This is a genomic window from Maridesulfovibrio sp. (assembly GCF_963676065.1).
GTDB lineage: Bacteria > Desulfobacterota > Desulfovibrionia > Desulfovibrionales > Desulfovibrionaceae > Maridesulfovibrio.
The window spans coordinates 1,690,502-1,735,000 of record NZ_OY780933.1; the positions used below are offsets into that span (position 1 = coordinate 1,690,502).

39 protein-coding genes (2 of these 39 only partly in view) are annotated in these 44,499 nt (G+C 48.5%); 27 read left to right on the top strand and 12 right to left on the bottom strand.

Annotated elements, in window-relative coordinates:
• The 4 genes from ahcY to ACKU35_RS07625 all read left to right on the top strand — a co-directional run.
• Positions 1 to 35, top strand: partial view of an adenosylhomocysteinase gene (gene ahcY, locus ACKU35_RS07610; protein WP_319764659.1) — the 3' end only. The gene continues 1,384 nt to the left of window position 1, outside the view; 35 of the gene's 1,419 nt are visible here — the last part of the coding sequence; its start codon lies off the left edge, out of view; its stop codon occupies positions 33 to 35.
• A 310-nt stretch (positions 36 to 345) separates the two neighbouring features.
• Positions 346 to 1,806, top strand: a complete 1,461-nt coding sequence (locus tag ACKU35_RS07615) for a DEAD/DEAH box helicase (RefSeq protein ID WP_319764661.1) — start codon at positions 346 to 348, stop codon at positions 1,804 to 1,806.
• Between the two features lie 249 nt (positions 1,807 to 2,055).
• Positions 2,056 to 2,319, top strand: coding sequence for an RNA-binding protein (locus ACKU35_RS07620; RefSeq protein WP_319764663.1), 264 nt, complete (start codon positions 2,056 to 2,058; stop codon positions 2,317 to 2,319).
• Between the two features lie 168 nt (positions 2,320 to 2,487).
• A complete protein-coding gene (locus tag ACKU35_RS07625; protein WP_319764665.1) occupies positions 2,488 to 3,492 on the top strand; it encodes an NADase-type glycan-binding domain-containing protein in 1,005 nt (334 codons plus the stop codon).
• Positions 3,493 to 3,618: 126 nt separating this feature from the next.
• On the opposite strand, the gene ACKU35_RS07630 is transcribed toward ACKU35_RS07625, so the two are convergent.
• The 7 genes from ACKU35_RS07630 to ACKU35_RS07660 all read right to left on the bottom strand — a co-directional run bounded on the left by ACKU35_RS07630 (position 3,619) and on the right by ACKU35_RS07660 (position 13,026).
• The gene (locus tag ACKU35_RS07630) at positions 3,619 to 4,845 is read right to left on the bottom strand and encodes an aromatic amino acid transport family protein (RefSeq protein ID WP_319764667.1); all 1,227 of its coding nucleotides are present in this window, start codon (positions 4,843 to 4,845) and stop codon (positions 3,619 to 3,621) included.
• 69 nt (positions 4,846 to 4,914) lie between these two features.
• The gene (gene aspA / locus ACKU35_RS07635) at positions 4,915 to 6,330 is read right to left on the bottom strand and encodes an aspartate ammonia-lyase (RefSeq protein WP_319764669.1); all 1,416 of its coding nucleotides are present in this window, start codon (positions 6,328 to 6,330) and stop codon (positions 4,915 to 4,917) included.
• Between the two features lie 143 nt (positions 6,331 to 6,473).
• Complete coding sequence (locus ACKU35_RS07640; RefSeq protein ID WP_319764670.1) at positions 6,474 to 8,834, bottom strand: diguanylate cyclase domain-containing protein; 2,361 nt, start codon at positions 8,832 to 8,834, stop codon at positions 6,474 to 6,476.
• Positions 8,831 to 9,748: an EamA family transporter RarD gene (gene rarD, locus ACKU35_RS07645; RefSeq protein ID WP_319764672.1), complete on the bottom strand. Its 918-nt coding sequence runs from the start codon at positions 9,746 to 9,748 to the stop codon at positions 8,831 to 8,833. The genes ACKU35_RS07640 and rarD overlap by 4 nt, the downstream gene beginning before the upstream one ends.
• A 93-nt stretch (positions 9,749 to 9,841) precedes the next feature.
• On the bottom strand, positions 9,842 to 11,065 hold the full coding sequence (locus tag ACKU35_RS07650) for an EAL domain-containing protein (protein ID WP_319764674.1): 1,224 nt from the start codon (positions 11,063 to 11,065) through the stop codon (positions 9,842 to 9,844).
• A gap of 230 nt (positions 11,066 to 11,295) precedes the next feature.
• Positions 11,296 to 11,625: a P-II family nitrogen regulator gene (locus ACKU35_RS07655; RefSeq protein WP_319764676.1), complete on the bottom strand. Its 330-nt coding sequence runs from the start codon at positions 11,623 to 11,625 to the stop codon at positions 11,296 to 11,298.
• Between the two features lie 30 nt (positions 11,626 to 11,655).
• Entirely contained in the window at positions 11,656 to 13,026 is a 1,371-nt protein-coding gene (locus ACKU35_RS07660) for an ammonium transporter (RefSeq protein WP_319764678.1), read from the bottom strand.
• A gap of 553 nt (positions 13,027 to 13,579) precedes the next feature.
• On the opposite strand from ACKU35_RS07660, the gene ACKU35_RS07665 reads away from it, so the two are divergent.
• From ACKU35_RS07665 to ACKU35_RS07725, 13 genes are all read left to right on the top strand, one after another.
• On the top strand, positions 13,580 to 14,377 hold the full coding sequence (locus tag ACKU35_RS07665) for a 2-amino-3,7-dideoxy-D-threo-hept-6-ulosonate synthase (RefSeq protein ID WP_319764680.1): 798 nt from the start codon (positions 13,580 to 13,582) through the stop codon (positions 14,375 to 14,377).
• A gap of 21 nt (positions 14,378 to 14,398) precedes the next feature.
• Positions 14,399 to 15,382, top strand: coding sequence for a 3-dehydroquinate synthase II family protein (locus ACKU35_RS07670; protein ID WP_319764682.1), 984 nt, complete (start codon positions 14,399 to 14,401; stop codon positions 15,380 to 15,382).
• A gap of 7 nt (positions 15,383 to 15,389) precedes the next feature.
• The gene (gene pheA, locus ACKU35_RS07675) at positions 15,390 to 16,493 is read left to right on the top strand and encodes a prephenate dehydratase (RefSeq protein ID WP_319764684.1); all 1,104 of its coding nucleotides are present in this window, start codon (positions 15,390 to 15,392) and stop codon (positions 16,491 to 16,493) included.
• 64 nt (positions 16,494 to 16,557) lie between these two features.
• Entirely contained in the window at positions 16,558 to 17,892 is a 1,335-nt protein-coding gene (aroA, locus tag ACKU35_RS07680; protein ID WP_319764685.1) for a 3-phosphoshikimate 1-carboxyvinyltransferase, read from the top strand.
• Positions 17,859 to 18,671 (top strand): prephenate dehydrogenase/arogenate dehydrogenase family protein, encoded by an 813-nt coding sequence (locus tag ACKU35_RS07685; protein WP_319764687.1) that lies wholly within the window; start codon positions 17,859 to 17,861, stop codon positions 18,669 to 18,671. The genes aroA and ACKU35_RS07685 overlap by 34 nt, the downstream gene beginning before the upstream one ends.
• A 109-nt stretch (positions 18,672 to 18,780) precedes the next feature.
• A complete protein-coding gene (locus ACKU35_RS07690) occupies positions 18,781 to 20,196 on the top strand; it encodes an anthranilate synthase component I family protein (protein WP_319764689.1) in 1,416 nt (471 codons plus the stop codon).
• Positions 20,177 to 20,749 (top strand): aminodeoxychorismate/anthranilate synthase component II, encoded by a 573-nt coding sequence (locus ACKU35_RS07695; protein ID WP_319764691.1) that lies wholly within the window; start codon positions 20,177 to 20,179, stop codon positions 20,747 to 20,749. Before ACKU35_RS07690 ends, ACKU35_RS07695 begins: the two co-directional genes overlap by 20 nt.
• A gap of 30 nt (positions 20,750 to 20,779) precedes the next feature.
• Positions 20,780 to 21,769, top strand: coding sequence for an anthranilate phosphoribosyltransferase (trpD, locus tag ACKU35_RS07700; RefSeq protein ID WP_319764693.1), 990 nt, complete (start codon positions 20,780 to 20,782; stop codon positions 21,767 to 21,769).
• 3 nt (positions 21,770 to 21,772) lie between these two features.
• Positions 21,773 to 22,552 carry an indole-3-glycerol-phosphate synthase gene (locus ACKU35_RS07705; protein WP_319764695.1) on the top strand — a complete coding sequence of 260 codons (780 nt, stop codon included), beginning with the start codon at positions 21,773 to 21,775 and terminating at the stop codon, positions 22,550 to 22,552.
• A complete protein-coding gene (locus tag ACKU35_RS07710) occupies positions 22,549 to 23,163 on the top strand; it encodes a phosphoribosylanthranilate isomerase (RefSeq protein ID WP_319764697.1) in 615 nt (204 codons plus the stop codon). Before ACKU35_RS07705 ends, ACKU35_RS07710 begins: the two co-directional genes overlap by 4 nt.
• Before the next feature lie 128 nt (positions 23,164 to 23,291).
• Positions 23,292 to 24,470, top strand: coding sequence for a tryptophan synthase subunit beta (trpB, locus tag ACKU35_RS07715; RefSeq protein ID WP_319764699.1), 1,179 nt, complete (start codon positions 23,292 to 23,294; stop codon positions 24,468 to 24,470).
• 12 nt (positions 24,471 to 24,482) lie between these two features.
• Entirely contained in the window at positions 24,483 to 25,250 is a 768-nt protein-coding gene (gene trpA / locus ACKU35_RS07720; protein ID WP_319764701.1) for a tryptophan synthase subunit alpha, read from the top strand.
• A gap of 122 nt (positions 25,251 to 25,372) precedes the next feature.
• Positions 25,373 to 25,993, top strand: a complete 621-nt coding sequence (locus ACKU35_RS07725; protein ID WP_319764703.1) for a class I SAM-dependent methyltransferase — start codon at positions 25,373 to 25,375, stop codon at positions 25,991 to 25,993.
• Between the two features lie 7 nt (positions 25,994 to 26,000).
• On the opposite strand, the gene ACKU35_RS07730 is transcribed toward ACKU35_RS07725, so the two are convergent.
• The 4 genes from ACKU35_RS07730 to ACKU35_RS07745 are packed head-to-tail and all read right to left on the bottom strand — an operon-like array spanning position 26,001 to position 29,410.
• Entirely contained in the window at positions 26,001 to 26,426 is a 426-nt protein-coding gene (locus ACKU35_RS07730; protein WP_319764705.1) for a GNAT family N-acetyltransferase, read from the bottom strand.
• A 7-nt stretch (positions 26,427 to 26,433) separates the two neighbouring features.
• Positions 26,434 to 27,303, bottom strand: coding sequence for a hypothetical protein (locus tag ACKU35_RS07735; RefSeq protein ID WP_319764707.1), 870 nt, complete (start codon positions 27,301 to 27,303; stop codon positions 26,434 to 26,436).
• Between the two features lie 29 nt (positions 27,304 to 27,332).
• Positions 27,333 to 28,709, bottom strand: coding sequence for a HAMP domain-containing sensor histidine kinase (locus ACKU35_RS07740; RefSeq protein WP_319764709.1), 1,377 nt, complete (start codon positions 28,707 to 28,709; stop codon positions 27,333 to 27,335).
• The gene (locus tag ACKU35_RS07745) at positions 28,709 to 29,410 is read right to left on the bottom strand and encodes a response regulator transcription factor (protein ID WP_319764710.1); all 702 of its coding nucleotides are present in this window, start codon (positions 29,408 to 29,410) and stop codon (positions 28,709 to 28,711) included. The genes ACKU35_RS07740 and ACKU35_RS07745 overlap by 1 nt, the downstream gene beginning before the upstream one ends.
• Positions 29,411 to 29,557: 147 nt before the next feature.
• On the opposite strand from ACKU35_RS07745, the gene ACKU35_RS07750 reads away from it, so the two are divergent.
• The 3 genes from ACKU35_RS07750 to ACKU35_RS07760 are packed head-to-tail and all read left to right on the top strand — an operon-like array spanning position 29,558 to position 35,479.
• Complete coding sequence (locus ACKU35_RS07750; RefSeq protein ID WP_319764713.1) at positions 29,558 to 31,054, top strand: efflux transporter outer membrane subunit; 1,497 nt, start codon at positions 29,558 to 29,560, stop codon at positions 31,052 to 31,054.
• A 2-nt stretch (positions 31,055 to 31,056) separates the two neighbouring features.
• The gene (locus ACKU35_RS07755; protein ID WP_319764715.1) at positions 31,057 to 32,304 is read left to right on the top strand and encodes an efflux RND transporter periplasmic adaptor subunit; all 1,248 of its coding nucleotides are present in this window, start codon (positions 31,057 to 31,059) and stop codon (positions 32,302 to 32,304) included.
• On the top strand, positions 32,297 to 35,479 hold the full coding sequence (locus ACKU35_RS07760) for an efflux RND transporter permease subunit (protein ID WP_319764717.1): 3,183 nt from the start codon (positions 32,297 to 32,299) through the stop codon (positions 35,477 to 35,479). Before ACKU35_RS07755 ends, ACKU35_RS07760 begins: the two co-directional genes overlap by 8 nt.
• 60 nt (positions 35,480 to 35,539) lie before the next feature.
• Here the strand turns inward: ACKU35_RS07760 and ACKU35_RS07765 are convergent, their stop codons facing one another.
• The gene (locus ACKU35_RS07765) at positions 35,540 to 36,532 is read right to left on the bottom strand and encodes an HD domain-containing phosphohydrolase (protein ID WP_319764719.1); all 993 of its coding nucleotides are present in this window, start codon (positions 36,530 to 36,532) and stop codon (positions 35,540 to 35,542) included.
• Between the two features lie 425 nt (positions 36,533 to 36,957).
• On the opposite strand from ACKU35_RS07765, the gene ACKU35_RS07770 reads away from it, so the two are divergent.
• From ACKU35_RS07770 to ACKU35_RS07800, 7 genes are all read left to right on the top strand, one after another.
• The gene (locus tag ACKU35_RS07770) at positions 36,958 to 39,084 is read left to right on the top strand and encodes an acetate--CoA ligase family protein (protein ID WP_319764721.1); all 2,127 of its coding nucleotides are present in this window, start codon (positions 36,958 to 36,960) and stop codon (positions 39,082 to 39,084) included.
• A gap of 10 nt (positions 39,085 to 39,094) precedes the next feature.
• Positions 39,095 to 40,159 carry a DRTGG domain-containing protein gene (locus tag ACKU35_RS07775; protein WP_319764723.1) on the top strand — a complete coding sequence of 355 codons (1,065 nt, stop codon included), beginning with the start codon at positions 39,095 to 39,097 and terminating at the stop codon, positions 40,157 to 40,159.
• A gap of 418 nt (positions 40,160 to 40,577) precedes the next feature.
• Positions 40,578 to 41,831 (top strand): electron transfer complex subunit TmcD, encoded by a 1,254-nt coding sequence (tmcD, locus tag ACKU35_RS07780; RefSeq protein ID WP_319764725.1) that lies wholly within the window; start codon positions 40,578 to 40,580, stop codon positions 41,829 to 41,831.
• A gap of 16 nt (positions 41,832 to 41,847) precedes the next feature.
• Positions 41,848 to 42,507 (top strand): TmcC family electron transfer complex membrane anchor subunit, encoded by a 660-nt coding sequence (gene tmcC, locus ACKU35_RS07785; protein WP_319764727.1) that lies wholly within the window; start codon positions 41,848 to 41,850, stop codon positions 42,505 to 42,507.
• A gap of 26 nt (positions 42,508 to 42,533) precedes the next feature.
• Positions 42,534 to 43,847: an electron transfer complex ferredoxin TmcB gene (gene tmcB, locus ACKU35_RS07790; RefSeq protein WP_319764729.1), complete on the top strand. Its 1,314-nt coding sequence runs from the start codon at positions 42,534 to 42,536 to the stop codon at positions 43,845 to 43,847.
• 13 nt (positions 43,848 to 43,860) lie between these two features.
• Positions 43,861 to 44,265 (top strand): acidic tetraheme cytochrome c3 TmcA, encoded by a 405-nt coding sequence (gene tmcA, locus ACKU35_RS07795; RefSeq protein ID WP_319764731.1) that lies wholly within the window; start codon positions 43,861 to 43,863, stop codon positions 44,263 to 44,265.
• 106 nt (positions 44,266 to 44,371) lie between these two features.
• Positions 44,372 to 44,499, top strand: partial view of an adenosine deaminase gene (locus ACKU35_RS07800; protein WP_319764733.1) — the start only. 1,351 nt of this gene lie beyond the right edge of the window; 128 of the gene's 1,479 nt are visible here — the first part of the coding sequence; its start codon is at positions 44,372 to 44,374; its stop codon lies beyond the right edge, outside the window.

The following is a 44,499-nucleotide window of genomic DNA, read 5'->3' on the forward strand; positions in this document are numbered from 1 at the left end:
AAGGCCCTTACAAACCTGATCACTACCGCTACTAATCAGATTCCTTTCGGGGATATTGATTCGAATATTAAAATCCGCAGTGCTTTTGTACTGCGGATTTTTTATATAAGCGGCAATTGTTTTCAATAATTGCTTTACATTTGGTTGATAATAAGTCACTAACTCCCACCTCGGCGTGACTGGACGCATGCAAAGATCATATTCTTTTATCTGGAAAATCCGCTTCACTTATCGAAGCCCTTATCCCCTACGTCCCAGAGATTATTAAGTATCCGGAGAAATCCGCAGCACGGTTGCCGTCACGCGCGACTGTCAGATTCAGTCCTTTCACTATTGGAAATATTTGTGAATTTTAAACAATTTTCTTTTGACCGGCGTATAATGGCCGGAATCAACTCTTGCGGCTATGAAACGCCGACCCCCATTCAGGTAAAAGCTATTCCTGAAGTACTTAAAGGCCGTGACGTAATGGGCCTGGCCCAGACCGGAACCGGTAAGACCGCGGCTTTTGCCCTGCCTATAATGCAGCGCCTGCTGGAGAAAAAAATCTCCGGACAGGGCCCGGTGCGCGTATTGGTGCTGGCTCCTACCCGTGAACTTGCCCTGCAGATTCATGATAACTTCATGGAGCTGGGCGTAGAAGCCGGAATCCGCAGCGCCGCTGTTTTCGGCGGAGTGGGAGCAAACCCACAGATTAATGCCGCACGGCGTTCATCCGTAGTTGTTGCCTGTCCCGGCAGACTGCTGGACCTGATGAATCAGGGCATGATCAAGCTCGATAGCGTGGATACCCTTGTTCTTGACGAGGCTGACCGCATGCTTGATATGGGCTTTCTGCCTGACATCCGCCGGATTATGGCGAAACTTCCCAAGCGTCGTCAGAATCTTCTTTTTTCCGCAACCATGCCGGACGACATCCGTTCCCTTGCGGATAAGATTCTCTACCATCCGGCAACTGTACAGGTCGCAAATACTGCTCCGGCCAAAACCGTAAAGCATGTATTTTATCCAGTCAGCCAGCATTTAAAAAATAATCTGCTTTTAAATGTCCTTTCTGATACGGACTACGACAGCATGCTGATTTTCACACGTACCAAGCACAAAGCCAAGAATCTCGCCCGCAGACTTGCGGCTCGCGGGCATAAGGCGACTTTTCTGCAGGGTAATATGAGTCAGAATCAGCGCCAGCGTGCTCTTGACGGATTTCGGGACGGAACTTTCAAGGTTATGGTGGCAACGGACATCGCGGCCCGTGGTATCGACTGCGACCGCATTACCCATGTGCTCAACCTCGATGTTCCCGATACCGCCGAAACATACACCCACCGTGTGGGCAGAACCGGACGTGCAGGGCGTAGCGGCAGCGCATTTACTTTCGTAACCCGCGATGACATCCGCCTAATGCGCGAGATTGAAAAAGCTGTGGGTAATCCCATTGATCACTGCACTCTGGATGATTTCGATTACGATAAGCCAAACGACCATCCTGAACCGAAAAATAACGGCAGACGTTCGGTTGCCGGTGAACGGAAACCCGGACGCGGACGTAGCCCTGAAGGTGATCGCAAATCGAGCGGTGATCGCAAATCGAGCGGTGATCGCAAATCGAGCGGTGGACGTAAATCCGGGGGAGGCCGTAAACAAAGTAGCGGACCCGCAAGAGCCGCGGACGACAGACGCGATTCGCGTCCCGCACCGAAACGCAATTCCGGAAGCTCTAAAGTAAGTAGTGAGGAAAGTGTTAAACGTAAAACCGGTCGTCCTTCAAGGAAGAGACGTCGTCAATCTCGTTTTTCTAAAGTATAATCAAGTGTTTCGCTTTGGTTTCACTATAGTGTTATAAAAAATATTATATTTTTAAAATATTTTACTTGACTTTTTCGGTTAAGTAGTGAAATGTTGCATTTAGTTGCCAGCGGCCTCCTCGAAGGAAGTTGGTTTTAGTTTAAACAGGTATATCAAGGAGCAGGGTGCGCATCTTTGTACACTGCCCCTTTTTTTTATGCCTGACGCACCTGCGTGAAAGTTTTTTACATTTTTTTAGGAGAATTTTTAATGTCCAAGAACATCTATGTCGGTAACCTGCCCTGGTCTGCAACTGAAGAAGAAGTCCGCGCTGCTTTCGAAGCTTTCGGTGAAGTTGTATCTGTTAAACTCATCGAAGATAGAGAAACCGGTCGCCCCCGTGGCTTCGGATTTGTTGAAATGGAAGACGCTGGCGCAATGGAAGCTATCGACAATCTGGATGGTAAAGACTTCGGCGGACGTAACCTCAAGGTTAACGAAGCGAAGCCCCGCGCACCGCGCCCCCGCTGGTAGTCATATATATTTGACTGTCTTTTTTTGTGAGCATGTATTTGCTCTTGAGCCCGTTTTTCTCCCGAAAAACGGGCTTTTTAGTGTTTGCAGCCTGTGTTCATTTCGCTACAATTCTTGCGGCTCCCGCAGAAAGATGCCTCTCGTATAATATTTTCGGAGATTATTCATATGTTGCGCAAATTTTTTTGGCTTATGTTTTTTTTATGCATTCCAATAGTGGCATTCGCCCAGCCTGTTCATGTGCGGACATCCTCTTTCGTGCCCATGGAGGGTGAAAATGTTTTCAACACAGGTTATCTAACTGATAGTAACAGCACGACCGGGTGGATTGAGAACAGTGAAGGTGGAGGCGCCGGGGAATGGATACAGTTCTTTTTCCCGGCTCAGGTTGTTGTAGATTCCGTAAAGATAATAAACGGAGTTGATGGCGGGGCCGAAATCAAAAGGGCCAACCGTATCAAGGATTGTGCAATATCATTCTCAGGTGGTCAGCGGCAGGAATTTACATTGATGGATTCAGAGCTTACGCAGAGCCCTAGAATTCGCAAATTTCCCACGACCAGTCTGGGGCTGAAGATCCGTTCCGTATATAAGCATAAGCATAAGGGGGCTGAGCATGCAGGGGTTTCCGAGGTGCTTATCAAGTATCACCGCATCACACCCGATGAAATAGCTGCTGCTGCCGCAGAGAAAAAAGGAAAGCTGGATACTTCAGTTGTCGGGGAAGCTGTGGTGGTTAAGCCCCGTAAAATGAGTGCTGAAGAAAAAGAAGTTCTTTATGCAAAAATGACCGAGCTGGAAAAAAAGCAGGCTGTACTTGATGAATTAAAGGTTTTTTTCGATAAGTTTTATACCAATTTCGTGACCATAAACGAAGATTATCCGCGTATGTTCACACAGAGTAAATTCCTCTTGGAAAGTTCTGCTTTTGAGAATTTCCGGGCTATGCTTGAAAAACGCAATGTACTCGATAAGTATCGTAGCGCTGTGGTTTCGACTTCAGGTTTGCGGCTCAGCATCCGCACCCTCATGCCGACTCAGGTTGAACTCTGGGTAAAGGGAGACTATACGGTCATTTTCGACATGCAGGCTCATCAGATTACGGAAAATGCCTTGTTTCATCTGAAAAAGGAATATGGCGAGTGGAAGGTGGAGAATAAAACTGAATTTTAACCTGAAAAGGGGATGATTTAAAATCATCCCCTTTTTTAGATCTGTACTGAAGTCCACTTAAAAAGATTAGCGTATATTTCAAGATGTTGATTAAAAGTATCTGATCGCGCAGATTTTCCGGGACCTCTACTTAGTGTGATGGGTCCAGTATTCAACATTCGGGCTGAGGTGCAGAAGTCCGAATTCCTGACCAAGCTCAATGATCAGCACCAGAGCGAAACAGATGATGAGCAGCATTCCCGAATATTTGCGAATTGACCCTTGCGGCGAATATTTCCAGACAATGAATCCGGGCAGAATTCCGAAAATTATACATTCCCCGACTCCGCCCACGAGGTTGATAGCAACTAGGAAGATATCCGGGTAGAGAATCCCGACCAGTAGCGGCGGAATAAAGGACATGCACCAGACTACCACTTTATTTTTAGTTCCGAAATTGGTTGAAGCAAGGTCACGCATGAAGCTCAGCAGTGCTGTTCCGTTCGCCATGAAGGCGGTGGACATGGCTACGACTGCGAATATCAGAGCTACATATGTGAATACCGGGGTCTGAAGCAGATTTTCCAGTGGTATGGTTGCCGGGTCGTTTTTACCGAAGGCGGTGATCAGGTCAATGTGCGTTTCAGGATTGGAAAGCGGCAGCGCACCGAGTACAACCAGCAGCCACGTGAGATTCATGATCATCCCTATAGTGGTGCCTCCGATGATAGCGGTGCGAATTTTTTTGCGGTCATGATCCAGTGTCCGGCAGATGCTTGGAATTATGTTGTGAAAATGAAAGGCCATGAGCAGTACCGGAAGGCCAGCCGGAATGTAAGTCCAGTCCATATCTTTCAGATGGGCGGCGGAAACATCGGGGACAACCATGAAGACCAGCGCGCCGAAAGTTATCCACATAATGGAAACCATGTAGGGTGTGCATCTGTGCATCATCTTCATGCCTAAGGCGGTCAGCCCTGTGATCAGACCGAAATAAAGGATAATGACCATTGTCTTAGGTATAGTCGACTGCAGGCTCATGATTATGGATGATATTCCGCAAAGATAAGCAACCAGTATCCCATAGAGAATGATCAGGTTTGCAACAATTGTTACCCATTTTCCGGCATTGCCAAGTTCATGCTGAAAAAAGGTGGGCAGATCCGCATTCTCACTGAAGGTCAGGCTTTTTTGTTCGGAGTAGATCAGGGCAGTGAAGGTCATGAGAATCCACATGAAAAGTGTGGCGAAGACTGACGGGTAGAATCCAGCAGCGCAAAGATTCACGGGCAGGGCCAGAATACCTGCACCGAGCATATTTCCGACCACCACAAACATCATGGACAGTGCGGAAGCTGATTTTTTCTGCGTCATTCTTACCTCCTGTTGCAAATCCGTTAAAAAAAAGCCCGCACATTTTTTTCTGTGCGGGCTCGAAGTTTTTTATCTCTTTTCGATAAGGTTCAACGGGTGCGTTTGAACCATGGATTCAGGCGATAGGGCTTTATCCAGTTCTGCTTTGGACATGTACCCTTTTTCTATGACGATATCGTAAACAGAGCGCGAAGATTTCAGTGCTTCATTGGCAACTTCGGTTGATTTTTCATAACCGATGTAGGGGTTGAGCGCTGTTACCAGTCCTATGCTGTTTTCCACATATCCGCGGCAGATATCTTCATTTGCGGTTATTCCGGAGATGCAGCGGTCGGCAAGGGTGCGGAATCCACGGCGCATGATGGTAAGTGAGTTGATCAGATTAGCGGCGATCACCGGTTCCATAACGTTAAGTTCAAGCTGACCTGCTTCCGCAGCCATGCTTACGGTAACATCACTGCCGATAACGGTGAAGGCAATCTGATTGACCACTTCAGGGATAATCGGGTTTACCTTACCGGGCATGATTGAAGAGCCGGGAGCCATGGCCGGCAGGTTGATTTCATTCAACCCGCAACGCGGTCCGGATGAGAGCAAACGCAGGTCGTTGCAGATTTTGGAGATTTTTACAGCCACTCGCTTAAGTACACCGGAAAGTTGTACGTAAGCTCCTGTATCCTGAGTCGCCTCCACAAGATCCGGGGCCAGTTCCAGGGCAAATCCGCTGATTATTTTGAGCTTCTCGGTGACCATATGGGCATAATTCGGCGGTGCGTTAAGGCCGGTACCAATGGCGGTGCCGCCCATATTAATTTCGCAGATCAGCGCCTTGGCCTCACGCACGCGTTCAATATCTTCGCCTATCATTACTGAGTAGGATGAGAATTCCTGCCCCAGCGTCATGGGCACGGCATCCTGTAGCTGTGTGCGGCCCATCTTAAGGATGTGGGAAAATTCTTTGCCTTTGGTTGCGAAGCTTGCCTGCAGATATTCCATGGATTCAATGAGCTGATTCATCTTGGCGATGAGGGTCAGCCGCAGGCAGGTAGGATACACGTCATTGGTGGACTGCGCCATATTAACGTGAATGTTGGGATGCAGATGATCGTATTCGCCGCGTTTGTAGCCGAGGAATTCCAAGCCGATGTTGGCGATGACTTCGTTGGCATTCATGTTGGTGGACGTTCCTGCGCCGCCTTGAATGATATCAACTACAAATTGATCATGATGTTTGTCAGCCAGAAGCTCTTCACAGGCAAAGACGATGGCTTTGGTCTTATCATCTTCAAGCCTTCCCAGTTCATTGTTGGTCAGGGCGGCTGCTTTTTTGATTTGAGCCAGCGAATAAATAATATGCGGGTAGTGGGAGATGGGGATCCCGGTGATGCGGAAGTTTTCGGATGCCCTCATGGTTTGGGCACCGTAAAGAGCGTCCTCGGGAACTTCCTTCAGGCCGATGCAGTCGTGTTCATTACGAAATTTCATTTATTACTCCAAAAAATGCAGTGCAGGTATGTTGTGAAGAATGTGGAAAATGCCCTATATGAAAAACAGGGCACATTTTTACCGATTTTTAAAATTTTATCATATAAGTAAATAGCGTCAATACAACTGTGTGAAATCTTTGTCTACAATGTCTCTGTCGTTAGAAATGAGTATCCGTTTTTACCTTTCCTTTTTGCTTTGTACATCGCGTCATCCGCAATTCGGATTAGCTTTTCTTTTTCATCACCGTTTTCAGGGTAAATACTGATTCCTATGCTGACCCCGATTCTGTATATCTTTTCGCTGATGTAGAAAGGGGCGCGCATGGAATCGATGATGCGCTGGGCAACAACTTCAATTTCACCCGGAGCGCCGATATCCTGAAGGATGAAAATGAATTCATCGCCTCCTATGCGCGAGAGGGTATCACTGGTGCGCAGGCAATCGCTGAATCTTCCGGCGACTTCCTTGAGCACGGAGTCTCCTGCAATGTGGCCGAGCTCGTCATTAACCTGTTTGAAGTTATCAAGGTCGGCGTAAAGGATGCCCATTTTGATGTTATTACGTTTAGCGCGGGAAAGAGCCTGCTTTAAGCGGTCGTCAAAAAGCACCCTGTTGGGTAGACCTGTAAGGTTATCAAACATAGCCAGACGGCGCATTGTGTTCTCGTGTTCCTTGCGGTCGGAAATATCCATGAGAAAACCGTCCATGCGGATTATTTCTCCATCTGCATTCTTGACTGCCATGATGCTTTCACTGGCCCAGAATGTGGAACCATCCCTGCGTTTGTGTTTGGCTTCAAAGTTCTCTGCGTGCCCGAATTTATCCAGAATCGTCAGTAAACGGGCTCTGTCTTCGGGATTCTCGTAGCAGCAAGCTGAAATATTGATGTTTTTGCTGAGGAATGATTCCGATGAACTATAACCGTAGTAACTGGCCATTTGACCGTTGGCGCTGATGAATTTTCCTTGCGGAGTCGTCTGAAAAATACCCAGCGGAGCGGTTGTTACCAGCGCACTGTAGTTTTCTTCGGCCCTGCGCAGGGCTTCTTCTTCGTTTTTGCGGTCTGTAATATCAAGGATAAAACCGACCATGGTTCTTTCTTCGGGAAGCTTGGCCCCTTTTTCATACATCCAGCGCTCTTTGCCGTCATTGCAGATTATGCGGTATTCATATTCAAAGGGTTTGTTGCTGCTCAGTGCGCCGTTTATTGCATTCTTAAGGCTGGTGCGGTCATCGGGATGCACCAGATCATAGTACATGCTTTTCCCTTTCTTGAGGAAAATAGAAGGATCATAACCGCAGACTTTTTTAATTTTAGAGCTGATGTAATGCATTTCATAGGGGCTGTCCGTATCGCATTTATAGATGACGCCCGGCGCATTTCCGGCAATGGCTTCAAACAGATTGTCTTTACTCCGTAACTCTCTGTTTTGACATAGAAGAATCTGCTGTGATCTGTGGTGGTAAAAAACGAATATAATAGTGGAACATAGGAGAAGGATAAAACACAGCATTGCCAAGCGGATAGTCCGTGCGGAATACATAGAAGGGGTCGCATCAGTTTCAGGAGCGGAGATGGCTACTATAAGTCTTTTTTCTCCAAGTCTGGCCGTGTTCCATGCAACCAGTTTGCGTTCTACATGCTTGTTTCTTTGTACTGTAAATCTGTATTCGCCCACCCCTTGCTTTTCGTTTTGCATACGGGAATCAATGCGGAGCAGATCTTGATATTCTTTGTGAAGGTCAAAAATATTCTTACCGATAATATCTTTTTCCTGATCGTATATAACGATTCCGGAGCCATCTACGATATATCCGGAGCCGAATTTACCGATACGTAAATTGGCGACGTATTTGTCAACCAGTTTGTCCAGATCTATAACCACGGTCAGTATTCCCGCGAACCGTTCATTATCCCAGACCGGCATGTTCAACCCGGCAAGACGTATTTTTTTGTTTATCAGCGGTTTGGGGGTAATGAATCCGGTATGCATACCTGAAATAACGGAATAGTACTTTTCTGCCCAGTCCTGAGCTGCCTGATGGGCCAGCCCCAGCTGTGGAGTATTTATGTCTGAAGTTATGTCTTCTTTTTTTGGGGCAGAGTGGAAGCTGAACAGGATAATTTCGGTCTGGGAGCTCTGTTTTATTTTAAAAAGATGTTTGATGGAGTCGGAGGAACGTTTACCGTTGAGGAAATCAATAAGTGAGTAGTTGCAAAGAGTGTATGATGTGTTGACAATATCTTTCAGTTTGTCTTCCAGTGCGGTTGCAATCAGATTTGTCTGCAAGGCCTGGCTCTCATTGAAAATTTTTTCCTGTTCATCGATGGCGATCGTGTCCATCTTTAGACAGAAGTACCCGGCAAAGACCAAAATAGATATCAGTGGAATAACCAATTTAAACGGAACCCAGCGGCTGAAGAAGTCAGATGCGCCGGCCGGAATAATCCAGTTTCGCTCCGGGCTGCTGCTTTCAGCATTATCTTTGGGTGCATTCATGGTTTAATTCTTTTCCGGTTATTTATTTTTGACATTGCCTTGAAATTATTTCTTATTCCATCTGCTACATAGACCGCGATGCCGCACCATATAAAAGCAAATGTAATCAGTCTCGTAGAGTTAAACGGTTCCTTATATACAAAAATGCCCAGCATAAGGGCCAGCGTAGGGGCTATGTACTGCATCATTCCTAATGTAACCAGCCGCAGTCGGCGTGCTCCTTGAGCAAAAAAGATAAGCGGCATGGATGTTGCGGCACCGGCTCCAATCAGAAGCAGGTTCTCGATTACATTTATTTTAGGTATACTTATTTCACCAGAAAAAGCCAGCCAGATAAGATATCCTGCGGAAAAAGGGGCGAGTACGGCAGTTTCGACAAAAAGTCCCGGTAGGGATTGAACTGTCATAATCTTGCGCACCAGTCCGTAAAACGAGAACGATACCGCCAGTATTAACGCTATGTAAGGAACGTGTCCATAATCAATTATAGAATATCCGACCCCACAGGCTGCAAGCAGGATTGCTACGGTCTGCGTCCCGGTAAGTTTATCTTTCATGAAGGCGAAACCGAGCAGTGCATTCATCAGCGGAGTCATGTAATAGCCCATGCTGGTATCTATTACATGACCGTGATTAACGGCCCAGATGTAGATGAACCAATTGGTCCCAATGAGTAAGCTGCTTATAGTCAGCAGAATTTTACCTTTGCTGTCCGCAAGGGCTGTTTTGACTTCTTTCCATCTCTTTTTGTAGAAAAGTAGAATTCCTACAAAGACCAGCGACCAGATAATCCTGTTGCAGAGCAGCTCCAGAGCCGGAACATTTTCCAGTGATTTCCAGTAAACCGGTAACAGGCCCCAGAGAATGAATGCCCCTGCAGCGTATATCAACCCGTCATAAGTATCTTTATTCATCTTGCCTTGTCCTTTCATAATTGGAGGTAGGAAAGATATGTCAATCCCTACAAGGGTGCAACAAACTTTATATTTTGTGCTATAGGTACAGGCTTATTCTGTGCTGATATCAATGCAGATTATTGGTGAACGCGGCGTGTCGTATAATTTTGTAGAAACAGTTACGCAATTGTTGCCTGAAGCAAGGGAAATGTACGGGGCAGTGGTGTGCCAATCATTACCTGATTTAATGGTCAGGTAATATTCTTTCAGGGAGTGATCGGCGCCAGCCGGGGCGGGCTGGTATATCAGACGCCTGTTTTCTTTAAGCTTATACGGGTTGCAGATCGTCTCTGAAATCTGGACTCCGTGCGTATCCAGAATATATGCACACTCTATTTCCTTGGTTTCAGCTATGAAGGTCGATAATGCCGAGTCGGAAGTGTCCGGAGTGCCGTCCATAAGGGCTTCTCGTAGTTTCCCAGCCATTCTTTTGTAGCTGTTTTCCATAATCTTCTGGCGGTTTAATTTTTCCAGAATATGGGTTTTGAAACGTGAAGCTAAAAATTTTATGGGAGTATTATCCGTCTTAACTGCAATGGCGGCAGGTAAGGGCTTGCTGAAAAAGAAACCCTGAAAAACATCAATACCCATTGCCATCAGTGTGAGGGCTTCTTCTACCGTTTCAATCCCTTCGGCAAGAGGCATACACCCCGTGCGCTCGGCAAGGCTTATAAGCGAGCGGGTTACTGCCTTGTTGTAAAACTGTTTATTGATACCGGTGATCAGTGAGCGGTCTATCTTGATTATGTCCGGCTCAAGGGATGGGATACGGTCCAGATTTGAATGACCGGTCCCCACGTCATCAAGAGCGATGAGGAAACCGCAATCGCGGGAATTGCCGACAAAAGAACTCAAAGCACAGTCACTTCCGGCCTTGGATTCAATTATTTCAAGAATGATATTGTTTGTCGGTATACCGCACTGGGTTACCATTTTTCTGGTTAACCCGTAACCAAAAGTCTTTTCATTGATGATACCCGCGTCAATATTTACGGATAAAAGTAGTGAACGGTCTCTTTTTGAAATCGGTGCGAATGTTTCGAAGGCTTTCTTGCGGCAGGCTCTATCCAGTAGGGTAAGGGTCTTCAAGTCTTCACACATGCCGAAGAGCATGAACGGGGGAATGGTTTCCCCGGTGTGGGGATTTATGGCTCTGGTCAAGGCCTCGAATCCTATGACTCCCTTACGGTTCATGGATATAAGCGGCTGCAGCACGGTGGTCAGGCAATCATTTTCAATGATTTCTGCAATTGAGAAGTCTGTAGTGATATTCATAAAAGCAGTCGCTTAGTTTAAAAAGGCTTTCGACACAATCAAATTCTTAAGAGCGCTTAGAGTATTTGTTTTTCAAAAAGCGGCCGAAAGGGTGGGAAGTCCCTTTCGGCCGTTGCGATCTGATGGAGGTGGTCATCAGACCGAGGGTGGTCGGGCTTAACTGCCGATGCTAAATCCGACCTGCTGTACACTAATTGGGGTTAGAGTGATATGTGGTTAACGTGTTGTGCTTAGAGTGATTCTTCGCCGGTCCTGATTCTGATGGTCCGGTTAAGGTCCTGTACAAAGATGACACCGTCACCTTCTTTGCCTGTCTGTGCACCGGTTTTGATAGCTTCCAGTGCTCCGTCTATTTTTTCGTCATCCAGACCGATTTCGATGCGGACTTTTTTGAGCAGGTTAACTTCCATTACTACGCCGCGATATGTTTCGGTGAATCCTGCTCCTCTACCGGAGCCGAGGATGTTGGTAACCGACATTGTGTAGATTCCCTTGGCGTATAGGGCCTGTTTTACTGGGGTGAGGCACTCGGGCCTGACATATGCGATGATGAGTTTCATTATATTATTCCTCTCTTGCTGGTGGTTCGATTATTCGTTGGAGAAGATCTGAAAGCCGTTGTAGGATTCCATGCCGTGTTCGCTGATGTCGAGACCTTTCATTTCTTCTTCAGCTGTTACCCTGATGCCCATTATAGCTTTGGCGAGGCTGAAAGCGAGGTAGCCCATTCCGAAAGCCCAGACAAAGCAGGCTACTACACCGATGAGCTGAGTTGTGAGGATTCCGAAACCGCCGCCGTAGAACAGGCCGCCTGTGCCGTCGTTGAGTGCGGGAGTGGTGAAGAGGCCACAAGCGATAGTTCCCCAGGCACCGCAGACACCGTGTACGGAAACCGCACCAACCGGGTCGTCAATTTTCAGCACTTTATCAATGAACTCGATGGAAAGAACTACCAGGATACCTGCGATAATACCGATGATGATTGAAGCTCCGGGAGTAACGGTTGCGCAGGGAGCGGTAATACCTACCAGACCAGCCAGAGCGCCGTTACAGGTCATGGAGATATCAGGCTTGCCGTATTTGAACCAGGAGGTGAACATTGCACCGAGGGTACCCGCACAAGCGGAGAGACTGGTTGTTACAGCGATGAGACCGATGGAGCCGTCAGCAGTGGTGGTGGAACCGGGGTTAAAACCGAACCAACCGAACCAGAGGATGAATACACCAAGTGATGCCAGCGGAATGTTGTGACCGGGGATAGCTTTGGCTTTACCGTCAGCAGTATATTTGCCGATACGGGGTCCGAGGATCATAGCGCCTGCAAGTGCGATCCAGCCACCAACGGAGTGAACAACAGTGGAGCCTGCGAAGTCCATGAATCCCAGACCTTCGAGCCAGCCTGCACCGGAATCGCCGAGCCAGAGAGAGCCCCATGCCCAGTGACCTGAGATAGGATAGATCAGACCGGTAACAATACAGGTAACGAGAAGATAACTGCTGAATTTGGTGCGCTCGGCGATACCACCGGATACGATGGTTGCAGCTGTTGCAGCAAATACAGACTGGAAGAACCAGAAAGTAATGGTCCACTGTGAGTCGGGGTCGGTAAGTCCGATTCCTGCAAGGGAAAATCCGCTTGTGCCGATGAAGCCACCTGCATCAAGACCGAACATGAGACCGAAGCCGATCAGAAAAAAGATGATTGAACCGGCTGCAAAGTCGAGAAAGTTTTTCATCAGGATGTTACCTGCACTTTTTGCGCGGGTAAATCCTGCTTCAACGCATGCAAAACCTGCCTGCATAAAAAATACAAGTATAGCGGCGAGAAGAGTCCAGAGAATGTTACCGTGAACCTGAGACATAGCCTCTTCAGCCGCGAAAGCCGCGGAAGGTGCTGCCAGGAGCATGAGCATTGCGAGGGCCGGAATTTTACGGCCTACCATTGAACGTTTAATAGTCATACAGTCCTCCTTAGGGGTGTTGATTGCTTCAAGGATGTTTTTCTTTAAGCATGGACCGTGCCAAAAATATAACACTCTGAAATTATTGCATTTTTTTATATTGTGATAAAAATATCGATTACAAAAATGTATTTTTGAACGTTTTTGTCGTATTTGAACATATGTGAAATTACAAAAAGGTAAACTTGCAAATATGTAGCATCCTCAAACAGAGATAAAAATGACAAACAGTGTTCATTAGATTAATGATGGTAAAAAAAACAATAAAGTTGTTGACAATTTTTTTAGGACCCGGTTACAAGAAAGCCATGCAGACTTTTAACACCCTAGGCACTGGCCTCTCATACTTTTTTTACTTTTTTTATTTTTGGTGCTCCCACGCTTGTGGTCGGGTGGAGGTTTGCTAGTACAAAAAGTAAAAAGAACATAGCAAACGACCTCTACGAAAGGGCCGCAGGCGAAGAATCGCCGGCGGCCCTTTTTTTTTAACTAGGGTCGCCAAAAAGGGAAGCGGATCTTGGAGAACTAGAGGCAAACTTCAGGAGAAATTAAAATGCAGATTGGTAAAAGCGTAAGAATGGAGCGGATAGTAAACCGCAATACAGGCCGGACAATTGTCGTTCCCATGGACCACGGTATCAGCGTCGGCCCTCTTAAAGGACTTCGCTCCATGCGCCGGGCAGTTAACGATATGGTCAAGGGCGGAGCCAATGCCGTGCTCATGCATAAGGGCCTCGTCCGCTGCTCCCATCGAGAAGAAGGCGGCGACGTTGGCCTTATTGTTCATCTCTCCGCATCCACCTGTCTCTCTCCTCTTCCCAATAAAAAAACTCTGGTCGGTACTGTTGAAGACGCTCTTCGTCTCGGTGCTGATGCCGTTTCCATGCATGTAAATCTCGGTGACGAGTCAGAATCGCAGATGCTTTCCGATCTTGGTAAAGTTGCTTCTTCAGCCACCAATTGGGGCGTTCCTGTGCTTGCGATGGTCTACGCCAGAGGTCCTAAAATCAAAGATGAATACGACCCGGAAGTTGTTGCTCACTGCGCCCGCGCCGGAGAAGAACTTGGTGCCGATATTGTAAAAGTACCTTACACCGGTAATATTGAAACTTTCAAAGATGTGGTCGAAGGCTGCTGTATTCCGGTTGTAATCGCCGGCGGTCCCAAGCTCGATTCCACCCGCGATTTCCTCCAGATGGTTGCAGACTCCATTGAAGCAGGCGGTGCCGGTCTTTCCGTCGGCCGCAATGTTTTCCAGCATGAAAACCGCGTTAAACTGGTTGAGGCTTTGCACATGATTGTCCACAATGATGAAACAGTTGATAATGCTCTCGCGCACATCGGCGAATAGCTGAAGCTCAGGAATACGAAAATGAAAAAAATTATTTTTAAAGCGATCCCTTTCGATAAAAAATTAGTCAGCCTCGCCCTTGAATCCGGGGTGGATGCGATCCTGACTTCCCCGGAAGACAAGGAAACCATCGAATCCCTTGGACGTATAAATGTCATCACCCACGATGATATGCCCTGCGTAGCCATCAACGAAAAAGCCGATGAAGCCGTTGCTGTTGACCTTGACAAAAAAGGCAAAGACGTCTGCCTTGCGGCCGGATGGGAAATTATTCCAGTTGAAAATCTGCTTGCCCAGATTGATTCCCTCGCTCTTGAGGCCGAATCACTGGAGCGTGCAAGGCTGGCTGCCAGTGTTATGGAACGTGGTGCGGATTCAATCGTCGTCACTCCTGAAGGAGCTGCCGATCTCAAGCAGATAGTTGCAGAACTGAAACTTTCGCAGGGTAAAATGGATTTACAGAAAGCAACCGTAACCGGAATCGAATCCGCCGGACTTGCCCATCGGGTATGTGTGGATACCACCTCCAAGCTCAAAAAAGGGCAGGGCATCCTGACCGGTAATTCTTCCGCATTCACCTTTCTGGTACATGCGGAGACAGAATCCAATCCTTATGTCGCTGCGCGTCCTTTCCGGGTTAATGCCGGGGCCGTGCATGCTTATGCCATTCAGCCCGGTGATAAGACCACTTATCTTGAAGAGCTCCGTTCCGGTTCCGAGGTGTTGGTTGTCGATAAAGAAGGCAATACTTCCGTAGCAGTTGTCGGACGCAGCAAGCTTGAGGTCCGCCCCATGCTGCTTATAACTGCCGAGGTGGAAACTTCCGAAGGTCCCGTTTCCGGTAAGGTCTTTCTCCAGAATGCTGAAACCATAAGAGTCGTCAATGGTGACGGTGAACCTGTGAGTGTAGTAACACTTCAGGTCGGCGATCAGGTTCTTTGCCGTATTGATGAAGCCGGCCGTCATTTCGGAATGCGCATCAAAGAAGAGATTTCAGAGGATTAATAATAAAATGTCACAGTCCAGCAAAAAAAATCTTGGCGACCTTAGGGTTGAAATTGATTCCTTAGATAGTGAAATACTTGATCTTCTAAACAAGCGTGCCGCCGCATCCCTCGCTGTCGGCGCCATCAAGGCCGGATCATCCGATCAGATTTTCAAGCCTTTCCGTGAACAGGAAGTTCTGTGCGGCCTTACAGGTCGCAACCCCGGGCCGCTTCCCGCCGAACATCTCGAAGCCATTTATCGTGAAATAATTTCTTCCTCCCGCAGGCTGCAACGGCCTGAACGAGTGGTCTATCTAGGCCCCGAAGGGACATTCTCATATTTTGCAGGACTACAGCACATGGGACGTCAGGCCGATCTGCTCCCAAAAAACAATTTTGAAGATATTTTTGTGGCCGTTTCCAAGGGCGAGGCCGATTTAGGCATCATCCCCCTTGAAAATTCGCTCAAGGGAACGGTCGGGCAGAACGTTGATCTCTTTATGCGTTACCCCGTCTTTATTCAGGCCGAACTGTATCATCGCATCAGTCACGGGCTTATGACCAAGGGTGCCGATATAAGCGAGATCAAGACTGTTTATTCACACTCCAAGGCACTTGAGCAATGCACCGGCTGGCTGCGGGCCAATATGCCCGGTGCAGAGCTCGTGTCTGTGGAGTCCACAGCAAAGGCAGCCCAGATGGTAGCCGAAAGTGAAGGTCCCGTTGCCGCAGTAGGGCACGTGAAGCTTGCAAATTTGTTCGGTCTGCACGTTGCCGCAGAAGCAATTGAGGATCTGCCGGACAACTGGACCCGTTTTCTGATCATAGGACCAAAACCCGGCCAGGAAGATAAGCGCGATAAAACATCGCTCCTTTTCACCACCCCGGACCGCCCCGGTGCGCTGGTGGAAGTCCTGAATGAGCTTTCCGGTCATGACATCAATATGACGAAGCTTGAGTCGAGGCCCGCACTTGGCGAAAAATGGAAGTATATGTTTTTTGTCGACCTGCAGGGAGACCTCGGAGCCGAAGAGCATGAATCGCTCATTGAAGATCTTAAAAACCGCTGCCTGACTTTTAAGATTCTGGGGTGTTACCCGGCAGGCGCACAGGACGGCGGTTTGATTTAATAGGGATTCGTCGCTTTCATTATTGAAATAAATTTTAAAGACTGAGTGTCAGGATATATATAAAATGACTTCTGAAAACGTAATAATCGTAAAAGCTCCTTCGTCCAAATCGCTTTCTCACCGGGCGTTGATTGCAGGGGCATTGTCTGAAGGTACTACTGTGGTACTTGATCCTCTGGACAGTAACGATATCAACCGGACAATGGATTGTCTGGATACTATGGGCGCCCGGTTTAATATTGACGGCACTGCAACCACTGTGATCGGAATGAGCGGTGGCCCCAAGGGCGGCGTCAAGGAACCTGCTGTTCTGGAAATGCGTGATTCCGGCACCACCTGCCGATTGATCACCGCTCTCGCCGGAGCGGGCAATGGTCTTTTCCGGGTACAGGGAACTCCACGCATGCACGACCGTCCCATCGGAGCTTTGACCAGCGCGCTGGAATCGCAGGGCACTAAAGTCACTTTTTCCGATAAGCCGGGATACCCTCCGGTAACCCTCGAGGCTCACGGCTTTAAGGGCCGGGAAATAGATATTTCGATTGAGGAATCCAGCCAGTATATTTCCGGCCTGCTGCTCGGCGCGCCACTTGCGGACGATACAACAATCATAAATGTTATCGGAAAAAAAGCTGTTTCATGGCCTTATGTGGCTTTGACCCTGAATGTGATGGAAGATTTCCGGATCAAGTTTGAGGTCCAGCTTAAAGCAAATGGTGAATGGAAAAAGACTGACTGGAGGAAAGTGGAAAAGGTTGTGCCCGGTGAAATCCGTTTCGTGGTTCATCCTTCCAGATTTGAACGCGATGAGTACCGGGTGGAAGGTGACTGGTCCAATGCTTCATATTTTCTTGCTGCCGGGGCCGTAGGTAACAATCCTGTGAAGATTGAAGGAATGTCCGTAAATTCCCTTCAAGGCGACATGGCTATCATGTATATCCTCAAGTCCATGGGGGCTAAGATTGAGAGTGACGGACACAGCGTAACCGTGTATCCTTCCAAACTACACGGTGTGGAAGTGGATATGAGCAAATGTCCTGATCTGGTACCCACCGTCGCTGTTGCCGCCGCATTCGCGGACAGCCCGACTACCATCACCAATGTTGCCCACCTGCGCATCAAGGAATGTGACCGCTTAGAGGCGAGCGCAGCCGAGATCATGCGTGCCGGCGGAAAGGCCGAAATCACCGATGATTCCATCACCATTATTCCGGCGCCGCTAAAAAAGGGTGAACGCATTGTATTCAAGACTTATGATGATCATCGTCTTGCCATGTGTACCGCTATTTTTGCCATGGCCGGTATTGAATCCATTCCTGAAGAACCGGGATGTGTAGCTAAATCTTTCCCCGGTTTCTGGAGTGAATGGGAAAAAGTAAAAAAAGGAAACGGTTGTTAGCCATGGGGTGCGATTTTGAAAAAATTCACAGTGTAGCCATCGTCGGCTCCCGTGGACAGATGGGCGGCTTTCTCGCGCTCACTGCCGAAAGGGCCGGGCTGATGGTCTACCGCTTTGATACGCCCCTTGATGAGGAGAAGATGGCCCGCCGTCTCCCGGATACCGATCTGGTTATCCTGTGCATTCCGGTAACGGTTATGGACGAGGTTCTTCCTGTCGTCATTCCGCATATGAGGAAAGGGGCTATCCTTTCTGATGTAGGTTCGGTCAAGGGCCGTCCTATTGAGCAGATGCTGCGGTCCTACGATGGTCCGGTAGTTGGAACACATCCCCTGTTCGGACCGGTTATTCCCACTGACTTCGATCCCACAGTGGCTCTTGTAGCCAAACGTGAGGAAGACCGTCCGGCTCTGTTTGCGGTGAAGGATTTTTTCGAACGCCTAAGTTTCGGTGCCTTTGAATCTTCCATTGAAGAACACGATAAGGCTATGGCCATGATTCAGGCCCTGAACTTCAGCTCCACAATCGCTTTTCTGGCTTGTTCCCGGGAAATACCCAACATTAAAAAATTCGTAACTCCATCTTTCAGACGCAGACTCGAATCCGCGCGTAAGATGGTAACTCAGGACAGCGATCTCTTCAGCACTATTACCGATGCAAATCAGTACAGTCAGGAAGCGACTCGTCTGTTCCGTTCTTTTCTCTCCCTCGCAGCCGCAGGTGATATGGATCTGCTCGCAGACCGTGCTTCTTGGTGGTGGCGTGACAACAATACCTAGGGAGAAGTGCATCTGAAAATTAAAAGACCGCGTTCTCCCGGAACGCGGTCTTTTTTTTTATAAAATTGGTTTAGGCGGATATAATAAAAGGATAAAACGGAGAATGAACATGAAAATTGAACTTACCCAGTATGGCAAATGGTTGCCTGCTGACACGCAGACCCCGATCAGCCTGTACCTGGGGCTGGTGGGCGAAGCACCGGGGATTCTACTGGAAAGTGCCGAAGTTGACGGCAGACTCGGACGTTACAGCCTTATCGCATGGGATTTCAGACTGAAACTTTCGCCCATGAACGGTAAGCTTTCCGTTGAATGTGCGGATTCCCGTCTGGCCGGGCTGGCAAGTTATTCGGGCATGGATTTTCTGGATGGAATGCGTGCAGTCATGAAGGCTCTGCATTTAAAAGCGCAGCCGGAAGTGGGCGAATTGCCGGCGCTGACCCGCGGGCTCTACGGAACACTCGGCTACGGCATAGCCGGAATGCTCGAACCCAAACTTAAAGATAAGCTTCCTGCTGACGATGCTGAAGTCAGACTGGCCCTGCCCGGACGGGTGGTGCTCTTCGATCACCTCAAACATAGCTGTTGTTTCCTTTCCCTTGATAAGGATGACGCTCCGGAATTCACCCCGCCTGTTTTCGGCGCCGAGTGCGAACCCACCAAGGTTGGCGATCCTGTTGCAGTGCCCGGTAAGGAAAAATATATGGAAGGAGTCAATAAGGTTAAAGATCTTATTGCGGAAGGTGAGTGCATTCAGGTTGTCCTTTCGACCCGTTTCTCCGCTCCTTTCAGCGGAAATTCTTTTGATTTGTACCGCAGGCTCCGTCAGGCAAACCCTTCACCGTTCATGTTTTACATGAAGTTCAGCCGCGAAGAAATCCTGCTCGGTTCTTCACCTGAAATGATGGCTCGCTGCGAACGCGGAAGGCTGGAAGTAAGACCCATCGCCGGAACCCGCCCGAGAGGCAAGGATGCTGCAGGGGATCGCAAGTTCGCTGAAGAGCTGCTGGCTGATCCCAAGGAAATTGCCGAACACGTTATGCTGGTCGATCTCGGCCGCAACGACCTTGGCCGTATCGCCAAGCCCGGAAGTGTGAGTGTGGAGAAGTTCAAGCAGATTGAATATTTCAGCCACGTCATGCACATCACTTCCTACGTAGAAGCAGATTTACGTGACGATCATGATGCCATTGATGTGCTTCAGGCCACCTTCCCGGCGGGAACTCTTTCCGGTGCCCCTAAAATACGGGCCATGGAAATCATTTCCGAAATCGAGGAAGTTCCCCGCGGACCTTACGGCGGCTGCATCGGTTTTATCGGGCTGGATAAGGATACCGTAAACCTTGATACCGGTATCACCATCCGCTCCATGTGGATCCGTGACGGCAAGTGCCATTGGCAGGCCGGGGCCGGAATTGTTTATGATTCCGATCCTGAAATGGAATGGAAGGAATGCAACAACAAGGCAAGAGTACTCAAGGAAATTCTTCAGTCGGAGGGCGGTGATGTTTTTACTCGTGGATAATTTTGATTCGTTTACCTTCAATCTGGTGCAGGCTTTCCAGCAGTTGGGAGCTGATCCGCTGGTATTGCGTAATGACCGTGAGGAAATCCTCGAACTGGCCGAATCCGGTAAACTGGAACGGGTCTGCCTGTCTCCCGGACCGAGCAATCCTGAAAATGCCGGGCTTTCTCTTGAATTCCTATCCCGGCTGCCCAAGGAAGTCCCGGTACTGGGAGTATGTCTCGGACACCAGACTTTAGGCCATTTTGCAGGGGCATCAGTAGTTCGTGCCGGACGCATCATGCATGGCAAAACTTCAGACATTTACCATAAAAATGACGGCATCTTCAGCGGACTGGATAATCCTTTCAACGTCTGTCGTTATCATTCACTTGTTGTTAATGTGGACGAAGCCCCGGACATGCTGGAGCTGACCGCGTGGACTGATCAGGATGAAGTAATGGGCTTACGCTACAAAGACCGTCCATGGACGGGATTGCAGTTTCACCCGGAATCTATTTTGACCCCGGACGGACCGAAGCTCTTAAAGAACTTTTTGGACGGAAATATTTAACTCTATCATTATATATAGAAGGAAATAAAAATGTCACAGATTATAAGCGAATCCCTGACCGCTCTTTCTTCCGGTCAGGACCTGACCACAGAACAGGCCGATGCTGTATTCGAGGAACTTTTTTCCGGTGAAATGACCAATGCTCAAGCTGGAGCGCTGCTCATGGGGTTGCGCTGCAAGGGCGAGAAAGCGGTTGAGATTGCCGCCGGTGTACGAGCAGCTTTGCGTGAAGCAAAGTTAATCAAAGGTATCAATAGCCCGTGTATCGATACCTGCGGTACCGGGGGAGACGGTACCAATAGCTTCAACTGTTCCACGGCGGTAGCTCTTTTCCTTGCGGATATGGGGTATCTGGTTACCAAACACGGCAACAGGGCGGTTTCATCTTCCTGTGGTTCCGCTGATGTTCTGGAAGATATGGGTGTGTCACTGGGAACAAACGCAAATGAGGCCCGTGATGTGCTTCTGCGCGATAAATTTGTGTTCCTGTTTGCCCCGAATTACCACCCGGCCTTTGGAAAAATAGCTCCAATCCGTAAGGAATTGGGAATTCCGACTCTTTTTAACCTCATGGGCCCACTCCTGAACCCTGCTCGTCCCACTCATCAGATTCTCGGTGTCGGCAGACCGGAAATCCTGCGTTTGATGGCTGAGGTGCTGGTGTTGACCAATGTTGAGAAGGCTTATGTAGTCCACGGTGCCTGCAATTTTGACGAGCTGACTCCCTTTGGCGTGAATGAGGCTTTTCTGGTGGAAAATGGTGAGCTGACCGAAGTTAAAATCGATCCGGCTGATTACGGATTTGCCTTGTCAAAGCCTGAAGATGTAGCTGTTAATGATCGGGAAGAGGCTCTGTCGACTATTCGCAAGGTGCTTTCCGGAAAAGCTCCGCAGGCCATGCTCGATATGGTGGCGTTGAATCTTGGTGCGGCGCTCTCCATTCTGGATGGTATCTCTTTGAGCGAAGGCATGGAAAAAGCCAAAGCCAAAGTAGCTAAGGGTGTGGATAAGGAATACTAGGCCATGCTTGAAAAATTTAGAATAGCGAAACAGGCCGAGCTGGATATGCTGCAACGGATGCAGGCCGAAGGAAAAAGTTTTACTCCCTATGCGGGGGAACGTTCATCTTTTGCCGATGCAATCCGTCGTGATAAAAACGGTCTGAAAGTCATTGCGGAGTACAAGCGCGCTTCCCCGTCAAAGGGAGATATCAATCTCGGGCTATGCGCTGCGGATGTCGCCGGGATGTATGCTGCCGGAGGAGCTTCGGCTATTTCAGTGCTTACCGAGGAGCAGTACTTTAAGGGTAATCTCAGCTATCTTGATGAGATAAAATCCAGTGGACTTCCCATGCTGCGTAAGGATTTTCTGACCGATCTGCTACAGATCGAACAGACCGTGGCAACCCCAGCTTCGGCGCTGCTGGTGATTGTCCGAATGTTTAAGGATGACGGTTATCTTAAGGAAATGATAGAAAGGACGCATGCAGCTGGACTTGCTGCGGTTGTTGAGGCTTTCGATGAAACCGATCTTGTACGGGCCAAGAAGGCCGGTGCCGAGATTATTCAGATCAATAACCGTGATCTTGATACCCTAGGTATCGACATGAATCGTTCTGTCGAATCAATCAGGCAGAAAGATGAAGGCGAAATCTGGATCTGCGCAAGCGGGATCAGCGAGCCGGAAGACTGTGCCCGAATGAACGAACTTGGTTACGATACTGTACTTGTCGGCACTTCCATTATGTCCAGCCCGGACCCGCAGGCCAAGCTCGCATCGCTGGTTGCCGGGGGCAGGTCATGAGTATGCTGGTCAAGGTTTGCGGCATGACTTCCAAACATGATGTGTCCATGTGCGCGGAGCAGGGTGCGGATTTTCTGGGATTCATCTTCCATCCTTCCAGTCCACGTAATGTGGATACTGATTTTGCCCGGTCCGTTAAACCTGACCGTGCTAAAAAAGTAGGTGTATTCGTAAAGCAGAGCGCAGCGGAAGTAATCGAAATTCTGAAAAACGGCGCGCTTGATTTTGCTCAGCTGCACGGCGGACAGAACGAGGAGTTCTGTGAGGCTGTTGGCAAAGAGCAGGTAATTAAAGTGCTCTGGCCTCAGAAATATGAATCCGTAAAAGAGTTTCAGGCAGATATTGACCGTTTTGCTCCTCATTGCGCATACATGCTTTTTGATGCCGGTAAGTCCGGCGGCGGACATGGCATGTCCATGGAATTTGAGGTTTTTAAAAAAGTGACCATTCCGGTTCCATGGCTTTTGGCGGGTGGCCTCTCCGCCGATAATCTACAAGAGGCCTTAAGCATAGCTAAACCAAGCGGGGTTGACCTGAATTCCGGTGTGGAATCAGAACCCGGCAAGAAAGATAAGATGAAACTGGCTGCGGCTTTTGCAGCCATTAATTAAAAACAATTTGCCAGACAAGGCGGCGAAGCCCTACTAAAAGTTTTTGAAGAGTCCAGAGAAATTTTTCCCCAAAAGTTTCTTTGGCCCCCTGAGGGCTGCCGGAGGCATATAAAAATAAGGAAAAGATCATGAAACGAGGATATTTTGGAGATTACGGCGGACAGTTTGTACCTGAACTGCTTATGCCGCCGCTGCTTGAGCTGGAAGAGGCCATGGAAAAGATCATGAAGTCCGCTGAATTTCAGCAGGAATTCACCCGTCTGCTGACTGATTTCGTCGGTCGTCCCACAGCGCTCACCCATTGCGCGAATATTTCCCGCGAACTGGGCTTTAACCTATGGCTTAAGCGTGAAGACCTCGCCCACACCGGCGCTCACAAAGTTAACAACACCGTCGGTCAGGCTTTGCTGACCAAGATGATGGGCAAGCCTATGCTTCTGGCTGAAACCGGGGCCGGTCAGCATGGCGTTGCCACCGCTACCGCCGCGGCTCTGCTTGATCTTGACTGTGAAATTTACATGGGCGCTCTGGATGTAAAACGTCAGTCTCACAATGTGCGCCGCATGGAACTTCTGGGTGCCAAGTGTGTTCCTGTTGAGTCCGGTACCCAGACTTTGAAAGACGCCATCAATGCCGCCCTGCGGAAATGGATCGCTGACCAGCGTACAACTCATTACTGCTTCGGTACTGCCGCGGGCCCGCATCCTTTCCCGCTTCTGGTTCGTGAATTTCAAGCCATCATCGGCCGCGAAGCCAAAGCCCAGTTCAAAGAAAAAACAGGTGAACTTCCTTATATGGTAGTTGCCTGCGTTGGTGGCGGTTCCAACGCCATCGGAATGTTTCATGAATTCGTACAGGAAGAATCTGTCAAGATAGTCGGTGTTGAAGCTGCGGGAACCGGTGAACCCGGCTGTACCAACTCCGCGCCGATCAATCTGGGGACTCCCGGCGTGCTGCACGGTATGAATACCCTGCTGCTCCAGACCGAGGAAGGACAGATTCTGCCTTCCCATTCAATCGCACCCGGCCTTGATTACCCCGGCGTAGGACCGGAACACGTGCATCTGCATGCTTCCGGCCGCGCTACCTACGGCTCTGTCAATGACCATCAGGCCTTGAATGCATTCCAGATGCTTTGCCGCAGGGAAGGAATTCTGCCGGCTCTTGAAAGTTCACACGCTGTTGCATGGGTGCTGGAGAATCGTGACTCCATCCCCAAAGATGCCAACGTAATAGTCAACTTGTCCGGTCGCGGCGACAAGGACATGGGCATTCTGGAAGACTACCTCGCCGAGCATGGAAAATAAGGGGATATTAAAATGAGTATTACCAAACTTGCAGATAAAATTAATGAGGCCAAAGCTCAGGGACGTATAGGACTGATTCCTTTTCTGCCCGGTGGATATCCTAATCGAGATCAGTTCTGGAAAGAAATTCTGGAACTTGATGAGCACGGCGCGGACATAATCGAGATCGGCATGCCTTTTTCCGATCCTGTGGCAGACGGACCTGTAGTCGAGGCCGCATCTCTGAAATGTCTTGCTGACGGAATTAATCTGAGATGGATTCTGTCCGGTCTTTCTGAAAATCGCGCAAAGATCAATGCCGGGGTGCTGCTTATGGGGTATTACAACCCGGTGTTGCAGTACGGACTGGAAGATTTTGCCAAGGATGCCTGCGCGGCCGGGGTAAACGGACTTATCATCGCTGACCTGCCTTATGAGGAAGGCGTGGAATTTCGTGATCTGCTCGCCAAGTACGACATAGCGCTTATCCCGCTGGTCGGCCTGAATACCGAGCCTGAGCGCATGGCCCTTTATTCCAAGGGTGGCAACGGTTTTTGTTATTATGTATCAGTACTTGGAACTACGGGAGGAACGGCTTCATTGCCTGAAGAAATCAAGGAAGGTCTTGCCAAGGCACAGGAAGTTTTTGATATTCCGGTGGCTCTCGGTTTCGGCCTTAAAGAGCCAGCTCAGCTCAAGGAGCTTGAAGGGCTGGTCGATGCTGCTGTTTTCGGCTCCGCGCTGATCAAGCACATTGACTCCGGCAAAAGTTCTGCTGAATTTATGAAAGTCTGGAAGTAAGATTTGTCTTCGGCGTCCAGAGGAAACCCTTTTGCAAAAGGGTTTCCTCTGGACCTCTTTCCCAAAAACTTATGAAAGGACTTCGTTACGTTATTGGTGAAGCCTGCTGTTCAGGAGAAATTATGAATCAAGATGAATTTACTCGTAAGGCAAAGAAATGGGATAGCAACCCGGAACGCAAACGTATTGCAGATAATTTTGCCGCTGCAGTGGAAAAGGCGGTTGATTTTACGGAAAAAAGTGAAGTCCTTGATTTTGGCTGCGGAACGGGACTGGTCGGCCTGCGTTTCGGCAAAAGAGTTAAGACTCTCTATGCACTTGATACATCCGCAGCCATGCTGGATATGCTTAATGCAAAATTAGCGGATGAAGATTTCGGCAATGTCGTGGTGATTCCGGTGGCTCTTCATGAAGCTGTATTGAGGAATGATTCGCTCGATGCAATCTTCACATCCATGGCTATGCACCATGTTGAGAACCTGCCGGAAGTGCTGGAGCAGATGCGAAAATTATTAAAGAAGGACGGCAAGCTGGTTATCGGGGAACTTCTGCCGGAGGACGGCAGTTTTCACGGTGATAATGTTGTGCCTTATAATGGGTTTGAACCGGAATATTTAGCTGAAATGGTTACCAATGCCGGATTTTATGCCGTGGAGCATCAGAATCTGGGCATCTACAATAAGCCTGATAAAGAAGGCGTTGTCCGCCAGTACGGGACATTTGTTTTGATTGGACGGAAGTAGGGCTATCTTAGCCTTTCAAATAGCCCCGCTCAATCATTCCGGCCTCGTCCTGAAAGCAGCCCATGGCTGTGAGCATTGGTATGAAACCCATTTTTTTGTAGAATCCTTCCTTACCCGGCACCGCATAGAGTATGGTGCTTACTGACCCGAGCCTTTCCATCATGGCGGTCATCATTTTTTTGCCGAGTCCGATTGATTGGTATTCCGGGAGAATACAGAGGTCGTAGATTGCGGCTTGGAATTCACCGTCGCTGATCGCCCGGGCAAAGCCGATGAATTTATTACCATCTTTGGCAAAGCAGAGCAGTTCGCTGTTTGCGGCAGCTCGGGACAGTTTTTCAGGATCGCGGGTTCCTAAAGGTGCTTTTTCAAAAATTTCAGCTATCTTTTCCCAATCGATATTTTCCGGTTTAAAGCTCAGAGTAATGTTCATTATGTGCTCAATTATTTTGGGGTTTTTCCGGCCAGATAATTTTCCAGTCCCTGACCCGATCATTAATTATGTTGGCCTGATGCAAAGCGCGGTACAATGTTCCGTTGTTACGCATTATCTGCAGCCCTTTCTCAAGAGCTTCGTATATCTTTTTTCCTCTTTTCCTCTTTTTTGAAATCATGAAGTGCCTGCTGTATGGAAACTTTATTTTGACTCCTTTTACCAGTTGAAGACCGCAGGTGTTCAAGTAGCTGCTGTTAATATCCTTGGGGAATTCAAGTATGGTGTAGTCCGCTCTTTTACGGGCAAGCATCTCAAAAATGAGGGGGTAAGTGGGGGCTGTCTGGATTATTTTATTGCCCATTCTGCGAAGTGTCTTCCTGTCTAATTCCCATGACATTCCGACTATGGGAACATGTTGAATCAGATCGCTGAGATTTGGAGTTTTTTTAAGTAATTCTGAATAATCACATGCGTATATCCCTTTTTCAAATTCTCCCTTGCTTATGAATGGAGAGGTTTTATACACGGTGTTGTCAAACTGGTCTTCCCACATGTCTGTTGCGAGAATATGGACTTTTCCTTTCTTGAGTTCGGAAATGCAGCGGGTGTAATTGGGGTAGGGAATAAACTCAAATTTTGCATTCATTCCTCCAAGACTTAAAGCCTGCTGCATTATGATCAGCGCTATTGCCGGGCGGCTGGCGTGTGGGGAACTATAGTCATGTATTTCAAGAGGATTACCGCCTTTTTCACTAACCATTTTGTCGTATGTCTCTTTGTTCAGCTCAATTCCTGCAACATAAATGGGCGGCTCCGCGCGCAAAGATGCCGGGCAGAGCAGAATCGCGAATAATATATATATGAAAATTTTCATATTTCGTTCCTCATGGTACGAGGCTTATACTATTTAGAAGATAATGTAACTATTAACTTAAATCCCTTATTGCAGTTTTTCGCACTTATTTCACCATCGTGGATGCGGACGATTTTTTTTGCGGCGGCAAGTCCAAGTCCTGAGCCGGGTATTTCCTGCGCCTTCAGTCTATGAAAAGGATTGAAAATTTCTTCCAGATCATCTTCCTGAAGTGGAATATGGGTGTTTGTTACCTCTATTTTAACGGTTTCTTTTACTCTAAACAGGTGCACTGAGATTGTGCCGCCCTGATCAGTATACTTAAAGGCGTTTCCCAGAATATTATCCATAACTATTCTTATTCCGTTGCGATTGCAGCCGGAAAGCTTGATATCCGTAAGTTCGGTTTCCAGTTTCAGATTGTTGCGCTCAGCAATATATTTATACTGTTCCAGCAGTTCGTTTAAAAGTCCTTTCATGTCGACAGTTTCTTCAAGGGCCGGAGGCTTGTGCAAGTCCAGCTTGGAAAATTTGATAATCCTGCCGATCAGATCATCCATATGGGTTATTTCCGCCTGCATGCCGTTTACAAACACATCGCACCCGGATGTGTTACCCTGCTCGATGCGTTCTTTAAGCATTTCAAGGGATATACGCATTCTCGCCAGAGGGCTGCGTAGTTCGTGCGAGACATTGGCTGTTAATTCCCGGCTGGACTTAACCATTTTTTCCAGTCCTTCAGCCATATGGTTGAACGCTTTACCCAGTTCAGCCACTTCGTCTTTACCCTTTATTTCAACTCTTTGTTTAAGATCCCCTTTACCCATTCTGGAAGCAGAGGCGGTAAGTTTTTTTAGCGGACGCACCACCCTTCTCGATACCGGTATAAGGAAGAGGGCGGCAATAATCGTTAAAACCGCCTGCGCTCTAAGAAACCAGCTTTCTTCATTGAATTTGGGTAGGGAATGATAAAGATGATAGGTAAACGGGTAGCCCTGCGGGAGTTTGCCCGTATAAACTCCGTAAATGCTTTTCATGCTGTCATCGCGTTTTTTATAGACGTAAATCCCTTTGCTCGATTTCGCGCTGTTACCTTCTGTAAATTCGGTCATGTCCGGAACTTTTGTGGAGGATGAAGCAATAATTTCACCATACGGGCCGGTTATCCATATGTGTGCCTCTAAAGATCCGCTCAGGTTTTTAAGCAGGGGAGTGATTATCTTTCGTTCTGTTTCCGGTGAAGTGTGGACGTCACCCAGTTCCATTTCCACAAGGTTTTTTACAGTTAAAACCTGACGTTCCATGTGGTGCACGAGCGGGCTTTTGTCCCACGACATATGCAGCAGGACGTAAATTATCAGTTCGGAAACAACAAGAACCAGCAGAAAGGAGAGAAAAATTTTTAGATAGGTACGACTTATTTTCATTATTCGCTCACAAACATATATCCGGTTCCCCAGACGGTTTTTATGCGGGATTCGTGTTTCGGATATGGCTTGAAGAGCACGCGAAGTTTGCTGATATGTACATCAATGCTGCGGTCGAATGCATTGAAATCCTTACCCCATACCGAGGTCATCAAGTCATCGCGAGTCATTGGTTTTCCAGCGTTTTCCATTAATGATTTAAGTAGCTTGAACTCAGTTGATGATAATTCTACGGATTCGCCGTCGATTTCTAGTTTCTGATGGGCCAAATGCAGGATGAGTCCGGCTACTTTGATTTGTCCGGAATTGAGCTTTGCAGTCAGTCGCGGTTCCTGTGTACGGCGCAGAACCGCTTTTATGCGGGCCAGCAGTTCACGGGGATTGAAAGGCTTGGAAATATAATCGTCCGCGCCGAGTTCAAGGCCGACAATCCGGTCGGTGTCTTCCCCTTTCGCGGTCAGCATGATTACTGGGACACTGGAGTGCGGACGCAGTTCTCGCAGAACTTCAAGACCGTCTTTGCCGGGCATCATTATGTCCAGAATTACTATTCCCGGTGATTCATTTTTTACTTTTTCAATCAGTCCGTCGCCGGAGGAGAGGGTCAGGACTTCGTACCCGTATCCTTCAAGGTACTGGGTGAGCAACTCTCTCAGCTTAGCATCGTCATCCACTATGAGTACGGGGTATTGTTGTTCCATTTTTATATTTTACCTGCCTCTGACTTCTTGCGGAAGGGGTGGGGATATATTTTTACATTTGTTTACAACTTTTAGCATCAGCTCAAAACAATTTACTCACTTTGCAGGTATTAGAATTAAAAATGGAAAGCAATGGAGAATAAAAATATGTCCTCAACCAAGTTGAAATTAACCGCGATCTGCATGCTGGCCTTATTCGGCCTTACCGCTTGCTCTCCGTTCAGACCGGAACCGCGTAAGACCCTTACTTTGGGGGTTCCTCCTCAATATGAACTCTATTCCGGTAAACCGCGCGATCCCGGTAAATGGTGGGAAAGTTTTCATAACGAGGAACTTAACCGGCTGGTGGAAGAGGGGCTTGAGGCTAACTTTGATGTGCGTATCGCATGGGCCAGACTGCGTCAGCTGCGTTCCACGGCAGTAAAGTCAAGAGCCGATCTATATCCGAAATTGGACGGTAAAGGGACTTATACCAATTCCCGGTCCGGTAATGACGGCACCGAAGGCTCCAAGGGGGCCACCGATAGCGATTCTCACAAATTGGGTCTGGCTGCATCATATGAAGTTGATTTCTGGGGAAAAATTGAAGCCGAGGCCGCTTCCGGCGAGTTGAATTATCTTGCGTCCCGTGAAGATGTGAATGCCGCAGCCATGACCGTAGCCTCCGAGGTTGTTAAATGCTGGCTGCAAATTCAGTTGCAGCGCAAGAAAAAAGCAATTTACCGGAAACAGCTTGAAACTAACGAAACTTATCTTGAACTTATTGAACTCCGTTTTCGCAATTCGCTTGCCACAGCCCTGGATGTTTATCAGCAGCGGGAAACAACAGCCCGGACAAGGGCTTTAATTCCTCCTGTGGAATCTCAGGAACAGCTGAAGCTGCATGAGCTTGCCTACCTGCTGGGAAAACCAGCCGGGAGTATCGATGTGAGCACGGTGGATTTTCCCGACCTTCCGGACCTCCCGGGACTTGGCATTCCTTTTGACCTTCTTTCCATGCGCCCTGATGTACGGTCCGCCGGGCTTAAACTGCAATCAGCGGATTGGGCTGTAAGTGCTGCGAGAGCCGACCGCCTGCCCGCCATCAACCTTTCCGCAGAGGCTATGTTTTCCAGTGCCCAGCTGGCTAATATTTTTTCCGGCTGGATGACGACCCTCACTTCTTCAATCGCCGGACCTATTTTTGACGGCAACAGGCGTGAGGCCGAAGTGGAACGCACCCGTGCCGTGGTTGATGAAAGACTGCTGAACTATAAAGACACGGTTTATACCGCGTTTAAGGATGTTCAGGATTCACTTGTGCAGGAAAAATGGCAGCACGAATACATTACAGCCCGTAAGAATCAGCTCGAAGCGGCAAAACGTAATCTTGATGAAGCCGGGTCCCGCTACCTGCAGGGGCTGGAAGACTATCTGCCTGTGCTGAATGCTTTGGTCAGCGTGCATAATCTTGAAATCAATATTGCACAGGATGAGGCTGATCTGCTCAGTTACCGAGTTTCCCTGTATCGTGCCCTTGGCGGTACCTGGACCTCTTCCCTTGAGGACGGTGCGGAGCTCAAGCCGGAAACTGAAGATATGGAAGCTGTTGCTGCTGCAAAAAAAGTTGAAAATGAAATCGTTCCTGCAAAAGAAGGTATTTAGATATGGCTAAGAGAGTATGGTATTATATTAAACAGATAGGTCTTAAGGGCGTTCTCCCTCTGCTGATTATTTTCGCGGCTGTTATCGGGGGGAAAACCCTGGTCGCCACCAAACCTGTAGCAAAGAAAAAGCCTCCCGTCGTTTCCGCTCCCCTTGTTAATGTGAGTGTTCTGGACGTCAGTGATGTACATGTCTGGACCCCTGTCATGGGTACTGTTGAGGCTGCCCGGGAGATCAATCTTGAGCCGCAGGTGGCCGGCAGGGTTATTTCAATTAGCGACACTTTTATTCCCGGTGGATATTTCAAAAAAGGGCAGGAGGTTCTGCGTATTGATCCCCTCGATTATGAGTTGGCGGTTAAACAGCAGGAAGCGGTGGTCACCGATGCGGAATACAGCCTTAAGCTTGAAAATGGACAGCAGCGGGTTGCCGGGCGTGAGTGGAAACTGCTCAAGAAGTCATCCGGCGGCACCGCTCAGGAGGCAGAACTCGCCCTGCGTAAACCGCATCTGCAAAAGGCCAGAGCGGATCTCACCTCGGCAAAAGCCAAACTCAGACAGGCTCGCATCGATCTTTCCCGTACCCGGGTGGTAGCTCCTTTCGACTGCATGGTGGTCAGCAAAAACGCCGATCTCGGTGCCAACCTGAACCTTAACGATACAATTGCTTCTCTGGTAGGAACCGAGGAATTCTGGGTTGTCGTATCCGTTCCCGTGGACCGACTGAGCAGTATAGTCGTTCCTTCCGCCTCTAATAACTTTAAGGGTTCCGCGGCTCGGGTGATCATGGGAAGCGGCAAAACTGCTGTTGAACGTGATGGTGCAGTGCTGCGCTTATTGCCTTCACTTGAGGAAAAGGGACGCATGGCCCGGGTTATAGTCTCAGTCAAGGATCCCCTGAATCTAAAAGGAACGAATGTTCGTCCGCTGCTTCTGGGCAGTTATGTCAATGTTTATATTGATTCCGGCATGCTGGAAAATGTGGTTGCCGTACCGCGCACAGCGTTCCGCGACAACAATACCGTCTGGATAATGAAAGAGGGCGGGCTGCTCGATATACGCAGTGTTGATCCTGTCTGGCGTGATCAGGATTATATTTACCTCGGTACCGGTGTGAAGGCCGGTGAAAAGCTGGTCATGACCGACATCTCCGCTCCGTTGCAGAATATGAAACTGCGTGAGAACGGTTCCGGTTCCATGAAGCGGAAGGTCGACGGTTTCAAATCCGAAAAGGTGAATACCAATGGCTGAGCAGAATAAATTTAAAGGCCCTATTGCATGGATGGCCGGAAACCCGGTTGCCTCCAATCTGTTGATGATAGTACTTCTGGTCGGCGGACTGGTGCTGGGGACTAATATCAAGCAGGAAGTCTTTCCTGAGTTTACCACCGACACAGTGACGGTCCGGGTCGTATACAGCGGAGCCAGTCCTGAGGAAGTGGAGCAGGGTATTGTCCTGTCAGTGGAAGAGGCTATCAGCGGTCTTGACGGGGTTAAAGAGGTTACTTGCACCGCAGCTGAGGGCAGTGCCACAATTGTGGCGGAAGCCATCGAAGGCTATAACCTGCAAAAGCTAAGTCAGGATATCCAGAGTGAAGTGGACCGGATCACTTCATTTCCTGAAGAGGCTGAGGACCCTGTTGTCAGTATCGCATCCCATAAACGCAGTGTACTTTCCCTGATGGTTTACGGAAATACTGATCAGCTTGCCTTGCGCAAGGTGGCCGAACAGTTGCGTCAGGAACTGATAGGTGATCCGGGAATTACTCAGGTGGAGCTGGCCGAGGTCAGTGGATTGCAGGTTACTATTGAGGTCCCGCAGGATAAACTGCGTGCTTATGGGCTGACCCTTTCAGATGTTGCTGATTCCCTTGCCAAAACTTCCGTGGAACTGCCCGGAGGCGGCATCAAGACCGAGAGTGGTGAGATTCTGGTCCGCTTTAAAGAGCGCCGCGATTATGCCCGTGAATTCGCTCGTGTCCCCATTGTTACCGGGAATGACGGCACGCAGGTGCTGCTGGAAGACATAGCCGTTGTAAAAGAAGATTTCCAGAATGATGACATTATGACTACCTTTGACGGTAAACCTGCCGTAAGGATTGATGTCTACCGCATTGGTGATCAGACCCCTATTGGAGTTTCCGATGCCGTGCATGCTCAGTTGGAACGGTTTAACAATAGTCTTCCCGCCGGAGTGCATGTAGGCATCCGCAACGATATGTCCGACATTTATCGTCAGCGCATGGATTTACTGCTGCGTAACGCATACATGGGCTTGGGTTTGGTCTTTGTTTTTCTGGCTTTGTTTCTTGAACCCCGACTGGCCTTCTGGGTCGCCATGGGAATTCCCATCTCATTTCTGGGGGGCATGCTCATCCTCGGTCCGGCCGGGGCCAGCGTCAATATGATTTCCATGTTCGCCTTTATTATATCGCTTGGTATTGTTGTGGATGACGCTATCGTTGTTGGTGAAAATGTTTACACCATGCGCCAGCAGGGTATGAGCTGGATCGAATCGGCCGCTAAAGGGGCACAGCAGATTGCCATGCCGGTAACCTTCAGTGTTTTGACCAACATTGTCGCTTTTATGCCTATGTTTTTTGTGCCCGGAGTGATGGGTAAAATATTCAAGGTCATTCCCATGGTGGTCTGCAGTGTCTTTTTCGTTTCGCTTGTGGAATCCCTTTTCGTCCTGCCCGCTCATCTGGGGCATGGCAGTGAACGGGAACCGGGAAAAATCATGAAATTTATCCTTTATCACCAGCAGACGATTTCCCATGGCCTTTTGCGGTTTGTACATAAAGTATACAGGCCTGCTTTGGATCGTGCTGTTACCTGGCGGTATCTCACGGTTGCCATCGGGCTGGCCTGTCTGATTGTTGCCTTTGCCTATATTAAAAGCGGGCGGCTCGGTTTCACCATGTTTCCGAAAATTGAATCAAATTATGCCTACCTGACCGTGGATATGCCATACGGAACAGCCAAAGAAGTAACCCAGAAGGTAATGGAAAGGGCTGTTGCTGCTGCGGAAAAGGTAGCCGCTGAAAACGGGGGAGATAAACTGCTGGAGGGAATTTACGCTAAAATCGGCGGAACCGGCAGGCGGAACACCAGCGGTAGCCATGTTTTCAAAGTGCAGGCTTTTCTCACTGATGCGGACATCAGGCCGCTTCATACAGAAGAATTTGTGAATAAGTGGCGGCGTGCACTGGGAGCTGTGCCCGGATCGGAATCGGTCTTTTTTGAATCCGATCGCGGCGGTCCCGGTTCAGGGAGTTCTCTGGAAATTGAACTCAGCCATAGCGATATCGAGGTCCTTAAGAGGGCCTCTGCAGATCTGGCTGAAGCACTGAGCCATTATCCCAATGTTAAGGATATTGATTCCGGATATTCACCGGGTAAAAGACAGCTTGATTTTGAGCTGCTGCCTGCCGGGCGCAGTCTGGGCCTGACTTCGCGCAATGTGGCTAATCAGATCAGGGCATCTTACTACGGCGCCGAGGTCCTTCGCCAGCAGCGCGGGCGTAATGAAATTAAAGTAATGGTCCGGCTTCCGGAAGAGGAACGGGCATCCAAGTATGATTTTGAAGAGTTGATGATCCGAACCCCTGATGGAAAGGACGTCCCCCTTCGCGAGGTTGTCAAAATAAAGGACGGCAGGGCCTATACCTCCATTGACCGTCGTAATGGACGCCGAGTGGTTTCCGTAGAAGCGGATGTGAACCCGCGTAAAGATACCTCGCAGGTTCTCAGCGATGTTGTGGTAAACGTTATACCGCAACTGAAGGCTGATTATCCCGGACTTGGCTATTCTCTTGAAGGTAAACAGGCCGATTTGAAGGAAAGTACCGAGAGTCTGATTTCCGGATTATTAATGGCTATGATGTTGATCTATGCTCTGCTGGCTATCCCTTTCCGAAGCTATTTCCAGCCGCTTATTGTCATGATCTGCATTCCCTTCGGTATTGTGGGAGCGGTTATCGGGCACGCATTGCTGGGGTACAGCCTCAGCCTGATGAGTCTGTTCGGTATTGTTGCCTTGTCCGGAGTTGTGGTCAACGATTCGCTGGTTTTTATCGACTATGTGAACATTCAGCGCCGTAAGGGCCATTGCGCTTATGATGCGGTTCTGGAGGCAGGTACGGCCCGTTTCCGACCCATCATGCTTACAACCCTGACCACATTCGGAGGGTTGGCGCCCATGATTCTCGAAACATCGAGACAGGCCAAGTTCCTGATTCCTATGGCGGTTTCCCTTGGTTTCGGGATCGTCTTCGCAACAGGGATTACTTTGATGCTGGTCCCTTCGTTCTACCTTATTTTTGAAGATATCCGTATGGTGATGCGTAAAATATTCCGCGGTTCAGCAGATGAGCAGCCGGATGATGAAAGTTCCGGTCATCAGGTAATAGAAAGTAAGGAGTGATCTTTACAGGTACTGAGAAAGAATAAAAATCCCGTCTGATAAATATCGGCGGGATTTTTATTAATCACGGTAGGTGACTTTTTCCAAGGCGTAAATAATGTTCGGATCGTATTGGGTTGCTTCGCTGTATAAAATTTTCAGGGCCTTGACTATGGGCATGCTCTTTTTGCCCGGTCGACCCATGGTCATAGCAACAAAGGAATCAACCGCACCGCAGAGTTTGCCCAGCCATGAAAGATGCTCGTTGGTAACCCCTCTGGGATACCCGGACCCGTCCATCCTTTCGTGATGTTCTAGTATCGCCCGCAGTGTGTGCTTGCTTAAGCAGTTGGTAATGCTCAGTTCCTTAACCGAAGTTATGGGATGCTGGCGGATTCTTTTCTGTTCATCAAGCGAAAGACAGAATTCTTTGCCAAGCACGAACTCCGGAAGGTTACTCAAGCCGATATCGCAAAGGAAGAGGGCGCTAAGAGCATCGATGAAAATTTTTACGTCCGGTTTAAAATCCCGGGCGTGAAGGAGTACCGATGCCCCGATGATGCCGTTGGAAATGGCCTTGTTGGTCAGTGAATGCTGCGGGTCCAGCATGGGCAGCATCAACCATAACAGGTTCGGCTTTTCGTGGATAAGTTCGCCCACAGCTACAAGTGTCTTATGGAATTCAACAAAATGTATTTTTAATGAGTCGGAGTAAATTTTTTCAGACTGTTCTTTCAGACCCTCAAGTATGAGTACCGCCAGTTCCTGTTCGGGGATTGAGTGGGAAATGTCACTGATTACAATGGGCAGATGGGGCAGAAAATAATTTCTGCATAGGTTGATGTCATTATATTTGATGAAAATCAGCCCTTGGTCACAGTCTGCGGAGATTGCGTGTTTGTCTGCGGAAACAATACTTTTTCCCGGAATGGTTATGGGGATAAATCTTCCATTGGAAGAGTTCATCCTGTACAAACTGAAAGGTAAATTGTTTTTAGGAAGTATCTTGAAGATTTCTCCTGTAATAGAACAGAAACTTTCTTCAATTAATTTAGAACCGTCTATCGCGTTCATAGACCCACCTCAAATGGCAGCACTTATATTTACTTAAATTTGTTTGATTTTGCTTTATCTTCCGACCTTAAATGATGTTTACCATCAAATGTTATTAGAACGCAATATGTTGCCTTATTAAGGATTGGCTGAGTAAAAATTGATTTAATTATGTAAAATATTATATAAATAAACTACTTATAGTTAGAATACTTTGACCGGTGGCTTCGTTTGCTGATAGAAATAATAAAAAAAATATAATTTTTAGTTTTTTTTCGCCGCTTGCCATCCTTGCCTTACTCGGACTATATTTAAATGTTGTAAGGCTGATAACAAAAAGCATGTCAGTATCATCTTCTCATTTTACGTATGTTTTACGTTTTTTATTGTTGTTGAAATAATGAGTTCCCTCCTTTTACATAACAGGGAGAGAGTCGGGAGATAGTTTGGATAGTCTGTTCACTCCGTCATCAATCGCCGTTGTAGGCGCATCATCCGCTTCCGGGAAAATCGGGAATACTATTCTGTCCAACCTGCTGAGCGCCGGGTATAGTGGCAGTTTGTATCCGGTTAATATTCGTGGCGGAAATATTTGTGGCATTGATTCTTATAAGCAAATTTCTGAAATAGGCAGGCCGGTTGATCTGGCCGTTATCGCCATTCCCCGGGATGCTGTCCTCGGAGCCTTCCGGGAATTACTTGAACTGGGAGTCGGTTCAGTTGTTGTTATCACCGCGGGGTTCAAGGAAGTAGATCACGAAGGCTGGCTGCTTGAAACTGAACTTGCTAAGCTGGCAAGAGATAACGGTGTCAACCTGCTGGGCCCCAACTGTCTCGGGATTATTAATTCCCGGGGCGGGGTAAACGCTTCTTTTGCAACCGGAAATCCCGATACAGGAAGCATCGGTTTTTTCTCGCAGTCCGGCGCGCTTTGTGTTGCCGTACTTGACTGGGCGCTGGGTACAAAAATAGGTTTTTCTAAATTCGTAAGTCTCGGCAATAAAGCCGTGATTAATGAAGCCTCCATGCTTGAATATCTGGGAAACGATCCTGATACAAAGGTGATACTCGGCTATGTCGAGAATATTGAGGATGGCCGCGAATTTATGAAACAGGCTGCAAAAGTGTCCATGAAAAAGCCGGTACTGATGATGAAAGCCGGGACCACGCCCGCCGGGGCTAGAGCAGCATCTTCCCACACCGGCGCAATGGCCGGATCGGATAAAGCCTGTGACGCAGCTTTTCGCCAGTCCGGTGTTATCCGGGTGGAAAAACTGGATGAACTTTTTAATCTCGCCAGAGCTTTTTCCTTACAGGATCTGCCGCAGGGGCCCAACCTCGGTATTGTTACCAATGCGGGAGGACCGGGCATTCTCGCTGCTGACGCTTGTACTGAATCGGTCATGCGCATGCCCACATTTTCCCCTGAGACAATAGGGGAACTGCAACGTATGCTTCCGGGCTATGCCTCTGTGTACAACCCGGTTGATCTGCTCAGTAGTGCCGATGCGGAAACTTACGGTCGGGCAGTGCGTATCGTCGGACATGATCCGGCGGTGAACAGCCTGCTGATGATTATCGCTCCCTCTGTCGATCTTGACTTGGCTGAGGTTGCCGAGGCTGTTGTTGAGGCAATGGCCGAAGTAAACAAGCCGGTCTTCTGCTGTTTGATGGGACGCAGAAAGAGCGGCCCGGCCCGTGATATTTTTGCAGAAGCCGGAATTCCTGTATATGACTTTCCCAAGCAGGCGGTCCGGGCTATGGGCTGCATGCACAAATATGCAGTCTGGAAGGGGCGTCCTCCTCGTACTTTTATTACCCCGGAACATGATCTGGAAGCGGCACGGGAACTGGTGGATAACGCTGTTCGCTCAGGTGCTTCCGAGCTTGTGGAATTTCAAGCTCGAGACATTGTCACCGCTTACGGTCTTCCTACTCCTGAATCAGATCTGGCCCGTTCCGGTGACGAAGCCGTGGCAATAGCCGATCAACTGGGATATCCGGTTGTGCTCAAGATAGCTTCGCCTGAAATTTCTCATAAATCAGATGTAGGCGGAGTCCGTACCGGGCTTAATTCTGCCGAGGAAGTCCGGGCGGCTTTCTGGGATATAACCGCCCGTACCCAGCGGCTGCGGCCCGATGCTTATATCGCCGGATGTCTGGTGCAGCAGATGGCTTCAGAACATTCCCGTGAAGTTATTGTCGGTTTTCGTCGGGATAAACAGTTCGGACCCTTGCTTATGTTCGGGCTGGGTGGAGTTTACGTTGAGATTTTAAAGGATATTTCGTTCCGTCTGGCACCTCTTGCGGTTGAAGATGCCGGAGAAATGGTTCGGGAAATCCGTTCGTACATGCTTTTGAAAGGAGTCAAAGGTGGCGAGCCCGTTGACTTTGAGGCAATAACTGATGTTTTGATCAGAATGTCATGCCTTGCCAGTGATTTTCCTGAAATTTATGAAGCGGAATTTAATCCTGTGCTTGTCAACTCGGAAGAGGCCCTCGTTGCCGATGCCCGAATGACAGTTGTCGATATTTCTGCAGGCGCCACCGATGAGTCGGATGAGCGTGAATAAGGAGGCATAGATGGTAGGTATTTATATAGGTTCCACCACCGGTTATTCCGGTAAGAACCTTCTGGCCATGTCCTTGGGACTTAAATTCCGCAAGAGCGGTTTTAACGTAGGGTACATGAAGCCGGTGGGGGCGGTTCCACACATGGAAGGCGATAAACCCGGAGACGCGGATGCCGCTTTTATCCAGCAGGTGCTCGGCCTGGAACAGAATCCCAGCAAGGTAACCCCGGTGCTGGTCACCCGTGACTTCACCATCAAGGCCTTTTCTGATGATATGGGAGATCTCATGCCGTCCATTGTTGAATCTTACGAAGAGCTCAGCAAGGATAAGGATGTTATGATCATCGGCGGATCGGGGAGTTATCTCAGCTCCGGCACTTATTGCGGTGTAAGCGGTCCTGATGTAGCCCGTTCACTGGGGGCGAAAACGATTCTCGTGGACCGGTACAGCAGCGAATTGCATTATGATTACGTGCTGCGCGTTCACAAAGAGCTGGGTGACGATTTTCTTGGCGTAGTTTTCAATGATGTGCCTGAACATTACATGGACGAGCTTACCTCACTGATAATTCCCTTTCTTGAAAAAAGGGGAGTTAAGGTGCTCGGAATCATCCCCCGCGATCCACTCATGGGTGCAATCAAGGTCAACGACCTTGCAGAGCGGCTTTTCGGGAAAATTATTTCAGCTCACGCCAAAGCCGACCGGGTGGTAGAAAATTTCCTCATCGGTACCATGCAGGTTGAAAACTTCATCACCCACTTCAGGAGACATAAGAATTCTGCGGTCATTGTGGGTGGGGACAGGGCCGATGTTCAGCTAGTCGCCCTTGAAGGGAATTGCCCCTGCCTGATCCTGACCGGGAATCTTTATCCTAATGACATTATCCTTACTCGTTCCGAAGTGCTTGAAATTCCGGTAATTGTTGTTCGCGATGATACCTACGCGGTCGCCAAGAAGATGGAAGCCATTCAGGAAAGTTATAAGCTTAGGGATATGATTAAAATTAATCATGGGGCCGGACTGGTCAATTCAGAATTGGATTATGACTATATTTATGAAGAATTGGACCTATGATAACCTCTTGCATAGGTAGGTAATATGTCCTACTGTTAGAGTAGGAATAAAAAAAACGTTAAATTTGCGACAGTGTGCCGCCGGAAATTGTTTCAGCGAATTGTGCCTTTGTAACATATTTATATAATTTGTTTTTTTGTGGGGAGTGCTGCCTGTGATAAGGGTGGTACTCCCCATTATTTTTGGTAAAATACTAGGCAAAACCACCCGGATGCTATTGTCCTACTTTGCAAAATGTGCCAATTAACTAGCAGTTATAGGGTTGGACGGGTCTCCGGCCTTGGTGTGACGAGGTTTGTTTCGACCAAAGACTGGACGATTTAATTGGTTAGAAAATTGTGGTGCTCTGCACCCGGAAAACCGAGCTGATTCGGAATATTGGCGGATAGACCGAATCTTCGGAATGAGGAGGCGTGAGATGCCTGATGCGTCCACGTGGGATTGGAATCCCGGTAGGCGAGAGGTCCAGGACACAGGTTCCTGGTCCGATAAATTTGAGTGGGTGGAAGAATTCCATGCCAGTCCCGACGGTGAAAAAGTCGGTGCTGTTGTTCATAAAGGAGAATTGGAATTCACTGCTTGCGTTAATGGTGAGATCTGGGAAGAAGCATACGACAGGATTTTCTACCCTAGATTCGCACCGGATGGCAGGTTTACAGGTATTGCCCAGCAGATGGGAGAATGGACTCTGTCTGTTGATGGTGAACATTGGCCGGAAATGTACGGCTACATCTGGAAAACCATGTTTGGACCCGAAGGTTCCATTATCTGTGCTGTTCAGCAGGATACGACTTATGGAATGGGTGTGGACGGCGTTCTCTGGGAAAACTTTTTTGAAAGCGCAAACGGATTCACTGTCGGCGCTGATGGAAAATCAACCGCTGCGGTAGTTCAGATTAATTCCATGCCGCAGGCTGATATTGAAACCTTCCAGAAAGGGATCTTTTCAGTTGCTGTGAACGGAACAGCCTGGGATGCGGTTTTTATGAACTGCTACACCCCGGTGTTTGATGCCAAGAGTGAAAAGGTTGCCTGTCAGATAAGAAAAACACTCTATGATTACACCATCGCAGTGGATGGCAAAATCTGGCAGCGCGAGTTTCAGTGTGTCTGGGCTCCCAGCTTCAACCCCGCAACCGGTGCTCTTGTAGCTCCCGTTCGTCTGGGTGGAAAATGGGGTATGGCTCAGGATGGCGAGTTGATCTGGAAGAACACCTTTGCCAATTGCTGGCATCAGCAGTTCAGCGCCGATGGTTCTAAACTTTGGGCTATCGTGGCACCCTCTTTCGGCAGCTTTACCGTTGCTGTGGATGGAAAACCATGGTCCATCACCGCGCCTGTTGTTATCGATCTGGCTGTCAGCCCTGACGGTAATCGCGCGGCTGCTCTTGCCAAAAACGGTTACGACTACACTGTATTGTGTGATGGTAAAGTCTGGCCCGGAGTATTCCAGATGGCATGGAAACCCGTATTCAGCCCAGACAGCGCTAAGGCTGCTGCCAAAGTTGAAAAGAATGGCCGCTTCACCGTAGTTCTTGACGGAAAGCCTTACGGTCAGGATTTCGATCAGTGTTGGGAACCTGTATTCAGCCCCGATAGTTCCAAGGTGCTTATCCGCGCTATCGACGGTGGTAAATACGTCCGCATCGTTGCTGATGTAAACGATTTCTAATCCGGAGGAATTACAAATGAATAGTGCTTATGCATTCGTTGTCGGTCCTCTGGCGTGGTTCGCCTGGGGCGTGTTTGTTCTCGGTTCCATCTACAGAATCGTTTCAATGTACCAGCTCGCAAAAGCAAAGGACGGTTCGTCCCTGCATTATATGAGCTTCAAATGGGGATTCCGTTCCATCATGGCATGGCTGAATCCCGTCGGAACACTTGGTTGGCAGCGCAATCCATGGACTGCGATGATGACCTTTGTTTTCCATATCTGTCTTGTCATTGTGCCCCTGTTTCTGCTGGGACACGTGGTTCTCTGGGATCAGTTCTTCGGCATCAGCTGGCCGACTATTCCCGATAATATTGCCGATATCATGTCCATCGTGGTTGTTGTCTGCTGTATCTATTTCGGCGCCCGCCGTTTTTTGCAGAAAGACGTAGCTTATCTGACCACCTGCAAAGACTGGATTGCACTGGCTGTTCCCGGCCTTGTTTTCCTGACCGGTGTTCTGGCCTATCACGAAATCGGTGATGCCAAGGTGATGCTTATCCTGCACATCCTTTGTGGTGAAATTATGCTCATCAGCATTCCCTTCACCCGTTTGAGCCACATGCTGTTCGGCCTGTTCACCAGAGCCTATATCGGTTCCGAGTTCGGCGGCGTCCGTAAGTGTAAGGACTGGTAAACAAATCCCGTAAGGAGTACGAGAAAATGACATTCGACAGGAAAATCGAAGACGTAGGACTCGAGCGGGGTGTTTCCCGCCTGACTCCCGAACGTATCGAAAATACTCTTAAGCAGGTTATCGAAGGAGAGGCCGGCGCCAAGCTTAAGCTTTATGCTGAAACTTGCATGCGTTGCGGTATGTGCTCCGAAGCCTGCCATTACTATATGTCTCATGACGGGGATCCCAAGTATTCCCCTGCTGGTAAAGTCCATCAGACTTTAGGCAAGATCTTGCGTAAGAATTACAAGCTTAGCGCTGATGAAGTTTATGAAATGGCTCAGATTGCTTACACCGAGTGTAACCTTTGCCGCCGTTGTATTCACTTCTGCCCGCTGGGTATTGATACCGGTTACATCATGAGCATGGTGCGCCGTATGTGCCATAAGCTCGGTGTGACCCCGCAGTACATTCAGGATACTGCCCATTCCCACTCCGCAACCATGAACCAGATGTGGCTCAAGGATGACGAATGGCCGGATACCCTGCAGTGGCAGGAAGATGAAGCCCGTGACGAGATGCCAAATCTGCGCATTCCGCTCGATAAAGAAGGGTCTGATATTTACTACTCAGTTATCGCGCCGGAACCTAAATTCCGCACCCAGCTGATTTATCAGGCTGCCTACATCTTTAACGAAGCAGGAGTTGACTTCACCATGCCCATAGAACCGGGCTGGGATAACTCCGATATGTGTATGTTCACAGGTGACTTTGAAATGATGGGTCGTCTTAAGAAGCGTCATTTTGAATCAGCTCTTGATCTCAAGTGTAAGCGTATCGTTATGGGTGAGTGCGGTCACGCATTCCGCTCTATTTACGATCAGGGTAACCGCTGGGATGCCTGGGAATCTTACCCCATTGAAGTAGTGCATTCCATTGAGTTCTTCTGGGAGCTTTTCCAGGCCGGAAAAATCAAGCTGCGTGAAAAGTTCAAAGAGCCTATCACCATCCATGATCCCTGCAACGTTATTCGTGGTCGTGGTTTGATGGAAGAATCCCGCAAACTCGCACACGCACTCTGTGAAAACGTGGTTGAAATGACCCCCAACCTTGAGCACAACTATTGCTGTGCTGCCGGTGGCGGTGTAATTAACTGCGGTCCTCCGTTCAAAAACGTGCGCATGAAAGGTAATAGAGTCAAAGCTGAGCAGCTTAAGGCTACCGGAGTAAACACCATTCTCGCTCCGTGCCATAACTGCCACGGTGGACTTGAAGATCTCGTTCATTACTATGAACTGGGAATGGAGATTAAGTTCTTCGGCGATCTTATCTATGACCTCATGGAAAAGCCGGAAGCGTAGGAGGAAGATTACAATGATAAAAAGAGTACTCTCTATTGCGGTCATTGCCGCCTGCGTCTTGCTCTATATGGTTCCCGCGTTCTGTCAGGAAGATATCACTTCTTTGCTGGACCCGGCTTTCCCTAAGCATCAAAGACCTGCTGCTGTGTTCGCTCATGATGCACATAATGAAATGGCCGGCATTGACGATTGCGCTACATGTCACCACGTCTGGGAAGATGGAAAGATCGTTGAAGACGAGTCTTCCGAAGACCAGAGGTGTTCTGACTGTCACGCGGTTAAGCCTGAAGCCGGAAAGACCGGTCTGCGCAATGCTTATCACAAGCTTTGCACCGACTGTCATGTAAAAGAAGCCAAAGGTCCTGTGACCTGTGCTGGCTGTCACCCTAAAGATGGTGCCGCTCCCGCAGAACACTAGGATTAAGTAGCAAGTATATTAATTAAAAGCCGTCCTTATTGGGCGGCTTTTTTTTTGTCTGCTGTGTAATTATTTATTGACCTTCTGGAGTAGTTAGGTGTTAATTATGTTTATGAAAAAAATAATACTGTTATGTGCGTTATTGGCTGTGGTTTCCTGTGCGCCTCGCACGGGGGGGGGAACTGACTATTTACAAACCTTAAGACCTGTAGATTTGCGGATGGTAATTGCAGA

Excerpts from the sequence above, each read along its gene's own strand:
- ACKU35_RS07620 (WP_319764663.1), top strand. The coding sequence starts at position 2,056 with ATGTCCAAGAACATCTATGTCGGTAACCTGCCCTGGTCTGCAACTGAA.
- ACKU35_RS07625 (WP_319764665.1), top strand. The coding sequence starts at position 2,488 with ATGTTGCGCAAATTTTTTTGGCTTATGTTTTTTTTATGCATTCCAATA.
- ACKU35_RS07630 (WP_319764667.1), bottom strand. The coding sequence starts at position 4,845 with ATGACGCAGAAAAAATCAGCTTCCGCACTGTCCATGATGTTTGTGGTG.
- aspA (WP_319764669.1), bottom strand. The coding sequence starts at position 6,330 with ATGAAATTTCGTAATGAACACGACTGCATCGGCCTGAAGGAAGTTCCC.
- ACKU35_RS07640 (WP_319764670.1), bottom strand. The coding sequence starts at position 8,834 with ATGAATGCACCCAAAGATAATGCTGAAAGCAGCAGCCCGGAGCGAAAC.
- rarD (WP_319764672.1), bottom strand. The coding sequence starts at position 9,748 with ATGAATAAAGATACTTATGACGGGTTGATATACGCTGCAGGGGCATTC.
- ACKU35_RS07650 (WP_319764674.1), bottom strand. The coding sequence starts at position 11,065 with ATGAATATCACTACAGACTTCTCAATTGCAGAAATCATTGAAAATGAT.
- ACKU35_RS07655 (WP_319764676.1), bottom strand. The coding sequence starts at position 11,625 with ATGAAACTCATCATCGCATATGTCAGGCCCGAGTGCCTCACCCCAGTA.
- ACKU35_RS07660 (WP_319764678.1), bottom strand. The coding sequence starts at position 13,026 with ATGACTATTAAACGTTCAATGGTAGGCCGTAAAATTCCGGCCCTCGCA.
- ACKU35_RS07665 (WP_319764680.1), top strand. The coding sequence starts at position 13,580 with ATGCAGATTGGTAAAAGCGTAAGAATGGAGCGGATAGTAAACCGCAAT.
- ACKU35_RS07670 (WP_319764682.1), top strand. The coding sequence starts at position 14,399 with ATGAAAAAAATTATTTTTAAAGCGATCCCTTTCGATAAAAAATTAGTC.
- pheA (WP_319764684.1), top strand. The coding sequence starts at position 15,390 with ATGTCACAGTCCAGCAAAAAAAATCTTGGCGACCTTAGGGTTGAAATT.
- aroA (WP_319764685.1), top strand. The coding sequence starts at position 16,558 with ATGACTTCTGAAAACGTAATAATCGTAAAAGCTCCTTCGTCCAAATCG.
- ACKU35_RS07685 (WP_319764687.1), top strand. The coding sequence starts at position 17,859 with ATGGGAAAAAGTAAAAAAAGGAAACGGTTGTTAGCCATGGGGTGCGAT.
- ACKU35_RS07690 (WP_319764689.1), top strand. The coding sequence starts at position 18,781 with ATGAAAATTGAACTTACCCAGTATGGCAAATGGTTGCCTGCTGACACG.
- ACKU35_RS07695 (WP_319764691.1), top strand. The coding sequence starts at position 20,177 with ATGTTTTTACTCGTGGATAATTTTGATTCGTTTACCTTCAATCTGGTG.
- trpD (WP_319764693.1), top strand. The coding sequence starts at position 20,780 with ATGTCACAGATTATAAGCGAATCCCTGACCGCTCTTTCTTCCGGTCAG.
- ACKU35_RS07705 (WP_319764695.1), top strand. The coding sequence starts at position 21,773 with ATGCTTGAAAAATTTAGAATAGCGAAACAGGCCGAGCTGGATATGCTG.
- ACKU35_RS07710 (WP_319764697.1), top strand. The coding sequence starts at position 22,549 with ATGAGTATGCTGGTCAAGGTTTGCGGCATGACTTCCAAACATGATGTG.
- trpB (WP_319764699.1), top strand. The coding sequence starts at position 23,292 with ATGAAACGAGGATATTTTGGAGATTACGGCGGACAGTTTGTACCTGAA.
- trpA (WP_319764701.1), top strand. The coding sequence starts at position 24,483 with ATGAGTATTACCAAACTTGCAGATAAAATTAATGAGGCCAAAGCTCAG.
- ACKU35_RS07725 (WP_319764703.1), top strand. The coding sequence starts at position 25,373 with ATGAATCAAGATGAATTTACTCGTAAGGCAAAGAAATGGGATAGCAAC.
- ACKU35_RS07730 (WP_319764705.1), bottom strand. The coding sequence starts at position 26,426 with ATGAACATTACTCTGAGCTTTAAACCGGAAAATATCGATTGGGAAAAG.
- ACKU35_RS07735 (WP_319764707.1), bottom strand. The coding sequence starts at position 27,303 with ATGAAAATTTTCATATATATATTATTCGCGATTCTGCTCTGCCCGGCA.
- ACKU35_RS07740 (WP_319764709.1), bottom strand. The coding sequence starts at position 28,709 with ATGAAAATAAGTCGTACCTATCTAAAAATTTTTCTCTCCTTTCTGCTG.
- ACKU35_RS07745 (WP_319764710.1), bottom strand. The coding sequence starts at position 29,410 with ATGGAACAACAATACCCCGTACTCATAGTGGATGACGATGCTAAGCTG.
- ACKU35_RS07750 (WP_319764713.1), top strand. The coding sequence starts at position 29,558 with ATGTCCTCAACCAAGTTGAAATTAACCGCGATCTGCATGCTGGCCTTA.
- ACKU35_RS07755 (WP_319764715.1), top strand. The coding sequence starts at position 31,057 with ATGGCTAAGAGAGTATGGTATTATATTAAACAGATAGGTCTTAAGGGC.
- ACKU35_RS07760 (WP_319764717.1), top strand. The coding sequence starts at position 32,297 with ATGGCTGAGCAGAATAAATTTAAAGGCCCTATTGCATGGATGGCCGGA.
- ACKU35_RS07765 (WP_319764719.1), bottom strand. The coding sequence starts at position 36,532 with ATGAACGCGATAGACGGTTCTAAATTAATTGAAGAAAGTTTCTGTTCT.
- ACKU35_RS07775 (WP_319764723.1), top strand. The coding sequence starts at position 39,095 with ATGGTAGGTATTTATATAGGTTCCACCACCGGTTATTCCGGTAAGAAC.
- tmcD (WP_319764725.1), top strand. The coding sequence starts at position 40,578 with ATGCCTGATGCGTCCACGTGGGATTGGAATCCCGGTAGGCGAGAGGTC.
- tmcC (WP_319764727.1), top strand. The coding sequence starts at position 41,848 with ATGAATAGTGCTTATGCATTCGTTGTCGGTCCTCTGGCGTGGTTCGCC.
- tmcB (WP_319764729.1), top strand. The coding sequence starts at position 42,534 with ATGACATTCGACAGGAAAATCGAAGACGTAGGACTCGAGCGGGGTGTT.
- tmcA (WP_319764731.1), top strand. The coding sequence starts at position 43,861 with ATGATAAAAAGAGTACTCTCTATTGCGGTCATTGCCGCCTGCGTCTTG.